This is a genomic window from Gammaproteobacteria bacterium (ex Lamellibrachia satsuma) (genome assembly GCA_019623805.1).
GTDB lineage: Bacteria > Pseudomonadota > Gammaproteobacteria > Chromatiales > Chromatiaceae > QGON01.
In genome coordinates this window covers 3,319,511-3,377,019 of record CP053680.1, presented here as the reverse complement: position 1 = coordinate 3,377,019, position 57,509 = coordinate 3,319,511, and the positions used below count along the sequence as shown (strand labels likewise).

58 protein-coding genes (2 of these 58 running past the window's edge) are annotated in these 57,509 nt (G+C 56.3%); 20 read left to right on the top strand and 38 right to left on the bottom strand.

Translation table 11 applies throughout. From position 1 onward, the window contains the following. A protein-coding gene (locus HPY30_14820; GenBank protein ID QYZ67137.1) for a C1 family peptidase crosses the window boundary here: on the top strand, positions 1-1,527 show its 3' portion. 300 nt of this gene lie to the left of the window's left edge; 1,527 of the gene's 1,827 nt are visible here — the last part of the coding sequence; the start codon falls outside the window, past its left edge; the stop codon is at positions 1,525-1,527. Between the two features lie 111 nt (positions 1,528-1,638). On the opposite strand, the gene HPY30_14815 is transcribed toward HPY30_14820, so the two are convergent. The 6 genes from HPY30_14815 to HPY30_14790 form a co-directional block, all read right to left on the bottom strand. Then, positions 1,639-5,991 carry a hypothetical protein gene (locus tag HPY30_14815; GenBank protein QYZ67136.1) on the bottom strand — a complete coding sequence of 1,451 codons (4,353 nt, stop codon included), beginning with the start codon at positions 5,989-5,991 and terminating at the stop codon, positions 1,639-1,641. Further along, positions 5,985-7,406 carry a toll/interleukin-1 receptor domain-containing protein gene (locus tag HPY30_14810; protein ID QYZ67135.1) on the bottom strand — a complete coding sequence of 474 codons (1,422 nt, stop codon included), beginning with the start codon at positions 7,404-7,406 and terminating at the stop codon, positions 5,985-5,987. Before HPY30_14810 ends, HPY30_14815 begins: the two co-directional genes overlap by 7 nt. A 141-nt stretch (positions 7,407-7,547) precedes the next feature. Beyond that, positions 7,548-8,000: a transposase gene (locus HPY30_14805; protein ID QYZ67134.1), complete on the bottom strand. Its 453-nt coding sequence runs from the start codon at positions 7,998-8,000 to the stop codon at positions 7,548-7,550. Between the two features lie 130 nt (positions 8,001-8,130). Continuing rightward, positions 8,131-8,706 (bottom strand): class GN sortase, encoded by a 576-nt coding sequence (locus HPY30_14800; protein QYZ67133.1) that lies wholly within the window; start codon positions 8,704-8,706, stop codon positions 8,131-8,133. Next, positions 8,703-10,844 carry a marine proteobacterial sortase target protein gene (locus HPY30_14795; GenBank protein QYZ67132.1) on the bottom strand — a complete coding sequence of 714 codons (2,142 nt, stop codon included), beginning with the start codon at positions 10,842-10,844 and terminating at the stop codon, positions 8,703-8,705. Before HPY30_14795 ends, HPY30_14800 begins: the two co-directional genes overlap by 4 nt. A 138-nt stretch (positions 10,845-10,982) precedes the next feature. Further along, positions 10,983-11,681, bottom strand: a complete 699-nt coding sequence (locus HPY30_14790; protein ID QYZ67131.1) for an OmpA family protein — start codon at positions 11,679-11,681, stop codon at positions 10,983-10,985. Between the two features lie 274 nt (positions 11,682-11,955). Between HPY30_14790 and HPY30_14785 the strand changes: the two genes are divergently transcribed. Beyond that, positions 11,956-12,321: an HNH nuclease family protein gene (locus HPY30_14785; protein QYZ67130.1), complete on the top strand. Its 366-nt coding sequence runs from the start codon at positions 11,956-11,958 to the stop codon at positions 12,319-12,321. A 73-nt stretch (positions 12,322-12,394) separates the two neighbouring features. Here the strand turns inward: HPY30_14785 and HPY30_14780 are convergent, their stop codons facing one another. Beyond that, positions 12,395-12,583: a hypothetical protein gene (locus tag HPY30_14780; GenBank protein QYZ67129.1), complete on the bottom strand. Its 189-nt coding sequence runs from the start codon at positions 12,581-12,583 to the stop codon at positions 12,395-12,397. A gap of 183 nt (positions 12,584-12,766) precedes the next feature. Here HPY30_14780 and pdsR point away from each other — a divergent pair, with 183 nt between their 5' ends. Together pdsR and pdsS are read left to right on the top strand one after the other, a co-directional pair. Beyond that, positions 12,767-13,465, top strand: a complete 699-nt coding sequence (gene pdsR, locus HPY30_14775; protein QYZ67128.1) for a proteobacterial dedicated sortase system response regulator — start codon at positions 12,767-12,769, stop codon at positions 13,463-13,465. A 6-nt stretch (positions 13,466-13,471) separates the two neighbouring features. Continuing rightward, a complete protein-coding gene (pdsS, locus tag HPY30_14770) occupies positions 13,472-15,553 on the top strand; it encodes a proteobacterial dedicated sortase system histidine kinase (protein ID QYZ67127.1) in 2,082 nt (693 codons plus the stop codon). A 131-nt stretch (positions 15,554-15,684) separates the two neighbouring features. On the opposite strand, the gene HPY30_14765 is transcribed toward pdsS, so the two are convergent. Genes HPY30_14765 through alaC form a run of 4 tightly spaced genes read right to left on the bottom strand, consistent with a single transcriptional unit; the run spans position 15,685 to position 19,679 of the window. Continuing rightward, positions 15,685-16,068: a glyoxalase gene (locus HPY30_14765; protein ID QYZ67126.1), complete on the bottom strand. Its 384-nt coding sequence runs from the start codon at positions 16,066-16,068 to the stop codon at positions 15,685-15,687. Further along, positions 16,061-17,095 (bottom strand): hypothetical protein, encoded by a 1,035-nt coding sequence (locus tag HPY30_14760; protein QYZ67125.1) that lies wholly within the window; start codon positions 17,093-17,095, stop codon positions 16,061-16,063. The genes HPY30_14765 and HPY30_14760 overlap by 8 nt, the downstream gene beginning before the upstream one ends. A 27-nt stretch (positions 17,096-17,122) precedes the next feature. Beyond that, on the bottom strand, positions 17,123-18,436 hold the full coding sequence (locus HPY30_14755; protein ID QYZ67124.1) for a homoserine dehydrogenase: 1,314 nt from the start codon (positions 18,434-18,436) through the stop codon (positions 17,123-17,125). A 31-nt stretch (positions 18,437-18,467) separates the two neighbouring features. Next, positions 18,468-19,679 carry an alanine transaminase gene (alaC, locus tag HPY30_14750; GenBank protein QYZ68074.1) on the bottom strand — a complete coding sequence of 404 codons (1,212 nt, stop codon included), beginning with the start codon at positions 19,677-19,679 and terminating at the stop codon, positions 18,468-18,470. A gap of 151 nt (positions 19,680-19,830) precedes the next feature. Between alaC and HPY30_14745 the strand changes: the two genes are divergently transcribed. Further along, on the top strand, positions 19,831-20,229 hold the full coding sequence (locus HPY30_14745) for an Xcc1710-like domain-containing protein (GenBank protein QYZ67123.1): 399 nt from the start codon (positions 19,831-19,833) through the stop codon (positions 20,227-20,229). On the opposite strand, the gene HPY30_14740 is transcribed toward HPY30_14745, so the two are convergent. Together HPY30_14740 and HPY30_14735 are read right to left on the bottom strand one after the other, a co-directional pair. Then, a complete protein-coding gene (locus HPY30_14740; protein ID QYZ67122.1) occupies positions 20,226-20,756 on the bottom strand; it encodes a hypothetical protein in 531 nt (176 codons plus the stop codon). The two genes, HPY30_14745 and HPY30_14740, sit on opposite strands and share 4 nt — an antisense overlap. Positions 20,757-20,831: 75 nt before the next feature. Then, the gene (locus HPY30_14735) at positions 20,832-20,975 is read right to left on the bottom strand and encodes a hypothetical protein (GenBank protein ID QYZ67121.1); all 144 of its coding nucleotides are present in this window, start codon (positions 20,973-20,975) and stop codon (positions 20,832-20,834) included. Positions 20,976-21,070: 95 nt separating this feature from the next. On the opposite strand from HPY30_14735, the gene HPY30_14730 reads away from it, so the two are divergent. Beyond that, a complete protein-coding gene (locus HPY30_14730) occupies positions 21,071-21,757 on the top strand; it encodes a hypothetical protein (protein ID QYZ67120.1) in 687 nt (228 codons plus the stop codon). 136 nt (positions 21,758-21,893) lie between these two features. Here the strand turns inward: HPY30_14730 and ccoS are convergent, their stop codons facing one another. From ccoS to HPY30_14655, 15 genes are all read right to left on the bottom strand, one after another. Next, the gene (gene ccoS, locus HPY30_14725; GenBank protein QYZ67119.1) at positions 21,894-22,097 is read right to left on the bottom strand and encodes a cbb3-type cytochrome oxidase assembly protein CcoS; all 204 of its coding nucleotides are present in this window, start codon (positions 22,095-22,097) and stop codon (positions 21,894-21,896) included. Positions 22,098-22,166: 69 nt separating this feature from the next. Continuing rightward, positions 22,167-24,686, bottom strand: a complete 2,520-nt coding sequence (locus HPY30_14720; protein ID QYZ68073.1) for a heavy metal translocating P-type ATPase — start codon at positions 24,684-24,686, stop codon at positions 22,167-22,169. Continuing rightward, positions 24,674-25,183 (bottom strand): FixH family protein, encoded by a 510-nt coding sequence (locus tag HPY30_14715; GenBank protein ID QYZ67118.1) that lies wholly within the window; start codon positions 25,181-25,183, stop codon positions 24,674-24,676. Before HPY30_14715 ends, HPY30_14720 begins: the two co-directional genes overlap by 13 nt. Positions 25,184-25,269: 86 nt before the next feature. Next, positions 25,270-26,589, bottom strand: coding sequence for a cytochrome c oxidase accessory protein CcoG (gene ccoG, locus HPY30_14710; GenBank protein QYZ68072.1), 1,320 nt, complete (start codon positions 26,587-26,589; stop codon positions 25,270-25,272). 506 nt (positions 26,590-27,095) lie between these two features. Further along, positions 27,096-27,947, bottom strand: coding sequence for a cytochrome-c oxidase, cbb3-type subunit III (gene ccoP / locus HPY30_14705; protein QYZ67117.1), 852 nt, complete (start codon positions 27,945-27,947; stop codon positions 27,096-27,098). Then, on the bottom strand, positions 27,937-28,149 hold the full coding sequence (locus HPY30_14700; GenBank protein QYZ67116.1) for a cbb3-type cytochrome c oxidase subunit 3: 213 nt from the start codon (positions 28,147-28,149) through the stop codon (positions 27,937-27,939). Before HPY30_14700 ends, ccoP begins: the two co-directional genes overlap by 11 nt. Beyond that, positions 28,142-28,855 (bottom strand): cytochrome-c oxidase, cbb3-type subunit II, encoded by a 714-nt coding sequence (gene ccoO / locus HPY30_14695; GenBank protein ID QYZ67115.1) that lies wholly within the window; start codon positions 28,853-28,855, stop codon positions 28,142-28,144. The genes HPY30_14700 and ccoO overlap by 8 nt, the downstream gene beginning before the upstream one ends. Positions 28,856-28,873: 18 nt before the next feature. Next, positions 28,874-30,307, bottom strand: a complete 1,434-nt coding sequence (gene ccoN / locus HPY30_14690; protein ID QYZ67114.1) for a cytochrome-c oxidase, cbb3-type subunit I — start codon at positions 30,305-30,307, stop codon at positions 28,874-28,876. Positions 30,308-30,618: 311 nt separating this feature from the next. Continuing rightward, on the bottom strand, positions 30,619-31,329 hold the full coding sequence (locus HPY30_14685; protein ID QYZ67113.1) for a helix-turn-helix domain-containing protein: 711 nt from the start codon (positions 31,327-31,329) through the stop codon (positions 30,619-30,621). An 82-nt stretch (positions 31,330-31,411) separates the two neighbouring features. Continuing rightward, positions 31,412-32,413: an RNA polymerase sigma factor RpoS gene (gene rpoS, locus HPY30_14680; GenBank protein ID QYZ67112.1), complete on the bottom strand. Its 1,002-nt coding sequence runs from the start codon at positions 32,411-32,413 to the stop codon at positions 31,412-31,414. A 25-nt stretch (positions 32,414-32,438) separates the two neighbouring features. Next, a complete protein-coding gene (locus HPY30_14675) occupies positions 32,439-33,224 on the bottom strand; it encodes a peptidoglycan DD-metalloendopeptidase family protein (protein QYZ68071.1) in 786 nt (261 codons plus the stop codon). An 86-nt stretch (positions 33,225-33,310) separates the two neighbouring features. Further along, the gene (locus HPY30_14670) at positions 33,311-33,889 is read right to left on the bottom strand and encodes a DedA family protein (GenBank protein QYZ67111.1); all 579 of its coding nucleotides are present in this window, start codon (positions 33,887-33,889) and stop codon (positions 33,311-33,313) included. Next, entirely contained in the window at positions 33,889-34,548 is a 660-nt protein-coding gene (locus tag HPY30_14665) for a protein-L-isoaspartate(D-aspartate) O-methyltransferase (protein QYZ67110.1), read from the bottom strand. The genes HPY30_14670 and HPY30_14665 overlap by 1 nt, the downstream gene beginning before the upstream one ends. Continuing rightward, positions 34,548-35,294 carry a 5'/3'-nucleotidase SurE gene (surE, locus tag HPY30_14660; protein ID QYZ67109.1) on the bottom strand — a complete coding sequence of 249 codons (747 nt, stop codon included), beginning with the start codon at positions 35,292-35,294 and terminating at the stop codon, positions 34,548-34,550. Before surE ends, HPY30_14665 begins: the two co-directional genes overlap by 1 nt. A gap of 91 nt (positions 35,295-35,385) precedes the next feature. Beyond that, positions 35,386-36,165 (bottom strand): hypothetical protein, encoded by a 780-nt coding sequence (locus HPY30_14655; GenBank protein QYZ67108.1) that lies wholly within the window; start codon positions 36,163-36,165, stop codon positions 35,386-35,388. Positions 36,166-36,167: 2 nt separating this feature from the next. Between HPY30_14655 and HPY30_14650 the strand changes: the two genes are divergently transcribed. The 3 genes from HPY30_14650 to HPY30_14640 all read left to right on the top strand — a co-directional run bounded on the left by HPY30_14650 (position 36,168) and on the right by HPY30_14640 (position 38,870). Continuing rightward, entirely contained in the window at positions 36,168-36,389 is a 222-nt protein-coding gene (locus HPY30_14650) for a DUF3820 family protein (protein ID QYZ67107.1), read from the top strand. Between the two features lie 217 nt (positions 36,390-36,606). Beyond that, positions 36,607-37,155: a DNA mismatch repair protein MutS gene (locus tag HPY30_14645; protein ID QYZ67106.1), complete on the top strand. Its 549-nt coding sequence runs from the start codon at positions 36,607-36,609 to the stop codon at positions 37,153-37,155. Between the two features lie 119 nt (positions 37,156-37,274). After that, a complete protein-coding gene (locus HPY30_14640; GenBank protein QYZ67105.1) occupies positions 37,275-38,870 on the top strand; it encodes a DUF839 domain-containing protein in 1,596 nt (531 codons plus the stop codon). Positions 38,871-38,930: 60 nt separating this feature from the next. Here the strand turns inward: HPY30_14640 and truD are convergent, their stop codons facing one another. Continuing rightward, the gene (gene truD, locus HPY30_14635; protein QYZ68070.1) at positions 38,931-39,974 is read right to left on the bottom strand and encodes a tRNA pseudouridine(13) synthase TruD; all 1,044 of its coding nucleotides are present in this window, start codon (positions 39,972-39,974) and stop codon (positions 38,931-38,933) included. A gap of 29 nt (positions 39,975-40,003) precedes the next feature. Next, on the bottom strand, positions 40,004-40,483 hold the full coding sequence (ispF, locus tag HPY30_14630) for a 2-C-methyl-D-erythritol 2,4-cyclodiphosphate synthase (GenBank protein ID QYZ67104.1): 480 nt from the start codon (positions 40,481-40,483) through the stop codon (positions 40,004-40,006). A gap of 148 nt (positions 40,484-40,631) precedes the next feature. On the opposite strand from ispF, the gene HPY30_14625 reads away from it, so the two are divergent. Beyond that, positions 40,632-41,888, top strand: coding sequence for an HDOD domain-containing protein (locus HPY30_14625; GenBank protein ID QYZ67103.1), 1,257 nt, complete (start codon positions 40,632-40,634; stop codon positions 41,886-41,888). On the opposite strand, the gene ispD is transcribed toward HPY30_14625, so the two are convergent. The 5 genes from ispD to HPY30_14600 all read right to left on the bottom strand — a co-directional run bounded on the left by ispD (position 41,871) and on the right by HPY30_14600 (position 46,918). Beyond that, positions 41,871-42,578 (bottom strand): 2-C-methyl-D-erythritol 4-phosphate cytidylyltransferase, encoded by a 708-nt coding sequence (gene ispD / locus HPY30_14620; GenBank protein QYZ67102.1) that lies wholly within the window; start codon positions 42,576-42,578, stop codon positions 41,871-41,873. The two genes, HPY30_14625 and ispD, sit on opposite strands and share 18 nt — an antisense overlap. Then, positions 42,575-42,865, bottom strand: a complete 291-nt coding sequence (gene ftsB, locus HPY30_14615; protein QYZ67101.1) for a cell division protein FtsB — start codon at positions 42,863-42,865, stop codon at positions 42,575-42,577. Before ftsB ends, ispD begins: the two co-directional genes overlap by 4 nt. Before the next feature lie 235 nt (positions 42,866-43,100). Next, positions 43,101-44,381 carry a phosphopyruvate hydratase gene (gene eno / locus HPY30_14610; protein QYZ67100.1) on the bottom strand — a complete coding sequence of 427 codons (1,281 nt, stop codon included), beginning with the start codon at positions 44,379-44,381 and terminating at the stop codon, positions 43,101-43,103. Between the two features lie 75 nt (positions 44,382-44,456). Further along, positions 44,457-45,290 (bottom strand): 3-deoxy-8-phosphooctulonate synthase, encoded by an 834-nt coding sequence (gene kdsA, locus HPY30_14605; protein ID QYZ67099.1) that lies wholly within the window; start codon positions 45,288-45,290, stop codon positions 44,457-44,459. Beyond that, on the bottom strand, positions 45,287-46,918 hold the full coding sequence (locus HPY30_14600; protein ID QYZ67098.1) for a CTP synthase: 1,632 nt from the start codon (positions 46,916-46,918) through the stop codon (positions 45,287-45,289). The genes kdsA and HPY30_14600 overlap by 4 nt, the downstream gene beginning before the upstream one ends. A 347-nt stretch (positions 46,919-47,265) precedes the next feature. Here HPY30_14600 and HPY30_14595 point away from each other — a divergent pair, with 347 nt between their 5' ends. After that, the gene (locus HPY30_14595) at positions 47,266-47,613 is read left to right on the top strand and encodes a hypothetical protein (GenBank protein QYZ67097.1); all 348 of its coding nucleotides are present in this window, start codon (positions 47,266-47,268) and stop codon (positions 47,611-47,613) included. A 186-nt stretch (positions 47,614-47,799) separates the two neighbouring features. Next, positions 47,800-48,558 (top strand): fumarate/nitrate reduction transcriptional regulator Fnr, encoded by a 759-nt coding sequence (gene fnr, locus HPY30_14590; GenBank protein ID QYZ67096.1) that lies wholly within the window; start codon positions 47,800-47,802, stop codon positions 48,556-48,558. 134 nt (positions 48,559-48,692) lie between these two features. Here fnr and dnaQ read toward each other — a convergent pair whose 3' ends face one another. The 3 genes from dnaQ to HPY30_14575 are packed head-to-tail and all read right to left on the bottom strand — an operon-like array spanning position 48,693 to position 50,617. Continuing rightward, entirely contained in the window at positions 48,693-49,415 is a 723-nt protein-coding gene (gene dnaQ / locus HPY30_14585) for a DNA polymerase III subunit epsilon (GenBank protein ID QYZ67095.1), read from the bottom strand. After that, the gene (gene rnhA, locus HPY30_14580) at positions 49,412-49,852 is read right to left on the bottom strand and encodes a ribonuclease HI (GenBank protein ID QYZ67094.1); all 441 of its coding nucleotides are present in this window, start codon (positions 49,850-49,852) and stop codon (positions 49,412-49,414) included. The genes dnaQ and rnhA overlap by 4 nt, the downstream gene beginning before the upstream one ends. After that, positions 49,853-50,617: a class I SAM-dependent methyltransferase gene (locus HPY30_14575; GenBank protein ID QYZ67093.1), complete on the bottom strand. Its 765-nt coding sequence runs from the start codon at positions 50,615-50,617 to the stop codon at positions 49,853-49,855. Between the two features lie 95 nt (positions 50,618-50,712). Here HPY30_14575 and HPY30_14570 point away from each other — a divergent pair, with 95 nt between their 5' ends. From HPY30_14570 to HPY30_14535, 8 genes are all read left to right on the top strand, one after another. After that, positions 50,713-52,395 carry a LysM peptidoglycan-binding domain-containing protein gene (locus tag HPY30_14570; GenBank protein QYZ67092.1) on the top strand — a complete coding sequence of 561 codons (1,683 nt, stop codon included), beginning with the start codon at positions 50,713-50,715 and terminating at the stop codon, positions 52,393-52,395. Between the two features lie 220 nt (positions 52,396-52,615). Next, positions 52,616-53,692, top strand: a complete 1,077-nt coding sequence (locus HPY30_14565; protein QYZ67091.1) for a mechanosensitive ion channel family protein — start codon at positions 52,616-52,618, stop codon at positions 53,690-53,692. Between the two features lie 5 nt (positions 53,693-53,697). After that, positions 53,698-54,234 carry a cob(I)yrinic acid a,c-diamide adenosyltransferase gene (cobO, locus tag HPY30_14560; protein QYZ67090.1) on the top strand — a complete coding sequence of 179 codons (537 nt, stop codon included), beginning with the start codon at positions 53,698-53,700 and terminating at the stop codon, positions 54,232-54,234. Positions 54,235-54,353: 119 nt separating this feature from the next. After that, on the top strand, positions 54,354-54,872 hold the full coding sequence (gene cobU / locus HPY30_14555; protein ID QYZ67089.1) for a bifunctional adenosylcobinamide kinase/adenosylcobinamide-phosphate guanylyltransferase: 519 nt from the start codon (positions 54,354-54,356) through the stop codon (positions 54,870-54,872). 69 nt (positions 54,873-54,941) lie between these two features. Then, positions 54,942-56,012, top strand: coding sequence for a nicotinate-nucleotide--dimethylbenzimidazole phosphoribosyltransferase (gene cobT / locus HPY30_14550; GenBank protein QYZ67088.1), 1,071 nt, complete (start codon positions 54,942-54,944; stop codon positions 56,010-56,012). Beyond that, positions 56,005-56,625, top strand: a complete 621-nt coding sequence (locus HPY30_14545; GenBank protein QYZ67087.1) for an alpha-ribazole phosphatase family protein — start codon at positions 56,005-56,007, stop codon at positions 56,623-56,625. Before cobT ends, HPY30_14545 begins: the two co-directional genes overlap by 8 nt. Next, complete coding sequence (locus HPY30_14540) at positions 56,622-57,356, top strand: adenosylcobinamide-GDP ribazoletransferase (GenBank protein QYZ67086.1); 735 nt, start codon at positions 56,622-56,624, stop codon at positions 57,354-57,356. The genes HPY30_14545 and HPY30_14540 overlap by 4 nt, the downstream gene beginning before the upstream one ends. A 117-nt stretch (positions 57,357-57,473) precedes the next feature. Further along, on the top strand, positions 57,474-57,509 hold the start of the coding sequence (locus HPY30_14535; GenBank protein ID QYZ67085.1) for a HAMP domain-containing protein. 1,665 nt of this gene lie beyond the right edge of the window; 36 of the gene's 1,701 nt are visible here — the first part of the coding sequence; it begins with the start codon at positions 57,474-57,476; the stop codon falls past the right edge of the window.

Sequence of the window (57,509 nt, the reverse complement as noted above, 5' to 3'; positions counted from 1 at the left end):
GGATCCAGTTGCCGGGGTGCCATTCAGGGCTGGAAGAGTATGGGTGTCTGCAGTGATGAACTCTGGCCCTATCGAAGTGAAGACCGCTCCTACCTGACCATCGACCGTGCCAAAGACGCACGCAACAATACCGTTGGCGCCTACTATCGTCTGAAACACAACATTGCTGATTTCCACGCCGCCCTGAACGAAACAGGGGTGATCTACGTCTCCGCCAACGTCCACTCTGGCTGGTGGCCACGCAACGTCCGCGGCGGCCGCATACATTTCCGGGACCAGCCCCAGGGCGGACATGCCTTTGCCGTCGTCGGCTACAACGAAGCGGGTTTTCTGGTGCAGAACTCCTGGGGCCCGGGCTGGGGAAAAGATGGCCTCGCCCTCTGGAGTTATGAGGACTGGCAGGCGAATATCAAAGACGCTTGGGTGGTCCGGCTCGCCCTGCCCACGCCAAATATCTTTCCTGGGGTGGCGCATGCCAATGGCAATGAGACCGGCGAGAACTTCTCCCTCTTCAAAAAACGTCCAACCCGGGGAGAGATCGCTGGCCATTTCGTGCATATCGATGATGGCGACCTGCATGACCATGGACGTTACTGGAGCAAACGGGTAGACCTGCGGCAAACTGCTGATCTGGTCGCAGACAGCGAGGATTACGACCACCTGCTCTTCTACGCCCACGGCGGCTTGAACAGCATCTATGACTCAGCACGTCGTATCAAGGCGATGAAGCAGGTCTTCAAGGACAACCGCATCTACCCTTTCCACTTCATGTACGACACCGGACTGCTGGAGGAACTCAAGGACATCCTGTTGCGGCGCCACAGGGAAGGAGGTGAGAAAGTTGCCGGTTTTACCGACTACACCGACAAGTTGCTTGAGAAATCGACCCGCCCCCTCGGCCGCGCCCTCTGGCGGGAAATGAAGCTCGGCGCCAAACGCCCCTTCAGCAGCAATGCCCGTGGCGGCATGCAGACCCTCAATCTCTTTCTCGATGCTCTGTCCGAAAGCGACAAGCCCAAGAAGATCCATCTTGTGGGCCACAGCACCGGCGCCATCCTGCTGGCCTGGCTGATCAAGGCACTGCCGAAGGCCAGCGAGAACGCTACCATCGCCAGCTGCAGCCTGATGGCCCCCGCCGCCACCGTCGATCTGTTCAGGAAAAACTTCTCACCCGAGATCGGCAAACTGATCGAGCAGTTGCGTATCTACAGCCTTTCCAAAGAGCTGGAACTGGATGACCATGTCGCCTATGTCTATCGCAAGTCACTGCTCTACTACGTTTCACTCGCCTGCGAAGAGGAACTGGGAGAGCAGATCGTGGGTATGGTGGAACATAACGAACAGCTCCCCCAGGATAAGAAATTTAAAATCATCATCAGCAAAGGAGAAAACGAGAACGAAAAACGCAGTAACAGCGAAAGCCACGGCGGTTTCGATAACGACCGCGCCACCATGAACGACATCCTGAAAACCATCCTCGGCAAAAAACCGAAGCGGTCTTTTGATGAGGATGATCTCGATTATTAACCCGAGAATTATATGGCCGCAAACGGATTGGTGTATTAAACCGTAGGAGCGGCGCCCCGCCGCGAAAACTCCGTTGATAGGTCAATCGCGGCGGGGCGCCGCTCCTACTGTTCAGTTCAACAGTTCCAACTCGCTCTGCAATCTTGCCTCCAGGTCATCCCTGAGCAGCATCTCCCGGAACAGTGGCACCCGGTAGTAAAACTGCCCATTCTCATCACGGTCGATCACAAATCCGAGTCGCAGCCGTTCCAGGCTGTTGTCGATCTGCTGACTATCGGCTTTGACTCCCTTGGCCTTCAGCAACTCAAACAGCTCGGTGTCGGTGAAGTGGCCCTGCTGCAGGGTGGCGTAGACGATGACCCGGTCCATCCGATTGACCATGTCGTCATCGGAAAGATTGCTCCAACCCCGTATCGTGCCGATGGTTCGCTCACTGTAGAGAGCACGCTGCAGATCACCCGCCTCGATGGTGCGCTGATCCGGCTGCAGGCCGGTCAGGATCTGATTGCAGACGATGGAGATCAGGTTGGCCCGCTGGCCGGTCTCCTCCACCAGCCTGTCCACCAGTGCCGAACTGGCGTACTCCAACCCCATGGTCTGCATCGGTTGGGTGGCCAGTTCCCGGCAGGCCGATGCTTCCAGCGCGCCGACCTGGACGATCTCGCCGAAGTTCTTCAGCGGCGACTGGTAGTCGAGCACCGCATGTTCGTAGAGCTCCCAGAAACCCGCCAGGATGAAGTGGCAGTGCCCCTCCTCGCTCATGCGCCGCAGGGCATCGAGAATACGGTAGTCGTTCTGCCGTTCGTGGCGGATGAACTTGTCCGCCTCGTCGATCAGCACCACGAACTGCCCCTCGCTGCTCTCCGTATGGTCGGCGATCTCCTCCAGGGTCGCCTCCTTCGGCAGACCCAGTTCCACTGCCAGGCGCGGCACCAGCACTTCGCTGGCGAGACTGAGGTAGCTGCAGTGGTAGGGCGTCTGCTCATCGTAACGCCGCTGCAGCGCCTTCAGCAGGGAGGATTTTCCCAACTGCCGCCCGCCCACCAGCAGATAGTTGGCCGGGTCGCGGTTCATGATGTGGCTGATCAGGCTCAGGCGGCCGAAGAAGATAGACTCCCGGTTGACCCCACCCCCCACCTGGTAGGGCGATATCTGGGTCAGGGCGAGTTGTCCGGCAAAGATCCCGGCCAGTGTCTGTTCCGCATCCGGCCCGATCAGCAGCCGGGTCAATTCACCACCGAGAGGAGTAACCCACTTGTTGCTGCGGTCGCGGGTTCGTTCATAGAGTCGCCGCTGCAAATCGCTTTCGGATGCAAGGATCAGCGTAACCCTGGTCTGGGTTTCGGAGATCGCCTTCAAGCGAGTAAATAGATCCTGGCTTTCAGTTCCCGTCCGAGGCAGACAGAGCAGACAGCGATCAAGATTGAGGGGGAAACTGTCGGAGAGGTGAAGCATGAATACGCCATCGGCAAGGGTCTCGCCGACGCTTCCACCAAGCTGCTGTGCCAGCCAATCGGCTTGCGCTTTTTCCTCCATCTTGCGGATGAAGGCAATGCCCTGTTCCAGGGTCTGGCGGCTGACCGAGGCGCCGGAGAGCACTGTATTGAGTCGTTTGGTCTGAGCCAGGCGTTGCTGGGCTTCAGGCAGGGTCTCGAGTGGTAACGCAAGCAACCCAGCGGGATCGGCAGAGAGACTAACCACCAGCGGATGACGGTAGCGGCGCAGGTAGACAGCCGCCGCGGCCCCCAACAGGAACAGGATGATCAAAAACAGATAGAGCTGCCAGGGCGGGGTCGGCAGGATGATGTTCTTTTGATCAAACGCCCACTCAAACTGGGGCAGGCGGTCGGTCCAGGCTGCCATATCGAGGCGGGTGTCGTTTTCGACCCGGGTTCCTTCAGGCAGGACAAACGCCAGTTCCATGGATGTCCTGGGAGCAAAATCATTTACCGTCTGCACCGTTGACTCAAAACCGGGCAACCTAACGCGAAACAGGCCCTTCTTTATGACCTGACTCCCGACGTTGCTTAAGGCGATGTTCAAGGTCCGTCCATCCTCCAGCAGGGTGGCTGAATACCACTCCAGCTTGGGGCTCCGCACCTTCACCGGCACGGAAACCGGAAAACGGCTGCCGTTAGCGGTGCGCAGTTCAAACTCCAGGATCGTCTCAAAAGGTTCAGGTTTGCGGGGGAGAAATGCGCTGATCTCGACCGTTACCATCTCGCTTTCTCCTGGCTCCAACCAAAACATGCGTTTGGGATAGACCTGAAGATCAGCGCCCGATGCCTGCCAGGTATGAATCCAGTAGGCCCGCTTCTCTCCCCTGTTTTCAATCTTCAGGGGGAGATCGGCGGTTTCCCCACTGGAGATGAGCAGAGGCCCATCGAATTGGGGTTGAATAACCAGTTGATCAGTCTCCGCGACATCAGCGGGCGGGATGGGCGCTAACGTTTCAGCATTCAGCAACAGGGTTCCATTATCCCTGCGCCATACCCGGCTTCTGTCACTGTTCCAGATTGCCCAGTTGCCGTTGCTTCCACCAACAAAGGTATCCAACCGCTTTTTCTCAATGATATCCCAGAGATGGATCGCGTAGTTGTCATATGAAACAAAGGCAAGCGTGCGCACATCGGGACAGAAGACCACCGACCGTCCACGACCTTCATGGCCCTTGAATGTGTGTATCAGGGTCTGATTTTGCAGATCCCAGAGGCGGATGGTGTTGTCGTCTGAGGCGGAGGCGAGTGATCGCCCATCGGGGCTAAAGGCCACCGACTGTACCGATTTTTCATGGCCTTTGAAGGTGTGAATGAGGGTTTGGTTTTGAATATCCCAGAGGCGGACGGTGTTGTCGGCTGAGGTGGAGGCGAGTAAGCGTCCATCGGGGCTGAATGCCACTGACAGCATCCGATCAGTATGGCCCCAGAAGGTGTGTATTAGGGTCTGGTTTTGCAGATCCCAGAGGCTGATGTCGTCATTGGATGAGGCGGAGGCAAGCGTGCGCCCATCGGGGCTGAAAGCCACCAACCGCACCGCTTCTTTATAGCCTTTGAAGGTGTGAATGAGAGACCCATTTAGCAGATCCCAGAGGCGGATGGTTTTGTCGTATGAGGCGGAGGCGAGTGATCGCCCATCGGGGCTGAAGGCCACCGACCGCACCGATTTTTCATGACCTTCGAAGGTAAGAATCAGGGTCTGATTTTGCAGATCCCAGAGGCGGATGGTGTTGTCGTCTGAGGCGGAGGCGAGTAATCGCCCATCGGGGCTGAAGGCCAACGAGTTTACTTCTTGTTCATGACCTTCGAAGGTATGAATCAGGGTCTGATTTTGCAGATCCCAGAAGTGGATGGTTTTGTCGTATAAGGCGGAGGCAAGCGTGCGCCCATCGGGGCTGAAAGCTACCAACTTCACCGGCACTTTATGGCCTTTGAAGGTGTGAATGAGAGATCGGTTTTGCAGATCCCAGAGACGGATGTTAGCGTCTCTTGAGGTGGCGGAGGCGAGGGTGCGCCCATCGGTGCTGAAGGCGACCGACAGCACCGCCTTTTCATGGCCCTGGAAGGTGTGAAGCAGGGAGCGGTTCTGGACATCCCAGAGGCGGACGGTTTTGTCGCCTGAGGCGGAGGCGAGGTAGCGCCCATCGGTGCTGAAGGCGACCGACAGCACCGCCTTTTCATGGCCCTGGAAGGTGTGAAGCAGGGAGCGGTTCTGGACATCCCAGAGGCGGACGGTTTTGTCGCCTGAGGCGGAGGCGAGGTAGCGCCCATCGGTGCTGAAGGCGACCGACAGCACCCTATTTTCATGGCCCTGGAAGGTGTGAAGCAGGGAGCGGTTCTGGACATCCCAGAGGCGGACGGTGTTGTCGTCTGAGGCGGAGGCGAGGTAGCGCCCGTCGGTGCTGAAGGCGACCGACCGCACCCTATTTTCATGGCCCTGGAAGGTGTGAAGCAGGGAGCGGTTCTGGACATCCCAGAGGCGGACGGTGTTGTCGTCTGAGGCGGAGGCGAGGTAGCGCCCATCGGTGCTGAAGGCGACCGAGTTCACCGAACTTTCATGGCCCTGGAAGGTGTGAAGCAGGGAGCGGTTCTGGACATCCCAGAGGCGGACGGTGTTGTCGTCTGAGGCGGAGGCGAGGTAGCGCCCATCGGTGCTGAAGGCGACCGAGTTCACCGAACTTTCATGGCCCTGGAAGGTGTGAAGCAGGGAGCGGTTCTGGACATCCCAGAGGCGGACGGTTTTGTCGTCTGAGGCGGAGGCGAGGTAGCGCCCATCGGTGCTGAAGGCCACAGCCGTATAAGCTGTCTGGTTGTCGATAAACCAGGCCGGGAGACCGGTTTCACCGTTTGGGTTCAGGGGCGGGTGGGCGGGGGCGGCTACCGTCGAACAGGCGGCGGCCCAGCAGAGCAGCAGCAACAAGAGAGGTAGTGGGTTGAGATGGGAACCTTCCCGCCCTGCCCTCAGCATGAAAGCAGTTCCAGACCGGCCCGGCGGATGAATTCACTGCGCCAGACAAATGTCGAACCCTCACGGCGCAACAGGTTGTGCCAGTAGAGACGCCGCAGCAGCTCATTCCCCGTCCAGACGTGGAAGTTGCCCAGTGCCCCCTCCTCTCTTAGTAGTCTGCAGAGCATTCCCTGCTCGCTCTCCTGCAGGAATTTATTGAAGAGCTGTGTGGGTAGTGGCGAGTCATGCAGCTGTGCTTCACAATCGGCTTTGCGGGTCACCCCTTTGGAGAGCACATACTGGGTCAGGCGCGGGTGGCCGCCGGTGACCTGCTGGATGGCGTTCAATGTGTCGCCGGTGAGATCGGGCTGGCGCAGGATATCCCGCCAGTCTGCCAGGGTCGGTTCGGGTATCTGCATCTCTTCCGCGATATTGAGCAGAGAGAGCACCCCGGATTGGTACTTCTGGGCCGCCAGCCGTTGTCCCCCGAGCATCACCAGGTGAAAGTCGAAGAAGTGGTTCTCCTTGAGCTGGCGTAGCTCACCGGCCAGTTCCTGGCGCAGTTCATCCGCCCCGTTCTCGAAACCGGTAATCAGCAGAAAGGTTACGCCCTGGTTTTCCAACCGTTGCCGCAGCGCATCGCCCCACTCCCAACAGCTGTCGATCCCGTCCTCCAGCTTTGCCTGCTTTGCCAGCCGGCCAAAATAGGCGGCAGCATCAGCTTTCGTACTGCTGGGTGGATAGATACGCAGCACGTTCTCCGGTCGGTAGTTTTTGGCGGCCCGTACACAGAGGGCTTCGGCATAGGCCCCGGTGTTGATCTGCTCCTGGGCCAGCAGCATTACCGGCAGGCCGTTGCCGACGTGGTCGAAGACCCGATCGATGATGCCGTGATCCTGCAGCCTGGTTTCTTCGCCGCTGCTAGTGGTTGGTTCGGGCAGTTGCAGTTTCCCGTCGAAACGGGGATCTGCCCCGGGCGGCTGGCCGTCGATACCGGCCAGCAGGCGCTGGAAGGCCTGCCGATAGGCAGATTCATTGCTGTCGGAGAAATCGACGGCATGCACTTTTTCAAGAAAGGGCATGTCGGGGAATTCGCCCATCACCACCGGGATCAGGCGGAAATCGGGCTGTGACTTCTGCCGCTGCAGCATGGAGTTGTACTCCCACTGCACCCAACCCGATTCGGTGGCGTCGGGGCTGGCAACGAGGATGGCGTTGCGGGCGTTCTGCAGGGCGTTTTCTATACCTTGGGGAAACTGTTGGCCGGGGATCAGCTCCCAGCTGTCGAGAAAGATGTGATAACCCTGGGCCTTGAGATTCTTCGCCAGGATCTCCACCCAATCGCGGTGGGTGGTGCGATAACTGATAAAGATATCGTAAGGCTGGGTAGCGGTTTGTTCCGACCCCTGCAGGGGTTCTTGTTTGTCCAGCGACATCTGGGGCCATACCTCCCTGATATGGGAACCTTGATATTATTATAGTCACCTATTGGTTTTGATTTGTCATGTTGAATGATCGCGGCGGGGCGCCGCTCCTACGTATATACGCCCGTAGGAGCCGCGCCTCGCCGCGATTAATCATAACCACATCGCATCCCATAACGGATAATCACCCAACCTTTGTACTAATCCGGCACGTTTCGGATTGGCCACCACATAGCGTGCTACCGACTTTACATCCTCATCCCGGCGCAGAGCATGATCATGAAACCCCGCCTGCCATACCGGACGATGAGTTCCCCGCGACCGGTTGATGCTGTGGGCGCTGACCGATTTTACACCTTGCATAACGCTGGAGAGGTCCTCTTTCTCCAGTTGTAATAGCCAGTGCAGATGATCGGGCATAACGACATAACAGAGGGTTTGTGCGCGGGCGTTTCGCAAGGTCGATACCAATAGCCTGCCAAGCTGAAAATCGGTGAACAGCATGGTGCGTTCATGGGTCACGGTTGTGATCAGGTAGATACGACCTGGTTCACTGAAGCGGCTATGGCGTAGGGCATGGCCTTTATGGTTAGGGGATTTTTTCATTTTCAGACCTCCTTGTCTGGTTGGGTGGGTTTTCGCGGCGGGGCGCCGCTCCTACGCATTAATACGCCTGTAGGAGCCGCGCCTCGCGGCGATTTGGTCACGAGAAATGTAATGGGTAATCGGGGAAAGATCAAAGACTGACAGAACCCGCCACTTCTTCAGCAGTGACTACATACCTCAGAGGACCCCCAGGCACCAGGGCATCGAAGGGGTAACAGGTGATGAGCAGCAGCTGGTTGTGCGCATCGGGTTGCAGCAGTCCGGTCTCCGTTTCATGGTGCACGCTCTGCTGCAAAACGGCGTAGTGAACCAGTCCCCTGTCGGGACGCTCTATCACCAGCCGGTCGCCTTTTTTGAGCTGTTGCAGAAAGCGGAAGTGGGTGTCCCGGTGGCCACTGATGATGCTTTTTCCCGCACTGCCGGGACGGGCGCTGTTTTCGATCCAGCCCGGCCCAAAAGCGAGAGTGCGGCCACTGCCCCCTGCCAGGATGTAGCGCTCTATCTCCAGTCCCGGCACCGAGAGCCTTGCCACCGGCCAGGTATCGGCCCAGTCCCAGGGGGGTACATGATCGGTTTCTGATTGGGTCGCTTTCCAGGCATCAGCGATCAGGACTTCCGATAGCCAGGCCTTGGCATGAATCCATCCCCCGGCAGCCAGTTGCCAGGTGGCGGCCAGAAAGAGCGTTATCACGAGCAGCCGCTTCATGCCCTGCGTCTCCGCGCCAAAAGCAGTCCACTCATCAGCAACAGCAGTCCTATGTACAGATGGAGTCCGGCGGGGGTGGCGGTTTGGGGCATTCGCCCGAACACCTTGTTCGCCGTCCAACCATGGGGCAGGTTTGTCGGCATCGGCCTCGTCTTCAGCATCTCTTCGAGCTGACGGGTGGGGGTTTTGTCCACCGCCACCAGGCTGGTGTATCGGCTGACCAGTTGGTGTTTCAATGCGACTTCAAGGACTGCCTTACGAATTTCCGGTTCCGGCTTGCCGCGATTCCGCTGCGCCATCAGTTCAGCGATATTCGCCCTCGCCCAGAGCAGATGCACACCGGTTCGATCGCCACCACCCCCCAGATGGATACGCCGCTGCCAGGGCTCCCCTGCCCGGTCACCCTTGATGGTCAACTGACCCTGTAGTTGGTTTGTCCTTAACGCCAGCATGATCGGTTCTCCTGCATAGAGATCGGGCAATGGGTTCGGATAGCCCTCCACTTCGACACCATCAGGCCACTGCAACTGAATATTGGTCAGCAGAGGCTGTTCCAGTTTTAGAAAGAGTGCCGCCAAACGTGACTCGACCTCTTCCAGATCCCCCACATAGGTGAAGCTGCCACGGCCAAACTCCGCAGCTCGGGACATGAAGAAGCTGTTGGGCGCTGAACCTATGCCGATGGTGAAGAGACGACTCGCTCCCAAACGACGATGGATCAGCTTAAACAGTTCATCCTCATTGCCGACGCTGCCGTCGGTGAGGAATATCACCTGGCGCAAACGGTCGTGGGATTCCCTGCCATCGAGGGCCAACTCAAGCGCCGGTAGCATCTCAGTACCGCCATCGGCTGCCAGTGATGAAACATAATCCAACGCCTGTCTGAGATTACGCGGTGTAGCATCCACCGCATGCTGATGGAGCGCGCGGGTGTAGCTGCTGAACTGGATGATATTGAAGCGGTCATCCGGCCGCAGACGCCGCAGGGCAATTTTGAGCGCGGCTTTGGCTTGGGCGATGGAAGTCCCATGCATGGAACCGGAGGTATCGACCACAAAGATGGCTTCCCGTGGTCGGATCGGCATCACAGCATCTCCCTGGGGCGGCATTACCATCAACAACCCATAGACCTCTTTGTCCCACATCTCGGTGAAGAGAGCAGCATGAGGCGCAACGCCGATCTTCGGCACCCAGGTCAACTCGAAATCCCGATCCGCTGGAACCTGTTTCGACTTCAGGCCGATTTGATATCGCCCTCTGTCATCCTGGGTATGGACGATAGGATGATAGCGGCTCTCCAGAGATGCCAGCGGCAAGCCCGCATCCAGATGGATATTGAAAGAGACCGGGTTGATCCGCCTCAACGCAGGATCGGCCACACTGGGCGTGATCCGGCTAGCATCGGGCACCTGATCGGTATCCGCAGCCCAGCCGGTGCCGCTGAAACCACTGCTCTCCTCCGGCACTATCGGGATGCCGGGAATATATCGCGGTGCGATGACCAGGGGGAAACGGATCTGAAATCGTCCCTGGTCATAACCCAGGCTCTGCTGGTATTCGATCTCGATGAGAATCGACTCACCCGGCCCGATATTTGCTACCGACGTGGTAAACATATTGGGCCGTTGCTGGCTCAACAGACTCGCCTTGCGCCCTTCCGTCTTGGCCTTTTCGTAGGTCCTCCTGGCCTGCTGTTTCTCCTGAATCTCGCCCTCGATGACCCGCTCGCTGATGCGTATCCACAGCCGGTCTACCGCCGCATCCTCCGGCAGGGGAAATTGATAGATTCCCTCGACCCAATCCTGACTGGGATTACTGAAGCGCTGCGCCACATTTACCCGTGCCAGCATGCCGCTGATCTGCATCTCCACTTCGGTGTCCAGGTTGGGTGCATCATCGATACGCCGACCATCCAGTGAGTAGAGATTTAGGGTGCCACGCGTCACCTCATCGGCTGCCGCCAGCGCACTGCCGCTGGTACTGAGGACCAGCAGGACGAAGAACACCGATCCCGCCAGACCTGCGCCGATGGCGGCGACCAGTGTCAGCAGCATATCCTTGACGAATTCCCGGTTTCGGAGATCGATTCTGACCGGCCCGTCAACGTTATCACCCGCCTGCATGAGTGAATGGCTCATCTTTGCACCCTCCCCGCTGCTGGTTGTCTCCTTTTATCGCCCGAATCTCCTCCTCCGATAACCACCTGGCCGACTGGGTTGAGATCCGTTCCGGCGATCCGTAAAGAAATGCCTCGCTCAGAGGCTGTGGACAGCGTTTCATCGTCCCGCTACCGGGATAAATGAGAGCAGCACGAAACGATCGAAACCGAGCCCCTCCAGATCTACCGTGGGATAGAGTGCCATCCCCTCACCCTCGATCCGGTGTTGAATGCGTCCGGCATCCACCCCGGCAGCAACCAACCTTTGGGAAACGGTTTCGGCCCTCAGTTTTGACAGCTCCCGGTTGTAGTCATCACTGCCACGATGATCAGCTGAAGCGAGGATCTTGATATCAAGACCGGGAAAGGCATTCAGCATGCCCGCCAGGGCGTCGAGCTGCGGCTGAAAACGGGGTTCCAGATCGGCACTCTCGGTGCGGAACTGCAGACAGAAGGAGAAACCCTCTGCCACTGCCTGCTGCCGCTCCTGCTGCTGACGCTCCTGGCGTTCGATCTGCTCTGACTGACTACCGCTATGCTGCTGCAACTGCTGCACATGTTGACGGCTAGCGGCCAATTGATCCTGCTGTAGACTCAAGACTGTTTTCTGCCCGTCGATCTTTCCGATCAAGGCCCCACCGATAGCACCCACGACCAGACCGGGAGGACCGCCAAATACACCACCAATCAGCATTCCGATAGCTGGCCCCTTCAGTTCGCCGGTATCGTCTACGGAAGCATTTTCAACCGTATTGGCCAGTAGTGGCGCGGCAAAGAGCAATCCCACAATTGCTATGCTGAGCATTTTTCTTTTCATGATAATTCCCTCTGATTATTCCAGCGCGCCATTCTTGGCGGAGAACGGCAGACCATTGCCTGCGCCGGGTTGAGGGTATTACAGACGAGCGAAGTGACAGGCCGGTTGCACAAAACTGGCGAAGCTATGGCGAAAAATGGCAGGAGGGTGGCAGTGGGTAAATCGCTCTTTTGGAAGCCTGGTGACTATGACGTTCTGCTTGACGAATATGGAAAGGAGCCACAAACTCTATTTTAAGGCTGTAACACAAATCATCTATTTTTGGACTGCGACCATGACATCAGAAAATTCCTCGGACAAGCTCGACCGCATCGTTGCACAGGCTCGCAGTGCTCGGGAAGAGCGGGAGAAGGGTTACCGCGAGAGAGCGCTAAAAATGTATCCCTGGGTTTGCGGCCGTTGTGCGCGCGAGTTTACCCGCGAAAATCTGCGGGAACTGACTGTCCATCACCGCGATCACAATCACGACAATAATCCGCTGGACGGCAGCAACTGGGAGTTGCTTTGCCTCTATTGCCACGACAACGAACATTCACGCCACATCGATTCAGAATACGGCGATACCTCGACCGATACGAAAACGAGCACTACCCATAATCCATTTGCGGACTTGGCAGCCATGCTCAAAGAGCAGGAGTAATATCCCGTCTCACCCGCACGAAAACCCTCTCTGGATCAATACCAGCGATCGTACCCTGGTATATTCCGTTCTGTCAGACGCTAGTTGGCGGGGCCGAATCGGACGAGGCTTCACCCTCACGGGCCGCCTCCAACGCATGAGCCTCATCGATATACGGCCCGTGGCTTGGGTTGTCCTCGTCCTTGAAATACCAGCCTGCATCCGCAAAGAGCGAGCTGACCCAATATACCGATGCCTGATGGCCGGTGGTTTGTTCAATCATGTCGAGGATCCCCTTATTCAGGCTCCACTACAACGGTGATTTCGTCAGGAGCCTGTAGTACACGCTTTCGTGGTATCTTTTTTATTACCGAAAGTCCTATTAATCAGGATATATTTTCAGGTCAGGATGTCTATGCGTAATAACCCAACCCCCCATTGGTAATCACCTAAGGCCGAAAAGCAGATGCCAAAACAGATCGCCATCGTCGAAGATGAAGCCGTCATCCGGGACAACTATGTCGACTTTCTCTCCCGGCAGGGTTATCAGGTGACAGGGTTCGATTCCCGGCAGACGGCCTCAACCGCGTTTGCAAACTGTTTGCCCGACCTGGTTATTCTCGATATCGGTCTCAATGATGAGATCGATGGCGGCTTTGAACTCTGCCGTGAACTGCGTGCCCGCTCATCGACACTGCCGATCATCTTCCTAACCGCCCGGGATGACGACTTCGATACGGTTGCGGGATTACGCCTGGGCGCCGACGACTACCTCACCAAAGAGATCAGCCTGCCCCACCTGTCTGCCCGCATCGCCGCCCTCTTCCGCCGCATGCGCGCCATGGAGAAACCGGTAGCTGAAAACCAGGTTCTGCAACGCGGTGATCTGCAACTGGATATAGATCGCCTGACCACAGCGTGGAAGGCGCAAGCGGTCGACCTGACCGTCACGGAATTCTGGCTTACCCACTCTCTGGTACGTTTTCCCGGTCATGTGCGTAACCGTGATCAACTGATGGATGACGCCAGCATTTTGGTGGACGCCAGCAGCATCAGCACTCACATCAAACGCATACGCCGCAAGTTTCAGCAGGTAGATGACCAGTTCGACGCTATCGAGGCAGTCTACGGCGCCGGCTACCGCTGGCATCAGCCAGGCAGCTGATCAAAAATGCGACGGCGATTCTATCAGGGACTGCGTTTCAAACTGCTGCTCGTCTCCCTCACCCTGCTGGCCATCCCCTGGGCTGGTTACCGCTATGTCATCGAGACCGAGTCCTTTCTCCGCGCCTCCCAGGAAGAGGTGCTACTGGGCCGGGCCGAACTCATTGCCAATCTGCTCAGCCAATCCTCCAGCTTACCGACCATTCCTGCAGACCCGCAAAATCCCGTTTCGATTCTCTACGCTCATCGCCTCACACAGCCGATCCTGCTTGACGGTTACACAGACGACTGGAGAACCCTGCTGGAGCAGAAGCACTATTTCCGCTCCAGTGAGACAGACCTAAAGGCTGCTGCTTTCTCCCTGTTGATGGGCATCTATGAGGGCGATCTCTATCTGATGCTGCAGGCAAAAGACAAGACTGTGATCTACCCATCCCCAACGGATAATCGCATAGACGTGGGAGACCACCTGCGGATCGCCCTTATCGGTGATAGTGGAGAGATCGCATATTTTCAAGTCAGCACCGCTGCCCCTGGCTGGGTGACTGCTGAACCACTGGCAGGCGCCCCCCGCCAGCCTCTCATCAGGGGGGAGTGGCAGGAGACGAAAACAGGTTACAACCTTGAGTTGCGCATCCCACACAGCCTGTTCAAACAGCGCCTCTCTCTGGCCTTGTTTGATTGGGATGGGGAGGCAGATGGGACATCGACAACGACTGCCTCCACCTCCGGCCTGATGCTCCCCGAGTCTCTGGCTTTTGTCGTCACGTCAAATGAAGATGTGGAAACAGTGCTGGCCAGCTTCGTTTATCAGGAGAGCCGCATCCGCGTCATCAACCGGCAACAGTGGGTAATCGGACAGAATGGCCATCTTGCTCCCGGGAGAACACCAAACACCCAACAAAAAGGGCTGCTTACCGGCATATTGAACCTGATCCTGCCACTACCCGATAGCGACTTTCTGGACGACCAGGAGTATGCCGCAAAACTTGATGGCCCTGAAATCCGCCAGGCACTACTGGGCAATCCGACAGTGCATCGACGCCGCGCCGGTGATGCGTCGACAGTGGTACTTTCAGCCGCCTACCCGATCAAGGGAGACACCGGTGTGACCGGTGCAGTGGTCATGGAACAGACCACCCAGCGCATCCTCACCATGCAGCAGCAGGCCCTGAAGGGGATATTTCAGATCACCCTGATACTGTTCCTGATCACCGGTGGTCTACTGCTCGGGTTTGCCACCCTTCTCACCGGACGCATCCGTCGCCTGCATAACCGGGTAGAGGATGCCGTCAGTCCAGACGGGCGTATTTTGCACGGTCTCAGGCATGAGAAAACAGCAGATGAGATCGGCGATCTCGGCCGCAGTTTCAGCAGTGTGCTGGAGCGGTTACAAGAGTACAACCGTTACCTCGAGGCAATGGCGTCACGGCTCTCCCACGAATTCCGCACCCCGCTGGCAATGGTAAAATCGTCCCTGGAAAACCTGGCGCATGATGAGGATCCGTCGGCCCGGACACGTTATCTGTCGCGCGCCACAGAGGGTATCGACAGACTGACCCTGATTCTCGACCGCATGCGTGAGGCGACCCGGCTTGAGCAGACCTTGCAGCAGGCGGAAAAAGCGCCTTTGGATCTGGTGGAACTGGTGGGGGTAATGCGGAACAATTATGCCGTCACCTATCCTGAAGTCACCATCAAAACCCGACTCCCAGACAATCCGGTGGTAATCAACGCCGCTCCGGAACTCATCGTGCAGGCTCTGGACAAGCTTGTCAGCAACGCAGTGGATTTCCACCTGTCAGGCACGCCTCTGACACTCTCGGTGACGCAGGAGACCGGAGACAGCGTCCGTCTCAGCGTCATCAATCAGGGACCACCCCTGCCTGAGACCATGCAACGCCATCTCTTCGACTCCATGGTTTCTGTCCGCCCCCACACCAGCGATTTGACCCATCTAGGACTCGGTCTCTATCTTGTGCGATTGATCGGTGAGTTTCACCAGGGATGTGCCAGCGCCGAAAACCTGAAGTCCGGGGATGGGGTTTCGGTGAGTCTTGTATTGGCGACCCGCACCGGACCACGATAGTGTGCAGCAATATGGATGGTCATCTGTAGGGTCTGTCGTGCGCACCCTGATTGCTGCCCGTTCCGGTGCGCGCGGCGCACCCTACGCTCTAAGAGTAAAAGTGGTAAGACCGGAGGCCGCCTCTCGGATAATCAGGCTGAAGGGGACTCGACAAACTCCAATGCATTTTGATCAGGATCACGACAGAAGAGGGCCCGCCGTCCGGAGCGACTTACAGTGTAGGTTATGCCCGCCTGATCGAGTTGGGATTCCAACCGGTCGAGATCGCTGACAACCAGCGCCAGATGACGATCTCTGCCACCGTGCTCGGGTCTCCCTTCCAGGGGATCAGGATTGGGCAATTCCAGCAGGTGGATCTGTTGCCTGCCCACCTGCAGCCAGACGCCTGGATAACCCAGATCAGGGCGGGATTCATCCACTTCAAGCCCCAACAGGTCACCGTAGAAGCCAAGCGCTCGGGATGTATCAGCCACGATCAGGCTGACGTGGTGCATACTATTGATCAATTCACCCATTTTGATTCCTGTCCAAAAGATTGGCGATAGGCCGGCTGTGGCGCCAAAAACGATAGCGGTGTGTTTTCCGCAGCGTATAGCGCTTGCCGTTGCAGGGATAGACATGGAGCCGGGCATTTTGCTGTCCATTTAGCGATCCGATCAGCCGCTGCAACTTCCCATCCAGCCTTGTCAACTGTTCGGCCCAGTGAAATGGGTCGGCGTTCAGGACAGGCGGCAGAAGGTTTGTGACACTCAGCAGTACCTCACCCTCTCCGGACCAGGCATCAGCCAGGTTATCGGGAATCACCTGTGGCTGTATACCTGCCAGTTGAGCCAATCCCCGGCAGGTGGGATCTTCGCCAAAGATCCTTTCAAAGGGCGCCTTCTCCAGACTGGGCAGAGTTCCCACCCCGGAGAGCCAGAGACCATTGATAGTCAACCTCCCCAAAGCCTCGCGCCGTTGATTCAGCGGCGCATTGAAAAGCAGCATCTGGATTTCGTTGCTCAGGGCACGCCATTTGGCAGCGTCCGGGCCACTCGGCAGGAAAGCGTCGATATTCCGACCCACCACCTGTTCCAGACTGGTGGTAACCAGATCGGGACATTTTTCCATGTGCAGATACCAGTGCGCCGGTAAGGGTGTTTCCAGACGAAGACCATCTTCGGCAAAATGCGCATTGATTTGGCCAGAAATCTCATCCGCCTCAGCCTGTTCAACATCGAGCAGTTCCGGGTTGAAGAGCAGCAGGCGATCCCGGTCCGGGCACAAGTGTACTGGATCGGCGCGCAGCCAGCAGGTTTCACCCGGGGTCCCGCCGCTCCCAAGGTAGTTAACCGCGCCCTCAGGCAGATCCCGGCCTGGCTGGGCCGCCATACCGAATAGGGAAAACAGGGTGGTCGAGAGATCGTGACCAGGCGTCTCCTCCTGGTCAGCGCGTGCCAGAATCCGCTCCAGCACCGGAACACCCACCTCGCACCCCGCCGCCTTGAACGACGGCATTGGTCCGAGCAGACCGGGCAACAGCAGATGCAGGGTTACCACCATCAGTAGCAGACCGTGGCGTTACACAAATCAGCCGTCCAACTGCTCCACACGAATGCGCATCACCTCTCCGGCAACCGCATCCAGGGCCTCTATCGCCTCGATGGCCTGGTTCATCTGCCGTTCTTCCACGCGATGGCTCAACATCACCAACGGCACGCGGGTCTCCCCTTCTGCGGGCTCTTTCTGCTGAATCGCTTCGATGCTGATCCCGGCATCACCGAGGATACCGGCAATAGCCGCCACCACACCGGGTTTGTCATCCACGGTCATACGCAGATAGTAGGCGGTCTGCACCTCCTCCATCGACAGGATCGGATGGTCGGAAAGCTCATCGGGCTGGAAGGCCAGATGCGGCACCCGGTTCTCAGGATCGGTCGTGAGCGCGCGCACTATATCAACCACATCCGCCACCACCGCCGAGGCAGTAGGCTCAGCACCCGCACCGGCGCCGTAGTAGAGGGTCGGCCCCACGGCATCGCCCATCACAAGTACGGCGTTCATCACACCATCCACGTTGGCGATGAGTCGCCGTTCAGGAATCATGGTGGGATGAACCCGCAGCTCGATGCCCTTCCCGGTCTTGCGGGTCACACCCAGATGTTTGATGCGGTATCCCAACTCTTCCGCATACTCCACATCCTGCCGTTCGATTTTGGCAATCCCTTCGGTATAGGTCTTGTCGAACTGCAGAGGCACGCCAAACGCGATGGAAGCGAGAATAGTCAGCTTGTGGGCTGCGTCTATGCCCTCCACGTCGAAGGTGGGATCGGCCTCGGCATAACCCAGTGCCTGGGCCTCTTTCAACACATCGTCGAAATCACGCCCCTTGTCCCGCATCTCGGTGAGTATAAAGTTACCGGTGCCGTTGATGATGCCGGCAATCCACTCGATGCGGTTCCCCGCCAATCCTTCACGCACCGCCTTGATGATCGGTATACCGCCTGCCACGCCAGCCTCGAAGGCGACGGTGACCCCCTTCTTCTGCGCCGCTTCGAAGATCTCGTTGCCATGCATTGCGATCAGTGCCTTGTTGGCAGTTACCACGTGTTTGCCGTTCTCGATCGCCTTGAGCACCAGTTCCCGGGCCGGGGAGTAACCACCGATCAATTCAATGATGATCTCCACCTCCGGATTGTCAACCACCGCGAAGGCATCATCACAGACCTCAACCTGATCCAGTCCGAGCAGACCCTCAGGGTTGTAGAACTTGGCTGCCGCATGTGTAATCTGGATACCGCGTCCGGCACGACGGGCAATCTCTTGTGCATTGCGGGTCAACACATTCAGCGTGCCACCACCCACAGTGCCCAGTCCCAACAAACCAACTTTGACCGGATTCAACGTTATTTCTCCTTAGGGCCTGTTAACAGTCCTAGTTACTGATAAGGCCATCACGACGAAACATGTCGCGAATGCCGCGTACCGCCTGTCGGGTACGATGTTCGTTTTCGATCAACCCGAAGCGCACGTGATCATCTCCATGGGCGCCAAAGCCCATGCCGGGGGATACCGCCACCTTCGCTTCCTGCAACAGCTTCTTGGAGAAGGCAAGGGATATACCCCCCTCTTCATCCTTGAATTTCTCTCGATAAAACACGGGAATCGGCGCCCATACAAACATGGTCGCCTTTGGCTTAGTCATCTGCCAACCGATATTATTGAGGCCGTCACAAAGCGTATCACGCCGATTCTGATACATATTGCGTATCTCTTCCACGGCTTCCTGGGGGCCCTCGAGTGCTGCAATCGCCGCCACCTGAATGGGGGTGAAGGTGCCGTAATCGAGGTAGGACTTGATGCGCGAAAGCGCTGCCACCAGGGTCTTGTTGCCGCACATGAAACCCACGCGCCAGCCGGGCATATTGTAACTCTTTGAGAGCGAGAAAAACTCCACCGCGATCTCTTCAGCGCCGGGTATCTGCAGTATCGACGGCGCCTTGTAACCGTCGAAGACGATATCCGCATAGGCCAAGTCGTGGATCACCCAGATATTATGCTCTTTGGCAATCTCCACCACCTTCTCGAAAAAATCGAGTTCAACACAATGGGTGGTCGGATTACCGGGAAAATTCAGCACCAGCATCTTTGGTTTGGGCCAGGAGTCGTTGATCGCTCGCTGCAGCTCCTCAAAGAAATCGACACCGTCAACCATCGGCACATGGCGTACATCGGCACCCGCGATGATGAATCCATACGGGTGGATAGGATAAGCAGGATTGGGCACCAGCACCGAGTCCCCCGGTCCCATGCAGGCCAGAGCAAGATGAGCCAGACCCTCTTTGGAACCGATAGTGGTGATGACCTGGGTCTCCGGATCGAGATCCACGTCGTAACGATTCTTGTACCAGCGACTCATGGCCCGCCGCAACCGTGGAATACCCTTGGACATGGAGTAACGGTGGGTATCCTTGCGATTGGCCGCTTCGCAGAGCTTGTCGACAATGTGCTGAGGGGTCGGCTGATCCGGATTGCCCATGCCGAAGTCGATGATGTCCTCGCCCCGCGCTCGCGCTGCTGCCTTGAGTTCATTCACAATGGCGAACACATAGGGCGGCAACCGCTCGATTCTGCGGAACTTTTCCATCTCGGACGTAGACACGAATACCTCTGCTCTATTTAGAGTCGGCAAAAGGGATAAAGGTAACCGACAGACAGTGAAATATCAATTTCGCTGCACATAAACTTGCCCTGAATCGGTGCTTTTTTCAGCCCCGGGAATCCGGTATCTTCTGTCCATGAAATTCACTCAGGATGACCAATCTCAGGGGTACGTGATCCACGCCTACGAAAATGGGCGGGTCAATATCAGCGGCAAGGACTATCACGACAGCCTGATTCTGTTGCCAAGACAGATCATCGAACACTGGCGTCCGAACTCCTTCGATACCCTGCTCAGGGAGGATTTCTCAGGGATCGCTGAGTTGGCGCCAGAACTTCTACTGCTTGGAACCGGCGCCACGCATCGATTCCCCCATCCGTCGCTCCTGCAACAGCTGGCGGACTCGGGCATCGGCGTCGAGTCGATGACCACCGACGCTGCCTGCCGCACCTACAATATCCTGATGTCAGAGGGACGCAGGGTTGCAGCCGCCCTGCTGATAACGAACCAGGAAGCTGTTAACACAAAACCCTAATGGTCGTAGACGATCTCTTCCACCACCACGATATCTTCCGGTGGCGGATACTTCTCGACCAGACGATCCGGCAGTTTGTGCAATATCGTCTGATGCAGTGCATCCGATTCCATCAGGATCAACACCAACACGGTAACCATGACCGGCAGCCCCCCTATACCACCGACGAGCGCATAGACCGCCACCTCCATCATGCCGAAGTAGGCATAACCGACCCAACCCAGCAACGATGCAATCAATCCCAACAGCAGCATATAGATAAAGACTCGGCTCCGGGCGGCACAAATCTGCCAGTGGCACATTACGAACCAGTCATCGATCTCCTTTGATCGGCGCGCACGCCAGAGCGTATAAACCAGAAGACCCAGGGAGACGACAGGCACCATTGCAAGGGGCTGCCAGTAGGATTTGGCCAAACCCAGGGAAGCCACGAACCAGAGGATATGGTTGCCAATCAGATTGGTAAGAAAAATCTCGTGGGGCATCTTGGCCTTGCTGGCCACTTCTTCGGCAATCTCGAATTTCATCTGAGCAGACTCTGGGTCAATGACAGCGGTACAAAGCACCAGACGTTACCACCAGACGAAATCAAATGCATCTCTTCAGGGAGACTCGTTGTTACTCTCCATCTTGGCGAACAGCCACTTTTTCAGTCCAAACAGCGCCAGAAAGAGAACCAAACCGACAAGCAACCCAATCCAGGGCTGCTCTTTGAGAATTGTTATAAGCCAAAGACCGCTTCCCATTGTAGAATCCCCGCTTCGGTGAATATCTTTCATATACTAGCGCCGAACTCAACGCACTACGATGTGTATTATCAATTGCCCCAGGTAGATGGCCAATGGAAAAAAAGATCTTTTTTTGGGTACTTTCCCTTACCCTCGTCGCATTGGCGCTTGCTCTGGTGCTGCCCGGAGGGCGTGCACCTGACCCCAACCCCAAACTGCCTTGGGATATCAAGGTGGACGGAGCAGGTGTCTCCGAGGTGTTCGGGTTGAAGCTCGGCAGCAGCACACTGCAGGAAGCCAGAGATATTTTGCAGGACTCAGGGAAGGTCAGCCTGTTTGTCACAAAAGCAGGAAAGCCTGAGCTTGAAGCCTACTTTGAGCGCATCTTTCTCAGTGGTCTTAGGGCCGATTTCGTCCTGGTGCTTGAGGGCGATGAAGAGACCCTGCAGCAGATTTATGACAGGGGGAGCCGCATCAGCCGCACCACTGAGATCACACGAAAAGTGGAAATTGCCTCTGAAGACCAGTTTCTGGTAGCAACTTTTCCCATAAAACTGATCAACTATATTCCCCAGGCAAACCTGGAAGCAGAACTGCTAAGCAGCCGTTTTGGAGAACCTTTGCAGAAAATTCCGGAAGCTGAAACCGGCGTGGTTCACTGGGTCTATCCTGAAATGGGCTTGAGCATCGGTCTGAATCCCGATGGAAAGGAGGTCTTCCAATATGCGCCGCCAAAAGAGATCGATAAATTGATTCAGCGGCTCAACGAGAGCGCGAAGGATGAGAGAGTTGTAAACTGACGGTTGTTGCCGGGTTTAATCGTTTTTGTAGGAGTGGCGCCCCGCCACGATTTACCTAGCTACGGAGCAATCGCAGCGAGGGCGCCGCTCCTACATTATGTTCAGGATTTTCAGTAAGAAACCGGAACAGTATGCTTCAACTCTTATCCTGATCTTCCGCGTCAGGCATCATCGTTTTTGGTCTTTTCTTTTTAACGACAATGTCATCATCCATCAAAATCCGGTGGGCTTCGCCTTCCAGATCGTCAAACTGACCACTGCGGGCAGCCCAGAATAACACTGCCACAGCCACCAGGCCGAGCAGGATCATACCCGGAATCAAACCATATATGACTTCCATAACCGTGCTCCGTGAAGATTGGAGCAACCCGCTTCCATCCGGAAACAGTGTTGCTTCGTAAGCTGGATTTTACCGGGCTTTGATGCCCCGGAACAGGGTGCGTATCCGCGCAGAGTTCCCGATCACTGCCAGTGAACTCAGGGGCATGGAGATTGCCGCCACCAGGGGTGTCACGATTGCAGCCATCGCCAACGGCACCATAATGATATTGTAGGCAATGGAGATGCCGATATTCTGCCGGATGGTTTTCAGGGTCCGCCGCGAGAGACCGGCAGCCAGACGAACCTTTTCAAGCTCACTGCTCATCAGCACAATATCGGCACTGGCGATGGAGACATCGGTGCCGGATCCCATGGCGATTCCCACGTCAGCCCGTACCAGTGCCGGTGCGTCATTCACCCCATCGCCCACCATGGCGACCTTTCTCCCATCCACCTGCAGTGACTGGATGACCTGATCCTTCTCTTCGGGCAACACCTCGGCTATCACCTCCATGCCACCCAAACGCTCGGCAATCGCCTCGGCTGCCTGACGCCGGTCCCCGCTCAACAGGGTCACTTCCATACCCTCCGCTTTGAGGTCGCGAATCAGTGCAGGCGCCTCTTCACGAATCCGGTCCTCGATACCGATCAACGCCACCTCTTTGCCATCCACTGCTATCCGGATGGAGCCAATTCCCCGCTGATCAAGCGCTGCTGCCTGCCGCTCCAGAGAAACCTGCAGTTTGATTTGGTTCTTCTGCAACCAGCTGCTGCTACCGGACAGCAGCGATTCACCCGCTACAATGCCACGGATACCAAACCCTGGTTCGTTCTCGAAGCCAGTGGCTGTTTTCGAACGAAAGCTTAACCCCTGCGATTCGGCCCATGACAGGATTGCCTGCGCCGTGGGATGCTCAGAGTAGCGTTCCAGGGCCGCCAGTTTTGTCATAAGTGACTGAACTTCCTCAGGTATCGCCTCGCCATCGGTTTCATGCCATTCACAGCCATCCATTTGTACCAGGACAACTGACATCTTCCCCTCGGTGAGGGTGCCGGTTTTGTCGAAGATGACATGGTTGATGGATGAGAGCGTCTCCAGCACCTCGCCGTTCCTGACCAGAATGCCGTACTTCGCACCCAGGCCGGAAGCGACTGCGATCGACATGGGGGTGGCCAGGCCAAAGGCACAGGGGCAGGTAATGATCAAGACGGAAGTTGCGGCCAGCAGAGCGACCTCCAGGTCGGTCCCCACCCACCAGAGGAAGGTGGCGGTTGCAAGGCCCAGGGTAACCGCAACAAACCAGGGAACGATCCGGTCCGCCACACACTGAATCGGCGCCTTCGAGGCCTGCGCCTCCTCCACCAGGCGGATGATCCGCCCCAAGGCAGTATCCTTCAGTGAACTGACCACCTTCAGCTGTAACATACCGTGACCGTTGATGGTTCCTGCGGAGACACTATCCCCAGTTGTCTTGACCACCGGCACAGCTTCACCGGTCAGCATCGCCTCGTCCACGACACTCTGCCCTTCAGCAACCACGCCATCGACGGGGATGCGTTCACCCGGTTTGACGAGCACCACCTCGTCGACGGCCACTGCGCGGATTGGAACAATCTTCTCCTCACCCTCACGGAAAACCGTCGCCACCCGAGGCTGCAGGTCGAGCAACCGCTGGGTCGCTGCCACTGCCTGCCGTTTGGAGATCGCCTCCAGATAGCGTCCCACCAGAATGACGAACAGAAAGTTGACGACGGTGTCGTAGTAGACTTCGCCGGTTTGGGTTCCCGTGACGGTGACATAGACCGAATAGAGATAGGTGATGCTGGCGCCTATGGCAATAGGCAGATCCATGCCCAGGTGAAAGTTCTTTATCCCCGACCAGGCACCTTTGAAAAATGGAAATCCTGAATAGAGCAGTACGGGTGTTGCCAGCAGAAAACCGACCCAGTGAAAGAGACCGCGAAACTCTCCCTCATCCGCTCCGGAATAGAGCGCGATGGAGATCCACATCAGATTCATCATACCGAAGCCGGCAAACGCCATCCGATACAACAGGTTCCGGTTCTGCTGCTTCAGCTTGCCCTCGGCAACCTCGGGATCATAGGGCACCGCTGCATAACCGATCTGCCCCAAGCGGCTGATGATGGCTGAGAGTGCGACCTGTCCGTTGTGCCATTTAACATGCAGTCGTTTGCCGGAGAGATTGACCCGCGCCTCGATAATGCCGGGCATGGCGTTGAGACTATGTTCGATGAGCCAGACGCAGGCAGCGCAGTGAATCCCCTCCACCAGCAGATGGATATCCCGGGCCTCGCCCAAATCACCGACGAACTCCTCCTGAACTTCATCCAGGTCGTAGAGCGCAAGCTCCTTGGGAATATCCGGCGGCGGCGCCAGGGACGCATCTTCCGGGGTTCGCTGGTAGAAACCTTCGAGTCCTGCCTGATAGATCGCTTCACAGACCGACTTGCAGCCATTACAGCAGAAATGTTGCTGTTCACCCTCGATCTCTGCGAAAACTTCATCCGCCGGGGGGACCGGCAGGTTACAGTGGAAGCAGTGCCGCTCCGCGCTCGATTCAGTCACGATGCGGCTCAGGGCTGCCAGTCGATACCAACCCCGACACGTTTAGGGGTATTGAATTCATCTTCACCAAGTTTGGCGCTGACAAGCATATCCCACGCGCCGATAAGCGGGAAAGCCACCTGGGTTTCGTAGACACCGGGCTCAACCGCTTTCATCGGTATGGAGAAATCCTGCCTGGCATCGGAAGGCCGGTAGACGTAGAGAATCACCGCATCCGGCGTCACCGCCTCCCCCGCTTTGTCTTTCACCACGAAACGGCAGAGAACCGACTGGTCGATCTCGATCTTTTTTGGCAACTGTACATCCATCTGCCAACCGGGATCCCGTGCCTGGCGTTTGAGCATGTTCTTTTCATAATCCTGACCACGCTCATAGAAATCTTCAACGACCAGTCCGGAATCATTATCCACAGCCATGAAGATCATAATCAGATTCATGGTGAAAAAGATAGCCACCATAGCCACCCAGCCGATAACCCAGGGACTTCTCCAAGCAGAATTTTTGTTTGCCATATTCATCTAACCGAATTCGTTACAGGCCCTACTTACAAATAGTAAGGGGGCGGACCTTTCAGCCCGCCCCCTTGCATGCTACAAGAATTATATCAGTACTTTGGTCCGATAAAGACACTCATACGTGTGCCCACGAACGCCTCGCCACTCTCTTCACCCTCGACCTGGAAGATAATCGGAGTATTTTCCCCTTTCAGATTCGACTTGGGAACCCGCACAAACACCGTTCGCGGCGTTACCTTGCCATGCTTGGCGGTAATGCCGTCAGCATCAACGAGAATCAGTCCCTCAGGCCCGGTTGCTGTGATCTTTACCGGAATATCCTTGGTCATCTTGTTGAGCACTTTCAGAGTGTACTTGTTCTGAATCGATCCGTCGCTCTGCAGCACGAAGAGCGGCTGCCTGGCATGGATCACCTTCAGCTCCAACGCATCAAGGGTACTAAGCCCATAGCCGATTCCGACCAGAGCGGCTGACATGATCAATCCATAAACCCAGACACGTGGACGTTTCAACAGTGGACGATTCTCGCCACCTTCAAGCACATCAAGGGATTCGTAGCGGATGAGGCCCTTGGGCCTGTCGATTTTTTCCATTACAAGGTCGCAGGCGTCGATACACAGACCGCAGGTAATACAGCCCTCCTGCTGACCGTGACGAATATCGACCCCTGTGGGGCAGACGGCTATACACTGCTTACAATCGACGCAGTCGCCGGTGGTGCGCTCATCCTCGGACTGCCCCTTTACAACTCGACCACGGGGTTCTCCACGCTTGAAATCATAGGTGGGAACCAGGGTAGTATTGTCCACCATTACGCCCTGAATGCGGGCATAAGGACAGAGCCAGAAGCAGGCCTGTTCACGCATATAACCGGCCAGTACATAGGTACCCGCAGTAAACAACGCGATGGTGCCATACGCCGTAGATCCTGCTTGCAGGCTGAAGATATCCGCCCAGAGATCGAACGCGTCATAAAACCAGGCAACAAAACTGATGCCGGTCAACACTGAGATCAACAGCCAGATAAGATGTTTGGTGAACTTGATACGGAATTTCGTAAAGTCGAGTTTAGCCTTGTCCAGTTTCCGGCGCTTCGGTGGCGTGCCTTCCAGTTTCTCGTCCAGCCAGGTAAAGACATCGGTCCAAACAGTCTGAAAACAGAAATAGCCACAATAGATCCGCCCTGCCAATGCTGTCGATACCGCCAGCAGCAAGGCAAAAAACAGCAGCAGCAGGGAGAGCATCCAGAAATCCTGGGGCAGAATCGTCGTATTCAGGATATGAAACTGGCGGTTGGGTATATCAAAAAGTATCGCTTGTCGATCACCCCACCTGAGATAGGGAGCGATAAAGAAAAGGATCCAGACAGAGGCTGACAACCATTTGATGTTTCGCCAGAGGCCGCCCATGCGTTTTGCATGGATTGTCTCCTCACCGGTATTCAGATTCCAGTGCTCCGCCTCATCGTAGAGTTCATCTACGGCAGACTGTTGGGGGGATTTCTGTTCGGCGCTCAAGGTGGATACCTCACATTAAAATATTTGTCGTCTCAGGATTCTACGTAACATTATTCTTAAAACTGGCACATGAACCAATGCGATTTGTCAAAACAGATACAACAATGGTGTTTATCTATGGCTACGAAAAACCACGATACATACCAAAAAAAAAGGGGGGATAAATCCCCCCTTCGTCTAACTATACAATCACCGATTATTACTGTTTGTGTTTCTCAGCATCGTTCTTTACCAAGGCACTGACCTTAAAGCCAAGATAAACGATGATCACCACACAGATCACCACCGAAACAATCGAACCTATCGTTACCGCATCCCAATGCATAACATACCCCTTAAATTATTGCCGCGCGTGACGGAAGACACCGTCACGCGCTTACAAGGAAACAAGGCCCTTTCTACTGACCGCCGCCGAACTTGTAGACATAGACAGCCAGCTTCTTGATTTCGTCTTTTGACAGACGCTCACCAAATGAAGGCATTACCGCCTCACGGGTCTTCGGATCTGTCACATCATTGACGCCATGCAGAATGGTCTGCTTGACGCTGTCAGTGACAGACTCGCCCTCGCCCGGAACAAAACGGTAGATACCATCAGTCAGGTTAGCCGAACCCAACATCTGCATACCCTTACCATCCATGCCGTGACAGGCGATACAGCCCTTCTGCAGGAAGTTGGGATCAGAGGTGGGGTTACCCGCCGCGATTGCACCAGCAAGTTTACTCGCCTCATCATCAGAGAGGATCTTGCCGTGTGCAGTCATAATACCTTTCCGACCCATGGTGATGGTCTGTTCAATGGTTTCGACCGCGCCACCAAAAAGCCAATCATCATCAGCCAAAACAGGGAAGCCGGGACCACCCTGACCGCCGCCGCCGTGGCATGGCCCACAGTTATCACCATACAGCACCTTGACGGAAGCCACGGTGTAGTCGGCAAGCCCAGGATTGGCCAGGATATCCTTGGCACTCATATCCTTCAGCTGATTTTCGAACTCGGCACGAACCGCCACGACCTCATCAACGCCTTCCTGATACTCCTTGATTTGGGTCCAGCCCATAACCCCCTCAGTCGGCTTCTGACCGATTGGGTACATGGGGTAGAGCACACCGTAACCAATAAACCAGGCGATGGAGGCCCAGAAGGCTATCATCCACCAGCGTGGAGGTGGGTTGGCAAGCTCCCTGATATTGTCATCCCAGATGTGTCCGGTATTGTTTTCACCCGGAAATGGATTGTTATCCGCCATTTTTTTCTCCGCTATCTATTCGATCTTCATCCATCGGGATAAACCGGTTCTTCTCCAGCTTATCCCGATTTTTTGGACGCAATGCGTAGAAGTACAGACCTACCATCAGGAGGAATGTGACCACCGTCATAACCAGACCTACCCAGTCATTGGTGGTCATAGCCTCCCAATCAGTATGAAAGTACTCAGCCAAACTATTCACGATAAGCCTTGCTATCGTCCAGTTTGGCCATGGTGCCCAACACCTGAAGGTAGGCAACCATCGCGTCTTCCTCACTCTTGCCCGCCAGTTCAGCATTTGCGCTGGCGATGTCCTCATCAGTATAAGGAACACCCATCAGCTGCATGACGCTGAAACGGGCAGCCATATCCACACCTTCCACTGAGTTCTCCTGGAACCAGGGATAGTTAGGCATGACAGACTCAGGCACGACTGAACGAGGGGCGCGCAGATGCTTGCGGTGCCAATCATCAGAGTATTTTCCACCAAGACGGGCAAAGTCAGGACCGGTACGCTTGGAGCCCCACTGGAACGGATGGTCGTACATCGACTCCGAAGCCAGTGAGTAGTGGCCGTAACGTTCCTTTTCATCACGGAACGGACGGATCATCTGGGAGTGGCAGAGATAGCACCCTTCCCGTTGATAGACATCCCGGCCAGCAAGCTCAAGCGCGGTGTAGGGACGCATCCCGTCACCCGGCTTGTGATCGGCCAGGGTCTGACCGGCTTGACGCTGCCAGACAAGTTCAGGAGCCTTGTTGTGCTCCATGGTATCGTCGATAAGGAACAGCGGAACGATCTCCACGAGACCACCGACGGACAGTGCAATAGCCAGGAAAAACAGGAGCATCCAGATGTTTTTCTCCATCTTCTCCTGCATACCGACTGCTTCATTGTTATTCGCCATTTTGACAAACCCCCTTTATTAAGCGCTAGCGGCAGCGGTGGAAGCCGCTCGCACACTACCTTCGCTGGCGGCCTTGCGGACCGTCATCAGCACGTTGATAAGCATCAGCAGAGCACCGGTTACGAAGATCATGCCGCCGATGGCGCGCATTGCGTAATAGGGATGCATCGCTTCAACAGACTCTGCGAAGGTGTAAGCCAAAGTGCCGTACTCGTCGTAAGCACGCCACATCAGGCCCTGCATGATACCGGATACCCACATAGCCACAACGTAGACCACGGTACCGATGGTGGCAGTCCAGAAGTGGGCATTGATCAGCTTGGTGGACCACATTTCGGTGTGGAAGGTGCGGGTCATCATGTGATAGATGGCGCCGATAGCAACCATGGCAACCCAGCCCAGCGCACCGGAGTGTACGTGACCAACGGTCCAGTCGGTGTAGTGGGAGAGCGCATTAACCGTCTTGATCGACATGATCGGACCTTCGAAGGTCGACATGGCGTAGAAGGCCAGAGACATGATCAGGAAACGCAGGACATAGTCAGTACGCAGTTTGTCCCATGCACCGGAGAGAGTCATCATACCGTTCACCGCACCACCCCAGGAAGGAATGATCATGGCGATGGAGACAGCCGCACCCAGAGAACCGGTCCAGTCAGGCAGAGCGGTGTACTGCAGATGATGCGCGCCCAGCCATACATATCCGAACATCAGCGCCCAGAAGTGGATAACTGACAGACGATAGGAGTAGACGGGACGACCCGCCTGCTTGGGCACGAAGTAATACATGATGCCCAGGAAACCGGCAGTCAGGTAGAAACCTACTGCATTATGGCCCCACCACCACTGGATCATCGCATCCTGTACACCGGAGAACAGTGAGTAGGACTTGAACAGATCAACCGGGATCGCCAGGCTGTTGACCACGTGCAGATAGGTGATCATCACCATCATGCCCAGGAAGAACCAGTTGGACACATAGATGTGAGAGCTCTTCCGGGTCGCCAGGGTCATGACAAAGTTGAACATGTAGGCGAGCCAGACCACGGCAATTGCCAGATCGATCGGCCACTCCAGCTCTGCATACTCCTTAGCCTGGTTGATACCCAGGGGCAGAGTGATGACGGCGGAGACGATGATCAGGTTCCAGCCAATGAAGACGAACCAGGCCAGTTTGTCACTCCACAGACTGACACCGCAGGTGCGCTGAACACTGTAGAAAGACGTTGCCATCAACGCACATCCGCCAAAAGCAAAGATGACTGCGTTGGTGTGGAGCGGACGCAAGCGCCCAAATGTGAGATACGGAATATCAAAGTTCAGAAATGGCCATGCCAGTTCTGAGGCGACGTAAGTCCCCACCAGAGTGCCTACTACCAGGTAGACAACTGCCATGACGGTGAACCAGCGTACAATACCGAGATTGTACTTCTGTTCTGCTGCGGCGTCCATGAACCCCCCTCTTTACAGATTATTGAACGTTGCGTGAATTTTCGGGAAACCCCAATTGCCCACCATGTGAAATCACACAATGAGGCGTGGCATATCTCACTCTCAATCCTGACAAATGTCAAGATCCAATGCATCAACCCAGACAGCCATATGGTGCCATTAAGCCATTGATTATGCTGGTATAAAATTTTTTATTGTTATTTGATTGACCCAAGACAATGGAATCGCTAATAAACTAATTGGATTTCCGTACATTTTATGCGCGAATAAGCGGAGAATGATCTTGCTGACAGGAAGTAAAGAACCGCTTTTTAGTTGGGCTCTATGATCAACATCAGCCCGGCGTGATCCCGCAGCAGAACCTGCTTACGGCGCAGAGCAATCAATCCCTGATTCTGAAACCGGGTCAACAGACGGCTTACTGTCTCGCTGGCCAGGCCAAGGTAGTTGGCGATATCGCCGCGGGACATCTGCAGACAGAATTCGCTTTCCGGCAATCCACGCTCTGAACGGCGGTGGGAAATATTCAGTAGAAACGCTGCCAGTCTTTGCTCGCCATTCTGCTGAATCAGCGCGGTGGCGACGATATGGCTGAATGCCACCTCGCTGCCGAGCAATTGGATCAGCGCCTGCTGGACGACCTCATTGGGGCGACCCGCCTCCGGTAGCCGTGAAATCCACAGTTCACATACGCTGCTGGGCTCCAGCGCACGCGCAGTACAGGGATAACTGCCGCTGGAGACCGCCTCGACGCCGATCAACTCGCCAGGCTGATGGAAACCGATCACCCGATCGCCTTTTCCAGTAGAGGGGATATAGGTCTTGAAGGAGCCGGATTTGACGGCAAAAATCGAACTGAAGACTCCGTTGGCTTGAAACAGTGTCTCACCCCTGGCCACCGGCAGCCGGCGCAACAGGACACCCTCGGGAACCCCGCTGCCTGGCTCTGCATAATCGAGTACCTGGCAGATGGGATCAAGGCCACAGGAATCGCACTCCACTTCGAGAGGTTCTTCCGTCAAACACCGCTGCGTCCGGCAAACACATGAAGAGGCACTGTTCAAAATAAGATTTCCGCCGTAGGTTACTGTTTTAAGCAGGCTGCTACTTAAATATAGTATCCACGGAAAAACCGTCACGTTCCAGAATATCCCTTAAGCGCCGCAAAGCATCCATCTGGATCTGCCGCACCCGTTCACGAGTCACACCCAACTCGTTCGCCACCTGCTCAAGTGTGGAGTTCTCGTAACCATGCAGCCCGAAACGACGTTCGACAACTTCGCGCTGCTTATCATTAAGCTTCTCCAACCATCTATCCAGATTGGCATTTAATCCATCGTTCTGAATATCGATCGTTGGATCACTGGCCCGTTCATCGGGGATTGTGTCCAGCAACGGTTTATCTGCATCTTTTCCGTAGGGCGTGTCGACAGAGGTCACCCGTTCATTGAGTCCGAGCATGCGCTTGACTTCACCGATAGGCCTGTCGAGCAGATCGGCAATCTCCTCTGATGAGGGCTCGTGATCAAGGGTCTGCGCCAATTGGCGGGCAGCCCGCAGATAGACGTTGATCTCTTTGACTACATGGATAGGGAGGCGGATGGTGCGGGTCTGATTCATGATCGCACGCTCGATGGTCTGACGTATCCACCAGGTCGCATAGGTGGAGAAGCGAAAACCCCGCTCAGGATCAAATTTCTCCACCGCCCGGATTAACCCGAGATTCCCCTCTTCTATCAGGTCCAGCAACGCCAGACCACGATTCATATAGCGGCGGGCAATCTTCACCACCAGCCGGAGATTACTTTCGATCATGCGCTGGCGGGCAGACTGATCCCCCTTTTGGGCCAATCGAGAGAAGTAGACCTCCTCTTCCGCCGTCAGCAGCTTGGAGATACCTATTTCATTGAGATATAGCCGGGTGGCATCCATCTGCGCATCATTGGGCTCCCGCGCAGCACGTGCACTGGGTTTCTTCAGCTTTTGGGCTGTTTCCGGCTTGGAGGAAACTTCAGGCTTATCACTCGACACCGAGTCTTTGCCAGCCGCATTTGCATCGTTGGGTTCGTCCATCAGCGCCGTCTCATCGCTCCCACCTTTGCTCATCCATCATCCTCCACTCAGACATCGACTATCGGTTGCGTGGCAAGAGCCCCAAGGGATTCACCGGCTTACCCTGCTTTCTGATCTCAAAATGCAGTAGGGGTTCCGCTCCCTTTCGAGGCAATCCCATATCCGCAATACTATCGCCTCTTGCCACTTTGTCCCCCTCTTTTACGAGGAGTTTTCGATTGTACCCATAGGCACTTAGAAAATTATTATTATGTTTGATGATAATAAGGTTTCCATAGCCGACAAGTCCACTGCCGCTATAGACCACCCTGCCCGCTTCCGCCGCTTTCACTGACTGGCCGGGGTGGCCACTAATGCGAATCCCTTTGCGGTTCCGGTCCCTGGATGAGTAAGTCTGCACCACTCTGCCACTTGTCGGCCAACGCCAGCTTAACTTGACCGATTCTTTGCCGATCTTCGATGCCGTTCCCGTTTTGGCCTGTTTTGGCGCAATTGGCTCTACCTTCACCCTCTTCTTTATTGGAGTTACCTCGGGCTGGCTTTGCGATCTCTTGGGTTTGGTCAGTGCCGCATTTCTGCCTGGCGGCCGTGTCAGGCGCAGCCTCTGGCCCGGATAGATACGGTATTTCGGACCTCTGATACCGTTCCATGCTGCCAACCGATGATAGTCCAGGCCCTGCCGCCATGCGATCGCGTAGAGCGTATCTCCGGACCGGACTTTGTAGTATCCGGTACTTTTTACAACTTTTGGTTCAGCTGTACGACTGGAGACCGGCGCACCGCCACCGGTTGAGCCACAGGCCGTCAGCCCACCTGCCAGCACGACAAGACCGATCACCAACAGGCCATCCACCATCCTTTTGGACAAGCTGAGTCTGACCAGTTTCAATGTGACGCCTTGCCTCCAAATAGTTGGCCTGATTGTTGGCCTCAGCCCTTCAGGAGCACCAGGGCAACCAGAAATACCACCACCAGCGCCCAACCAATTCGGTCAATATACTTGTGCAGTGCCGTCTCCATGCGTTCGCCGCCCCACGCCATCAGCGCCGCTACCAGAAAGAAGCGGGTTCCACGGCCAATCAGCGACGCCAGGGTAAACGGCAGCAGCGGCATGGAGATCACCCCCGCCGTGATGGTAAAAATCTTGTAGGGAATCGGCGAAAAGCCCGCCAGGAATATCGCCCAGAACCCCCACTCATCGAACCAGGCTTTGGCCAGCAAATAGCGATCCCAATATCCCAGATCGTGCAGGTGGGGTTCCACCAGATCGAAGAAAAAGAGGCCGATAGCATAACCCAGCAGCCCCCCCAGCACAGATGCAACGGTGGTCAGCGCGGCAAAGTACCAGGCGCGCGCAGGGTTCGCCAACGTCATCGGGGCCAACATCACATCGGGTGGGATCGGAAAGAACGAAGACTCAGCAAAACTCAGACCTGCCAGATAGCGCGGCGCATGGGGATGGCGCGACCACTGCATGGTTCGGCTATAAAGGGACGAGAATAGACGCATTAAAGCACCCCTCCTTGTAAGGGTACGAAGTTGACCGCTTCGAGCTGTTCCTGTTCAAAACCGCGTGACGTACGGGTCACCCGTAACAAGATCTGTCGACCTTCCGATTTGCTCGGCAAAACCAGCCGCCCACCAGGATTCAGCTGATCCAGCAGAGCGCGGGGAATACCCTCGGGCGCGGCGGTGACCAGGATGCCATCAAAAGGTGCATACTCCGGCAGGCCGATGCCGCCGTCACTGTGTTTCAGGCGGATATTACGCAAACCCATATCACGAAGCCGTATCCGGGCGCGCTCCTGCAAGGCGCCGATTCGTTCCACACTGTGCACACGGGATACCAGCTGTGCAAGAATCGCACATTGATAGCCGGATCCGGTCCCGATCTCAAGCACCTTGTCCATCACCCCCCCCTCCAATAGGACTTCCGTCATACGGGCCACAATGTAGGGCTGGGATATGGTCTGGCCATGGCCGATCGGCAGCGCAGTATCCTCGTAGGCCCGGCTGGCCAGGGCTTCGTCGACGAATATATGCCGCGGCGTATTGCGCATCGCCTCGAGGACACGCAGATCGCGGATACCGTTCTGTCTGAGGCGTTGAATCAGGCGCTCCCGGGTACGTGGAGAGGTCATACCTATACCCTGATGCTCGGGACGCATCACATCTCCACCAGCCAGCTTTTGATACTGTCCAAAGCGTCATGCCGGGTCAGATCCACCTGCAGCGGGGTGACCGAGACAAAGCCCTCCCGCACGGCGTGAAAATCCGTACCTGGTCCTGCATCCTGCTCGGCACCGGCGGGTCCGACCCAATAGATGGTCTTTCCACGGGGATCCTTGGTCTTTACCACGGGTTCCGCCTTGTGACGGTGACCAAGCCGGGTGGTGCGAAAACCCCGTAACGATTCATAAGGCAGATCCGGCACATTCACGTTGAGGATCACATCCGTTGAGAGCGGTTTCTCGCAAAGCCGCTGCACCAGTTCCCGCGCCACCCGCGCTCCGGTTTCATAGTGTTCAGGATCATGGGAGTTCATCGAGACGGCAACAGCCGGCAGTCCGAGAAAACGCCCCTCGGTTGCCGCCGCCACGGTGCCTGAATAGAGCACGTCATCCCCCATATTGGCACCGGAATTAATCCCCGACACCACGATGTCAGGCTCTTCATGCAGCAAACCGGTGATGGCAAGATGCACACAATCCGTCGGCGTGCCATCGACACGGATAAAACCATTGTCCATGGTTCGCGGACGTAATGGATGATCGAGGGTGAGGGAATTGCTGGCCCCGCTACGGTCCCGCTCGGGCGCCACTACCAGAATCTCTCCCAACTCGGAAAGGCGTTCCGCCAGGGCCTGCAGCCCAGGCGCCTGATAGCCATCGTCATTGCTCAGCAGGATCTTCATATTGGGGGGTAAATATACTGGAAATAGCCTGCGGTAACACCTTATTTATAAACGCATCATCCGCCGTATCCGAACCCTTTAATTCCGCACTTCAGACACCGATGCCGCGTAGCCGCGACAACATCTCCTCCCGTCTCCGAACATCCCTGGCCGCCTGCTTGTAATAACTCCGCAGAGACTTCTTGAGGTGGCGCAACACCACCTTGTCAGGCATCTCCTTCAAGACCGCAAACATCGCCAGCGCGTAGGTAATATCGAATTGAGACAGATAGCTTGAGCGCTCTGCCTGACCGCCGCCACAACTGCCGCAGGAACTGACCTTAAAACGAGAGGCGCTGTTGGCAAACATCAGTCCAAATCCCAGGAACACCGCAAGCACCTCAGTGCAGTGGGGCCAGTTCTGCTCTCCACCCGGCGGTGGTTCCTGGGCGGCTGAACCCAGATAGTGGGCCAGCGTATGGGCATAAGTGGCGATAAGCGCTTCGGGGTTATTCACCAGGGCAGGATCGTAGGTGATGGTCAATCGGTTCACCTCATCGACGGAATCGGGAACACTGCCCTGTAACCCGCGCAGAGCGCCCTCGATCTGCAGCTTTGGCGGCGCCATGATGTGACAGCTGCTCTGATCGATCAGCCGAGTTGGCCAATGCGCCATTCCCGCATATCCCTTAGCCTGTTCAAAAATCAGATCAGCCATCCCATGAAGCGAGCTCTCCCTGCCGGGAAAATGGTCGTTAGAGGGTACAACCAGGATCGTTTCGTGGTTAAAAAACCCGGCATCAAAATTTCTCAGCGCCCAGGCATAGAGGTCAAACAGCCACTCGATCGACGCTTCATCGAGGGCAGGTTTGTCTTTCAGGAAACCGAACATCAATGACTACCACCTTGTTTGAAAAAGAGGACCTTATCTCAGTTGCAAGCATGCAGATGCCTTTCGGCAAATACAAGGGCCGACCTCTCATTGACCTGCCTGAGGCCTACCTGCTCTGGTTTTCAGACAAAGGATTCCCCCAGGGTCGACTCGGTATGTTGATGCAGCTGACTTTGGAGATAAAGATCAACGGTCTGGAGTATCTGATAAAACCACTCAGGTAGGACGGCCGGTTTGAGATAGGGCAGATTCCTCCCTACACTTTAGGGAACTTCTGAACGAATAGAGAAACCTGTCATCTCGACCATCGGGAGAGGTCTCAAGCAGCGGAGCGCTTACTCGCTGTCGGAAGTATGAGATTTTTCCCTACGGTCGAAATGACAGTAACTCAAATATTCAGCAGTTCTGTAATCGGAATCTGACGCACTGACAACTGAGATCATGGGCAAAAAATCCAAGCGGGAAGATGAGTCGAATCTATTCCGGGAGTCGCTGGACGATATCAGTCCGCTTCCCCAGGATAAGACCGAGCCGTATAAGAAGCGCCTGCCTCCCAGACCACTCAACCTGGAAGATGAGGATGACGGCGGTTTTTCCGATACCGACCACTACTCCGACACCGAGATCGAAGCCACCGACGAACTGCTGTTCAGTCGTCCGGGGGTACAGGATCGTGTGATCCGCGATCTGCGCAGGGGACGGTTCGAAGTCGGCCTTGAACTCGATCTGCACGGACTTACCGTCGCTTATGCGCGGGAAAATCTGGGACTCTTCCTGACCGAGTGTCAGCAGCGACATATCCGCTGCGCCCGCATCATCCACGGCAAGGGTTATGGCTCAGAGAACCGCCAGCCGGTGCTGAAACAGAAGATCAACCTCTGGCTGCGCCAGCGCGAAGATGTCCTTGCCTTCAGCTCCGCCACCCGGCGCGACGGCGGCACCGGCGCCGTCTATGTCCTGCTGCGCAATCCAAAAAAAGGCCGACGATGACACTTTTCCAGCTGAAATCTTTAAGGTGCTGGTTTCAGGCGGGATTGTTCTGCTGGCTCTGCATAACACTCCCCTCTCAGGCCGCACAAAAGCTGCATTTCCACAGCATTCCGGTACCTGTGGCAGCAGAGGCACAACAAGTGACCCGCACCTCCCGGGCGGTCGACTTGGGGGAAGAGACCGTTGCCATCGGCTATCACCCACTCTTCCGCAATGGGGATCGTTTTGGTGATGAAACCTTCGGCCTGCTGCACGACGCTCACGGCCAGCCTCTGAAAAAAGAGGATGGCAACCCACGAATTTCCAACAGCAACGACTTCTCCTCCCTTTTGCAGGTAGACGGGGAAATTTTCCTGCTCTCTCAATTCGAAGACATGCCTGCTGGAATCTATCTCAGCGAACTCCGCCAGAGTGCCGAAACCGGTCTTCTGAAGGTAAAACGTACCCGGCCACTCGATCTGACGCCTCTCAAGGGAGCCTGGAATCTCTGTGCAGGCAGTGTCACGCCCTGGAGCACACACCTCGCATCGGAGGAGTACGAACCCAACGCAGCGGTGGTCGATGATATCCCCGGTCGTTCCTTTCAGTCGATGGCCAGCTATATGGGTGGAGATCCTACTCAACTCAATCCCTACGACTACGGCTGGCAACTGGAGGCCCGCGTCGACTCGTTCGATCAGGTCAAGCTCACCCGGCACTACGCGATGGGGCGTTTCTCTCCGGAAGCCGGCATCGTGATGCCCGATCGCAAAACCGTCTATATCACCGATGACGGCAACAACACCGCACTGTTCCGCTTTGTGGCCGACCGGGCCGGGGATCTCTCCAGTGGGAGACTCTTCGCCGCACACTGGATTCAGACCAGCCGTCTCGATGGGGGCAGCGCAAAACTGGACTGGATTCCGCTGGGGCATGCCGATGACGCGACGATAAAAAAGCAGATCGACCGGCGCATCGATTTTGATGAGATATTCCACCATAGCCATCCCGGTCTGGGTAACGAATGCCCCAACGGCTACCGGGCCATCAATACCCGTTGGCAACACGAGTGCCTGCGAGTCAGATCCGGCATGGAGCAGGCCGCATCCCGTTTGGAGAGCCGCCGCTACGCGGCCTTGTTAGGGGCGACCACTGAATTCAGCAAGATGGAGGGGGTGACCTACGATTCGGCAACAAACCACCTTTATGTCGCCATGACATCGCTGTCAAAAGGGATGGAGGACAACCGAAAGGGAAATCTTCCCAACGACCGGTGGGACCGGGGTGGCCCCAACCATATCCGCCTGCCCTACAATCCCTGTGGCGCCGTCTACACGCTGGAACTGGACGAGACGTATGTTGCCCACAGCATGCGGGCGCTTGTGACCGGACATCCGGCCAAAGACGACCCGGAGAATCTTTGCGATACCGCCGGCATCGCCAACCCCGATAACCTGACCTTCATCCAGGGACAGGACACCCTGATCATTGCCGAGGATTCCTCTAAAGGTCATCGCAACAATGCGCTCTGGGCCTACCGGGTCACCAGTGGGGAATTGACCCGCATCCAGACCGCCCCGCTCGGCGCAGAGATCACCGGCGCCTACCATTTCCCCGACGTCAACGGCTGGGACTATCTTTTCAGCGTGATCCAGCATCCACTGGATGCAGCTTCGATTACGGGCTACATTGGGCCCATCCCCGCCGGTACAACAGCCGGTAAGCAAAACCAATGACCTATTGTTACGAAGCGTTTGTAGGAGCTGCGCCTCGCCGCGATTTACCCATCTGGGGAGTCATCGCGGCGGGGCGCCGCTCCTACCCACCGCAGGCTCGCTGACCCGTAGTAACTCCCGCAACAGCATCGTTGCGTAACTGCCTGCGGGAAGAAAAAACGTCAACCCCAACACACCTGCTTCAGAAAATTCCCATCGCAGATCATCCACACCGATCCGCAGGGTACGACGATCCTGCTCCAAGCCAACGTGTTCCAGGCTGTTGCGCCATTCACCGAAGGGGGCTAATACCTGCTCTTCAAGGGCCAGAACTTCCCCTTCGACCGGCAATCGCCCCCGCCCCCAGAGAGGGCCGCTGGGATGGATATCCTTCTCGCGGCAGCGACGCTGGATCTCTTCATCGATCTCCTCCACACTAAAGCTGGAACGGGAACCATCCAGCGAAGCACGTTCTCCGGGCAGAATTCGATCCCAATCCTGCCGACGAAGGCGCTCTGCCAGTACCTGGTTGAATAGCTGTGACCTTACCGCGGAGATCAACAGCCCACGCAATTTACGGTCGATTCGTCCGCTTTGGCCGGAAAAAAACAGGTCGGCCTGTGCCAGATTGCCATAGTTGTGGCCAAATCGCTGTGTTCCAAAGTAGTTTGGAAAACCTAGTTCCCGAAGCTGCCGCAGACGCTGCTCCAACAGGTCTGTATCGGCTTCAATCCCGCGAACCAACAACCGGAAACGGTTGCCCCGCAAGGCGCCCTGCTTAAGCTTCCTACGATGCCGCTCGTGGACAAGGACTTCGGCCAACTCAGAGTTGAACGCCTCCCAGTCGGGTTCCGCTCGACCGGCAAGACGCACGGAAAACCACTGGGTTGTCACTGCATGCCGATCTTTAAGGCCCGCGTAACTCACATCCCTGGCAGGTACATCAGCAAACTTTGCCAGCTGGCGCGACAGCCAGACAGTGTTGGTGTCCCGTTTGCGCAGCTGGATCAATACATGCTCGCCCTCACCATCCGGAGAGAAGCCGAGGACCTCTTCCACCTGAAAATCCTCCGCCGAGCCGCGAATCAGGCCACACCCCACCGGTCCGCCGTGAGCAAACGGCATCTCATCAAGTCGTTGCCAGGTCTGGCCGGTCACGCTGATCCCTCCTCCAGCAGCACGACGGCATAGGCTGCGATGCCCTCACCCCGTCCCGTGAATCCCATACCTTCGGTAGTGGTTGCCTTAACGTTGACCCTGGCCGGTTCGACCTGCAGATCACTCGCCAATCGCGCCTGCATGGTATCGATGTAGGGTGCGAGTTTAGGCCGCTGCGCCACTGCAGTAAGGTCCACGTTGCCGACACGCAAACCAGTGTCCTGTATCAGCTCCACCGCTCGCTGCAACAGCCGGCGGCTGTCGATCCCGGCATATTCGCTGGCGCTATCCGGGAAGTGGCGGCCGATATCCCCCATCCCGGCGGCACCCAGTAACGCATCGCAAAGCGCATGAATCACCACATCTCCGTCAGAATGTGCCTTGAGACCCTGATCGTGCTTTATCTCCACGCCGCCCAACAGCAACCGTTTTCCACTTTCAAAACGGTGGGCATCGTAACCCTGGCCAATGCGCATCACTTTCTCCTCGACAGAAAAGGAATCTAAAGAGTTTGCCTCTGCGGCCGCTAACCAGTCAGAGAGCATCGGTGAATTCTAACGATCCCCGCTGTGGAACCCAACAGGAAAAGCGCAAACCCTATCCAGCGCGAGTTGAGAATAAAAGATGAGTCACAACGTTGTAACAGCTACTGCCAGTGAAATTCTGCGCTTTAATCCAATCAGGAAGCTTCCTGCGCGTGTTCTGACATATGTCGCCACTTTCGGCACGGTGGAGCACTTCAGCAGGGGTACCCAGATTATTGCAGAGGGGACAAAGGACCCGTTTGTCAACTACCTGATGCATGGCGAAGTGGATATCGACTGCAGCGATGGCACCCAGTTGAATCTCAAGGCGGAATCGAACCGAAGCACCTACCCACTCTCGGTGAAGCAGCCCCACGCCTGTAATATCACGGCAAAAAGCGCGGTCGTCCTGCTGAAGATGCCACGGGAGATCATCCAGAGTATCGCCTGTCTGCCCACCGATGAGTCCGGGCGGGATTCACAATCGATAGAGCTGAAAGAGAGTGGCGGCCCTGAGGCCCGTCTCTACTGGGAGTTTCACCAAGCAATGAAAGATGGGCACATCGAACTGCCCAGCATGCCGGATGTCGCTACCCGGATCGCAAAAGTGGTCAACAACCCCTCCACGGACAGCGACGACATTGCCCGCGTGATACAGGCCGATCCAACGATCGCCGCACGGGTTATCAGCGTCGTCAACAGTGCTGCCTACCGCGGACAGGACAAAATCGGTGACCTGCCGGATGCAGTGACCCGCCTCGGGCGCAATGTCACGCACAATCTGGTGATCAGCTTCGCCTTGGGTTCCCTCTTTAAAAGTCGTTCGAAACACCTGCAACGGCGCATGATCTCCAGCTGGAAACACGCCTGCCAGGTGGCGCCGATCTGTCATGAACTGGCCAGAGTCACCCCAGGGCTTAGTCCGGATCGGGCATTGCTCAGCGGCCTGGTGCATGATATCGGCGCACTACCCATCATCAGTTCCGGCAGAAGCCACCCGGAGATGTCCGAGAACCCACAATTGCTGGATCAGGTGATCAACAACCTGCAGGCAGAAGTCGGCGCCATGGTATTGAGAAAATGGGGGTTTGCGGACGAGTTCGTTCAGGCGGCGCTACACGCGGAAGACTGGATGGCGGATGACGGCGATCAACCCAACTATGCCGACCTTGTGAGGGTCGCCCAGTTACATGTCTATATCGGCACACCTACAATGCGTTCCCTGCCACGCATGGACCTGACGCCCTCATTTCACAAGCTGGCACTGGGTAAACTCACGCCGAGTTGCTCACTGGGTATCATCGAGCGGGCTAAAAGCGACATACGGGAGATGCAGCAACTACTCACCGGAGGATGATTGACGATCCAGGAAGAAGGCTGCCAGGGCAAGATCTTCGGGACAGGTGACCTTAATGTTATCAATTCGACCCTCCACCATTCTGGGTTGAAATCCGGCCAGTTCCATGGCGCTGGCATCATCGGTCACCAGTTTTCCGCTATCAAGAGCATCACTCAGTGCCTGACGCAACATGCCCAGCCGAAACATCTGCGGCGTGAATGCGCGCCATAGAGGCTCCCGCGGAATCGTAGCCACGACCCGCTTTCCTGTTTCAACCGATTTCACCGTATCATGTAGCGGCACGCCGAGCAGACCGCCGACCGGATCATCGTCGAGCTGATCCATCAGGTTATCCAGATCCTCTCGATGGACACAGGGACGCGCCGCATCGTGTACCAAAACCCAATCAGTTTCTGCTGTCTGTTTCCCCATGGCCTGCAATACATTGAGCACGGAGTGACAGCGCTCCTCGCCGCCTCCGACCCGGACCACCCTTGGATCATCCGCGAACGAGGTTGACGACCACCAGCCATCCCCTTCTGAGAGCGCCACGAAAACGCCTGAGATTTTGGGGTGCGCCAACAATCGTGACAGTGTCTGCTCAATCAGGGGTCGGCCCAGGAGGGGAAGATACTGTTTCGGCACTACGCTGGCCATTCGTTTGCCAACGCCTGCGGCGGGAACCGCCGCCCAGAAGCGATCACTCATTGGGTCGTGATCTGGGATTGATCAATCACCTGGTAGAAGATCTCACCCTCCTTGATCATGCCCAATTCGCTGCGAGCCCGCTCTTCAAGTGCCGCACTGCCGCTGCGCAGATCTTCAACCTCAGCCTGCAACGCACGGTTGCGCTTCTTCAGATCGACCAGTGCCGCCTCTTGGCGGGTTATCTCATTTTCCAGGTTGTTCACTTCCGCCAGACTCCCCTCACCGACCCAGAGGCGGTATTGCAGAAAGGCAAGCAGCAGAAGCAGGATGGCAACTAGGATACGCATGGTTTGAAGTATATCTGACTTGATGGATTTCTAAACGAATCGGATATTGTCATTTCCATCCTTAGGTTCGTAAACGCTACATCCATGTAGCACTACTCGACCGGAGGGATAAATCTCTCTGTTCATTGCTCCGTAGCTGGAGATCTCTCCCTGCGGTCGAGATGACAGGATGTTTTCAGAGATGCCCGGAGTTTCCCCCGGGCATAAGCATCAGGATGCCAATTCCGTCTGCAAATCAGATGTCGACGGGAAAGGCATCCGCCCCCGCGTAGACCGCCGTATCACCCAACTGATCCTCAATGCGCATCAGCTGATTGTATTTTGCGACACGGTCTGAACGGGAGAGAGAGCCGGTCTTGATCTGCCCGGTGTTGGTAGCCACCACCAGATCTGCAATGGTGGTATCTTCGGTCTCACCTGAACGATGGGAGATCACTGCGCTGTAACCCGCCGCTTTAGCCATATCGATGGCGGCGAGGGTCTCTGTCAAGGTACCGATCTGGTTGACCTTGATGAGGATGGAGTTGCCGATCTTCTCCCGGATACCGCGTTCAAGAATCGCAGTATTGGTAACAAACAGATCGTCGCCCACCAACTGTACCTTGCTGCCGAGTTTTTCCGTGTGGTATTTCCAGCCTTCCCAGTCACCCTCGTCCATACCGTCTTCGATGGAGATGATCGGATACTGATCCACCCAACCCGCCAGGTAGTCGGTGAACTCTTCAGCTGTAAATTTACGTCCTTCAGAGGCCAAATTGTAGAGCCCGTCTTCGTAGAACTCGGAACTGGCCACATCGAGGCCAAGGTAGATGTCCTTGCCGGCGGAAAAACCCGCTTTGCCGATCGCCTCCAGGATGACTTCGATGGCCGCCTCGTTGGATGGCAGATCGGGTGCGAAACCACCTTCGTCGCCCACACTGGTGGCCATGCCACGGCTGCTCAGCACACTGGCCAGGGCATGAAATACCTCGGCGCCGTAACGTACTGCTTCACGAATGGAACCTGCACCCACCGGCAGAATCATGAACTCCTGCAGATCGACGCTGTTCTTGGCGTGCGCACCCCCGTTGATGATATTCATCATAGGCACCGGCAGGCGGTAGGGTCCGCCGGAGAGGGAACGGTAGAGCGGCAACGCCCGCTCCTGGGCTGCCGCATGAGCGGTCGCCAGGGAGATACCCAAGAGTGCGTTGGCCCCCATATTGGCCTTGTTATCCGTACCATCGAGCTCAAGCATGCAGTTGTCCACCGCAGCCTGATCCGTGACGTCCATACCGATCAGCGCGTCCCGCAGGGGACCATTGACATGGGAGACGGCTTTCAGCACACCCTTGCCAAGATAACGCCCTCTGTCCCCATCTCTCAGCTCCAGTGCTTCGCGGGAGCCGGTGGAGGCGCCGGAAGGCACCATGGCACGGCCGATGGCGCCATCGGCGGTGAATACATCGGCTTCGATGGTGGGATTACCCCGGGAATCGAGGATCTCCCGTCCACGAATATCAACTATTTCGGACATGCTGTCTCCGTAATTCGATCTAAAAAAATTCTGTAGTAAACCGAAGAAATACTCTCCGGTTATGACAAGTTCTGGTCAGATGGTGGACTCGATAAAAGGCGCCGCCTTGACGGTGCTGTCGATGGCCATCAGGGTTTGCAGCAGCTCCTGGATACGGTCGAGGGGCCATGAATTGGGACCATCGCTCAGCGCCCTCTCCGGATCAGGATGGGTCTCCATGAAGAGGCCGGATATACCCGCCGCCACCGCCGCCCGCGCCAGCACGGGGATAAACTCCCGCTGCCCACCCGAACTACCGCCCTGCCCCCCGGGAAGTTGTACGGAGTGGGTGGCATCGTAAACTACCGGGCAGTGGCTTTCGCGCATCGCCGCCAGCGAACGCATGTCGGAGACCAGGTTGTTGTAACCGAAGGAGACGCCACGATCGCAGACCATAATCTGCTCGTTGCCTTCTGCCCTGGCCTTGTCCACGACATGCTTCATGTCCCAGGGGGCGAGAAACTGGCCCTTCTTGATATTCACCGGCAACCCCTGACAGGCCACATTGCGAATAAAATTGGTCTGGCGGCAGAGAAACGCGGGGGTCTGCAACACATCCACCACATCCGCCACTTCTGTCAGCGGCGTATCCTCATGCACGTCCGTCAGGACCGGCACATGGATCTGCTCCCGTACCTTTTCAAGAATCCGCAACCCCTCTTCCAGCCCAGGACCGCGAAAACTGCTGCCGGAAGAGCGGTTCGCCTTGTCGAAAGAGGACTTGTAGATAAACGGGATGCCCAGCTCTTCGGCGATCGTCTTCAACCGGCCTGCAGTATCCAACGCCAGTTGCTCGCTCTCGATGACACAGGGGCCGGCAATGAGAAACAGGGGCCTGTCCAGCCCGACTTCAAATCCGCACAGATTCATGCAATGCCTTCCCGGTGCTTTCTGGCTGCCTCTACGAAACCGGAGAATAGCGGATGGCCGTAACGCGGCGTGGAGGTGAATTCAGGGTGAAACTGGCAGGCCACGAACCAGGGATGATCCGGAATCTCCACGATCTCCACCAGGCGGCCGTCCAGGGAGCGACCGGCAATCTTCATGCCGGCAGTGACAATACGGTCCTGATAACTGTTGTTGAATTCATAGCGATGGCGGTGCCGTTCGACAATGACATCTTTCTCATAGAGGTCACGAGTACGGCTGCCCACCTCCAACTGACACTCCTGACCACCAAGACGCATGGTGCCGCCCATGTCTGAGTTCTCATCACGGACCTCCACACGCCCATCCGCATTGAGCCATTCGGTGATCAGTCCTATTACCGGGTGCGGCGTAGTGCGGTTGAACTCGGTGCTGTGGGCATCCGCCAGCCCGGCCACATTACGGGCAAATTCGATAACCGCAACCTGCATGCCCAGGCAGATACCCAGATAGGGAACCTTCTGCTCGCGTGCATATCGGGCAGCGGCAACCTTGCCTTCCACCCCCCGTTCACCGAACCCGCCGGGGACCAGAATGGCATCCATACCCGCCAACAGCTCCATGTTGCCTTTCTCCAACTGTTCCGAATCCACATAGTGGATATGCACCCGGCTTCCGGTATGCACTCCGGCATGAATCAGCGCCTCAGAGAGGGATTTGTAGGCCTCGGTCAGATGGACATATTTGCCCACCATCGCCACCTGCACCTCCTGCTCCAGTGCATCCAGCCCATCAATAAAATCCTGCCACTCGTGCAGATCCGCCGGCGGCAGATCCAGACCGAATCGCTGCACCACGATCTCGTCCAGTCCCTGCTCGTGCAGCATGGTCGGTATGCGATAGATGGAATCGGCATCCACGGCAGAGAAGACAGCCTCTTCCGGCACGTTGGTGAACAGCGCAATCTTTTTACGTTCCGCACTGGGCAGAGGGTTCTCCAGCCGGCACATCAGCAGATCGGGTTGGATACCGATCGAACGCAGTTCTTTTACCGAATGCTGTGTCGGTTTGGTTTTAATCTCGCTGGATACCCTGATGTAGGGGACCAGTGTCAGATGCATGAAGAGTGCACACTGATGCCCCATCTCCACTCCCATCTGGCGAATCGCTTCCAGAAACGGCAGGGACTCGATATCGCCCACGGTGCCGCCGATCTCCACCAGGCAGACATCGGCATCTCCGGCGCCACGCAACACGCTCTCTTTTATCTCATTGGTGATGTGCGGGATCACCTGCACCGTACCGCCCAGATACTCCCCCTTGCGCTCCTTGCGGATTACGCTTTCGTAGATCTGGCCGCTGGTGAAGTTGTTGCTCTGCCCCATCGTGGTACGAATGAAGCGTTCATAATGTCCCAGATCCAGATCGGTCTCGGCACCGTCATCGGTGACAAAAACCTCGCCGTGCTGGAAGGGACTCATGGTGCCGGGATCGACATTGATGTACGGATCGAGCTTGATCATCGTGACCTTGAGGCCACGGGCTTCCAGCAGAGCAGCGAGTGATGCGGCTGCAATACCTTTGCCAAGGGAGGAGACCACTCCGCCCGTTATAAAGATGAATCTGGTCATGAATTTTGTGCGCCAGGATAGAAAGAAAACAGACGGGCGTAAAAGGTACCAGAATGGCTCTTTTCCCTCAATCAAAAACCCATTATCCACTTACAAACACATCTTCTCTGAAAGATCCCCAAGAATTTAATGTTGAATCTCCCGAACCACTGTCTATAATCAATTGGCGGATTTCGCAATAATTACAATTCGGCTAGCGATTAAGGAATGAGGGAGTCTGGATCACTCCACGCCTCCTCTTCGGATTGACAGGAACTGTCGCATTGATGCACCACGACCTGTCCCGATCTTTTCCTGTCGGGTAGTTTTAAATACACAATGTCCTAATTTATATGAGGAACGTACGCATGCGTAAGATTTCTATGGTACTGGGCGCTGCAGCCCTGATTGCTGTCTCTTCCACCGCTTCTGCCTGGTGGGGCGGTCCTGGTTATGGCAACCGTGGTTGGGACAACAGCGGCTGGGGCGACGGCTGGGGCGATGGTTCTGGTGACTTCAACTTCGGCATGAGTGGCAGCGGCAGCGGCCGCGGTTACGGTCGTGGTTACGACTCCTACCGCAGCGGCTATGGCTATGGTCCTTATGGCTACGGCGCACCTTATGGCGGTGGTTACGGCGCACCTTACGGCGGTGGCTACGGCGCGCCTTACGGCTACCCGGCTGCACCTGCTGCGCCTGCTGCACCTGCCAAATAAAGCGGGTTAGATACAGTCGTATCGAAAAAGCCGCGCCCTTGGGCGCGGCTTTTTTGTCTGAAAATAAAATATTTCAGGCAATTTTCAATCCAATTGCGGCAATTTATGTGCAAAAACACTTGATCAAGCTCAATACAAATTGGAAAATAGAACTCCATCTCGATTCTTACGGACTGGAGCTGTATTTTGACAAACCGGAACGTAGTTTCCTTTGAGAATATCAAAGTCGCCTGCAAGAACTGCAGCCTGGCCACACTCTGTCTCCCCATGGGACTCTCCCCTGAGGACATGGAGCGTCTTGACAGTATTGTCAAACGCGGTAGGCCGTTTCATCGTGGCGACCATCTGTTTCGTGAAGGCGATAACCTACACAGCCTGCGGGTCATCACCAGCGGATCGGTAAAAACCTTCTCTCCCAGTGAGGACGGCGGCGAGCAGGTTCTCAGCTTTCATCTGCCGGGAGAGCTGATCGGCCTTGACGCCATCCAAAACGAGTGTCACACCTGCTCCGCCAAGGCGCTCGAAACCACCGCAGTCTGCGAGATCCCATTCCACAACCTGGAAGAGCTCAGCAGCAGCATGCCCAGCCTGCAACATCAGATGTACCGATTGCTAAGCCGGGAGATCGGCCAGGATTCAGAGATGCTCACCCTGCTGGGCAAAAAGAGCGCGGAAGAGCGCCTCGCAACCTTTCTGTTGAGTTTCTCGGAGCGTTTCAAAAAACGCGGTTTTTCCGCCACCGATTTTTTTCTCAGCATGTCGCGGCATGAAATCGGCAACTATCTGGGCCTGGCGGTTGAGACCGTAAGTCGGCTTTTCACCCGCTTTCAGGAAGAGGGGCTGCTGCATGTGGAACGCAAGCATGTGCAGCTGCTGGACCTGCCACGCCTCGCCACTATCGTGCATGGCAACGAAAACGGCCGATCGCACCAGAGGCATGTTTAATTTTACGACACTAATCTGACTGCAAATGTAGGCCGGTTCAAGCTTGTGGAACCGGCAAACATCATTGCAACGACAAGCCGCTTGCCTGATCCGCTGCGCTTGATCAGGCCTGCATAGCCGGCAAGCGATTCGGACTAGTCACCCGCAACTTCCTCTTCCCGCAGCCAGACGCAGCCATCGCCCATCTTCTGCAGCTGCGCCTCATGCACAGCCAAATCCTCCTCACTGGGCCGCACTACCTTCAGCCGGGGTCTTTCGCCGGACAGACGGCGAATATTTGATGCCGCCCCAGCCACATCACCCTCCGCGCCCTGACTGTCCAAAAACAGGGCAGTCTGTCCGCCCGTCATCAGCAGGTAGACATCGGCCAGGATCTCAGCATCGAGCAGTGCACCATGAAGCTCACGGTGAGAGTTATCGATATCGTAACGCTTACAGAGCGCATCCAGACTGTTGCGCTGCCCCGGGTGTTTCTTCTTTGCCATCACCAGGGTATCGGTGACCGCGCAGAGATCCGCAATGCGAGATGAATCCTCATCCAGTTTCAGCAGCTCGTTATTGAGGAATCCGACATCGAAAGGGGCATTATGGATGATCAGCTCGGCACCACGCACATATTCCAGGAAGTCGGCTGCAACATCCCCAAAGCGGGGCTTGTCCTCAAGAAACTCGTTGGTGATGCCGTGTACGTCGATCGCGGCCACGTCTATCATCCGATCCGGCTGAAGGTATTGATGGAAGTTGTTGCCGGTGAGACGGCGTTCAACCATCTCCACACAACCAATTTCGATGATGCGGTGACCCTGCGCCGGTTCCAGGCCAGTGGTTTCTGTATCCAGCACGATCAGGCGCGTCATTGATTCAGCTCCTCTATACCCTGGTTGGCGAGCTGGTCGGCCAATTCATTTTCCGCATGGCCGCTGTGACCTTTGACCCAGGCCCACTCAACGTCATGGTCCGCCACCACACTATCCAGACGCTGCCAGAGATCGGCATTCTTTACCGGCTTCCTCGCCGCTGTTTTCCAGCCGTTCCGCTTCCAATTGTAAATCCACTGGGTGATACCGTTTTTCACATATTGGGAATCAGTGGTGACACGCACCCGGCTGCGTCTCTTCAGCGCCCCGAGCGCCTCGATCACCGCCAACAGCTCCATTCGATTGTTAGTGGTCTCAGGCTCACCGCCGCAGAGTTTTTTCTCATGTTTGCCATAACGTAACAGCGCCCCCCAGCCTCCGGGGCCGGGATTGCCTTTACAGGCGCCGTCGGTATAGATATCAATCAGTTCGTCCATTCAGGTTCTCGTTGTTGGTTCCACCGCATTGGAAGGCAGTACCCGCTTGCCCATCCGCCAACGGGGTCGAATCGGCGTCAGCGTGACGGTTCGCTTGACTGCCTGCAAGACATACACACCCCCTATCACCGGCCACCACCTCTGGCCCATACCTTCAAGAAACTCGAGCCGCTGCATCAGCACCCTATTTCTCAGGGGCGGGCGATACATCAACTGATCACAGGATTCCAGATCAAAGCCCAGCAGAGTGAGCCAATCATGGATTCGCCAGGTTGTAAAAAAACGGCCGTTCCAGGGTGATACCCCGCTGCGACGACGCAGCAGCCGCCAGCCTCCCCACAGACTCCAGGGATTGAAACCAATGATCAACAGCCGTCCTTCGGGAATCAGAATCCTCTCCACCTCACGCAGTACCTGGTGGGGATGACTGGAGAAATCGAGGGTATGGGGCAGCACTACTGCATCCACACTGTCTGTGGCAAAGGGCAACAGGGCGGGATCCGAGCATAAACTCAACTCAGGATGCCCTCCCCTCAACGCTTTGCCCAGCACGACATGATGTCGCGCCGGACTCTTCTGCAGCAGATCAGCGGTGGGATTTGCGCAACCGATCTGCACAATGTGATGTCCGAACAGGGAGGCTACCCGCTTATCCAGACACGCCTGCTCCTGTTCCGACAGAAAGACACCCGGACACCCTCTAAACCAATGCGCCAGTTGGTTTTGTGTGCTGGTTCCCAGTTTTTCCCCGTTTCCACCGCCCATAATTCTAAACAGGTTCGACCTCATATCATTAAGATGGAAATCATACTCAGGTTTGATATTATTTTCCGCTTGGGAAGAAACAATAATTGTCTATTATGTTGAACTATAAACTGAGTCGCTTTTTTCTGCTCGTCCCACTGGTTGGAATTTTCTCAGCCTGTAACTCTCTGCCGGAAAAAGCGCCGGGGCATGCCCCTGAGCCTGTCGCACAGACAGAGGTTATTTCCGAACAGCCGGTCATAATTGCTAGCAATGCCGTATCCGAACTTCCCATTCTGAAGTCTGATGAAGCAGTTATTGAGCCGCTTCCGCACAGCGCTTCCGCATTACCCGTGGAAGCACTGTCCCAACCATCTCCCCAGCCACCCGCAGATGCCTGGGGCCGAATGCGGGACGGGTTCACCCTGACGATCCCTCAGCACTCCAGAGTCACTCAGGAGATCAACTGGTTCCGCAAACACCCTAACTATATCGATCGTATACAGCAGCGCGCCGAGCCGTACATCTATTTTATTCTGGAAGAGATCGACAAACGGGGCATGCCGGCGGAACTCGCTCTGCTGCCAGCCGTGGAGAGCGCTTTCCAGCCCTTTGCCTACTCCCCCGGCAGGGCTGCCGGCATCTGGCAGTTCATCCCCTCGACGGGCCGTCACTATGGTCTGAAACAGAACTGGTGGTATGACGGCCGCCGCGACATTGTCGCCTCCACCCGCTCGGCCCTGGACTATCTGCAGGTTTTGAGCCGCCAGTTCGACGGTGACTGGGAACTGGCTCTGGCAGCCTATAATTCCGGCGGCGGCACCGTTCGCAAGGCGATCAAGCGCAACCGAAAGAAAGATAAACCCACTGACTACTGGTCTCTTAAACTACCCAAAGAGACCAGCAGCTACGTACCCCGTCTGTTGGCCATCGCCACCCTGTTTGCAGATCCCGACAGCCACGGCATCACTCTGCAACCAATCCCGAATAGCCCCTATTTCGAAACCATCGAAATCGAATCTCAACTGGACCTCGCCCTGGCCGCTGAGATGGCGGACCTGTCGATCCAGGATCTCTACCAGCTCAACCCAGGCTTCAATCGCTGGGCCACCGACCCGGACGGCCCACATCAACTACAACTGCCGCTGGACAAGATCGATGATTTTCTGGCACAGCTGAACCAGTTACCTGCGGAAAAGCGTCTGCGATGGAAACGTTACAAGATCCGTAACGGCGACAGCCTCAGCGTGATCGCCAGAAAACATGGCACCACTACGAAAATCCTGCAGCAGGTCAACAAGCTGCGGGGGAATAATATCCGCGCCGGCAAACATCTGTTGATTCCCGTCTCCACCAAGAAACTCAACCACTACGCCCTGAGTTCAACACAACGCAAGGCAAAGATCCAAAACAGGAACAGAGGCGGCACCAAACAAAACTACACGGTAAAAGCGGGAGACAACCTTTGGGATATCGCCCGGACTTTTAAAATCAACCATAAAAAACTGGCTAAATGGAACGGCATGGCACCGGGTGACCCGATTCGCCCAGGACAAAAACTGGTGCTCTGGCTTCCTCAGAAGAAAACATCCAGGGTCTCTTTTCCTGACACACAGCCTGCTGGCATCCAGAGCACTGTGAACTACCGGGTGCGCAAGGGTGACTCCCTGTCACGCATCGCCAGCCGGTTCAATGTGACGGTGACGGATTTGAAACGCTGGAACAGCCTGCCAAAAAAATATCTACAACCGGGACAGCGGCTGAAACTCTATGTGGATATCACTGCCCAGACACTTTAAGTCGTACCATAATGTAGGAGCGGCGCCTCGCCGCGACTGGGCGTAGTCAAAGCTAAGTGTAGGTTGGGTTAGCGCAGCGTAACCCAACCTACATCGGGGCTTTTTGTGACAACCTCCTCGGGGAAGAAGAGCCTCCCAATTTGGATATGTTTGCGATATTTACAGGCAGAGCTTGTAACGACATATTGGCAGCCATGCCACCAAACAACCTGGAATAAAAATGGAATCCATCGAGTCTGAAATCCAGCCGCTGCTGGATCTCTTTGCTGGCCAACCCTATATCCAGTCAGCCCTGGTGGTGATGCTTACCCTCATGCTGGCCAAGCTTACCACCTGGTTCGTACTCGGCATCTTCCAACGCTTGACCAAGCTCACCACTGCACAGCTGGATGACGTCATCGTCCAGGCGCTCTATACCCCTATCTTCTACACCATCATCATGGTGGGCTTCTCCATTGCAGGTCACTTGCTGCCGGTCAGCCAGGAACTGCAGGATACAGTCATCGCCATCCTGCGATCGATCGGCATCTTCGTCTGGATGCGATTCTTCATCACGATCTCCAAAGCCAGCCTGAAAAGTCTGGCCACAGACAGCAACCGCCTACAATTCGTTCAGACCCAGACCCTGCCCCTGTTCCAGAATCTGGCGCTGCTTGTCATCATCGCCATTGCGATCTACCTGATCTTCGATGCCTGGCACATCGACATGAGCGCCTGGCTCGCCTCCGCCGGTATCGTCGGTATCGCAGTGGGTTTCGCCGCCAAGGACACTTTGTCGAACCTCTTTTCCGGCGTCTTCATCCTCGCCGACACACCCTACAAGATCGGCGATTACATCGTGCTCGACTCAGGAGAGCGCGGCGAGGTGACTCATATCGGCATCCGCAGCACCCGCATGTTGACCCGGGACGATGTGGAACTGACGATTCCCAACGCGGTAATGGGCAACTCCAAGGTGATCAACGAAACCGGTGGTCCTCACGAAAAATACCGCATCCGGATACCTGTGGGGGTCGCCTATGGCTCGGACATAGACCAGGTAAGGGCGCTGCTGATGAGGATTGCCATCGATTCCCAAAGTGTCTGCGCAAACCCGGAGCCACGTGTCCGGTTCCGGGCGCTTGGCGCATCGAGCCTCGACTTTCAGCTACTCTGTTGGGTTGATGAACCGAGTCTGCGGGGCCGGGTAATCGACCAACTGCTAACCGAGATCTACAAGTGCTTCAATCGTGAAGGGGTTGAAATCCCCTATGCCAAACAGGACATCTACATCAAAGAGATGCCTTCACGGAGTTGATTTTGATGAAGCCCAGGGAAAAATGTCACGGTATTACCCTGGTGAATACCGGCGAGGGCAAAGGCAAATCATCCAGCGCCTTCGGTGTGGTCTTCCGTGCCGCCGGCTGGGGCATGAAGGTCTGCGTGATCCAATACATCAAAGGAAATTGGAAGACCGGAGAACAGCAGGCCGCTTTGCGTTTCGACAATATCGAATGGCACGCCCTCGGGGATGGATTCACCTGGGATACAGAAAACCCTGAGCAGGATCGCAAGACCAGCCGGGAGATCTGGACCTTCAGCCAGGAGAAGATTCGCAGTGGCAAGTTCGATCTGGTAGTGCTCGATGAGATCAACTACTGCTGCGACTACGGCTGGATCTCCGGAGCGGAGATCGCCAACTTCATCCGCGAGCATAAACCGGCCTGGATGCACCTGATACTCACCGGCAGAAACGCACCGCCTGAGCTGATCGAAGTAGCAGATACCGCCACCAGCATGACCCCGTTAAAACATGCCTTCGATAACGGCATCGAGGCGGAACAGGGCATGGAGTTTTGACCTTTATACTAGGGCCTGTTTTCTGTAGGAGCGCCGCCTCGGCGCGAATTGGCGTTGCGGCAGTACACCTACGCCTTTTCGCCGCGAGGGCGCGGCTCCTACAGGCGTAATTATCCCAAATGAAAACACTGATTCTCGGCGGCGTGCGCTCCGGAAAGAGCCGACTGGCACAGCAGTATGCACGTGACTCAGGACTCCCGGTTTCCTACATCGCCACCGCCCGTGTGGAGGACGATGAGATGCATCAGCGCATCGAACAGCACCGCAGCCACCGTCCCGCTGACTGGTTATTGGTGGAGGAACCGCTGGCCCTGGCGGAGACACTGCAAAACCACGCCGCACCCTCCCGCTGCCTGCTGGTGGAGTGTCTGATCCTCTGGCTGAGCAATCTTCTGCTGCATGATGATACACAACGGCTGGCACGAGAGAAGGCCGCGCTGTTGGCACTACTGCCGACCCTGCCTGGAGAGATAATCCTGGTGACCAACGAGACAGGGCTGGGGGTGGTACCAATAGGCGAGTTGAGCCGTCGCTTTTGCGATGAGGCAGGCATGCTGCATCAGGCAATCGCACAATGTAGCGACCGGGTGGTGCTCACGGTCGCCGGACTGCCTCATATTCTCAAGCAACCTGAATAATTACAGCATGTAGGATGCGGTGAGGGACAAACCGCATCCTGCACACTTGATTCAATGGCAAAAAAAGCGATGAAGCAACGATATTCTAATTGGGTTCATGCCCCTGCCGCTAAACCGGATGCAGCCGTCCGGCAGGCCGCCGAGTCAAGACAGGCTCAACTGACCAAACCACCCGGTGCACTGGGTCAGCTGGAGACCATCGCCATCCGTCTGGCCGGCCTGCAAGGCAGCGTCTGCCCAACCATCGAGCGAGTCCAGGTCACCCTCTTCGCCGGCGACCATGGAGTGGTTGCAGAAGGGGTGTCGGCCTTTCCCCAGGCCGTCACCCTCGAAATGGTGCACAACTTTGCACGTGGCGGCGCCGCGATTTGCGTCCTGGCAAGAGAGCTGGGAGCCACACTGGAGGTAATCAACCTTGGCACCGTAGACCCGTCTCCCCCGCAATTGCAGGAACAGGTGACCGACCGACGCATCGCCGCAGGCACCGCCAATTTCACCCTCGGCCCGGCTATGACACAAACCCAGCTACAGGCCGCCCTCGACACTGGCCGGGAAGCCATCATTCAAACCAAAGAGAGCGACGCACAACTCTTCATCGGCGGCGAGATGGGCATAGGCAACACCACTTCGGCGTCCGCCCTCGCCTGCGCCCTGCTGAACTGCCCGGCAGATCTGCTGGCAGGCCCCGGCACCGGACTCGGCCCAGACGGCGTTTCTCACAAGGTGGCAGTGATAGAGAAGGCTCTCAAGCTTCATCGCCCTCATCTCACCGATCCACTGGAGTGCCTGCGTCGACTGGGTGGATTCGAGATAGCCGCCCTCACCGGCAGTTATCTGAGCTGTGCGCAACAGGGCCTGCCGGTTGTGATGGACGGTTTTATCGCCGGGGTCGCCGCACTGATTGCCATCCGGTTTAACCCGGATGTGGCCGACTGGTGTCTCTTCTCCCATGCCTCGGCCGAACCAGGACACAAAACCGTCATGCAGGCGTTACAAGTGACACCTCTGCTCGATCTGGGCATGCGACTGGGTGAAGGCAGCGGCGCGGCGGTCGCTGTGCCACTGCTGCGCCTCGCCTGCGCCCTGCACGCTGACATGGCGACCTTCGGGGAAGCCGGAGTATCAGAAAAGGATGACTAAGACTGGCGAACTGCAAATCGACCTGCTACGCCACGGGGAGGCCCAGGGCGGAAGTTGCTTACGTGGCCGCACCGATGACCCACTGACCGAAGATGGCTGGTCGCAGATGGAGCAAGCGGTTGGCCGGCAACAATCCTTAAATCAAATCATCAGCTCTCCGGCTAAACGTTGTGCCGATTTTGCCACATCGTATGCCAACCAACGGGATATTCCCCTGGGGCTCGACAGCGACCTTTGGGAGATGGACTTCGGCAGTTGGGAGGGACAAACTATCAGCGATCTGATGCAGAGCGAGCCGGACATCCTCAGTCGTTTCTGGCAGGATCCAATGACACAGGCACCCCCCGGTGGTGAACCCTTCACAGAATTCCGGCAACGGGTGCTCAACGGCTGGCAGCAACTACTCCAAAAACATGAAAGCGGGAGACTATTGGTGATCGCCCACGGCGGACCGATTCGTCTCATCCTGGCAGAGGTACTGGATATCCCGATGGAAAACCTGCTGCGTCTGGAATTACCCCACGCCGCCCTGAGCCGGATCAGAATCAGCCGCGATGCAAACGGCACCCTCTACCCCTCCCTGGTTTTTCACAATCGGAGCCGCCTGGAATGAAACCCTTTTTCATCGCCCTGCAGTTTCTGACCCGTCTGCCGAGCCTGAATTACAGCGGGCTTTCTGAACAGGAGATTGGCCGCTCACTGCTCCACTACCCGCTGGTGGGACTGGTCATCGGCATTCTGTTGTTGATCACCACATGGATGACGGCCGGTATCGACCCCATGATGAGTGCTGCCCTGCTGTTGGCTCTCTGGACCCTGGTCACCGGCATCCTGCACCTGGATGGACTCGCCGACAGCGCCGACGCCTGGATCGGTGGCGCGGGAGACCGGGAGCGCACCCTGTCGATCATGAAGGATCCCTACTGCGGCCCCGCTGCGGTGGTGACCCTGGTGTTGGTGTTGCTGATCAAATTCGCCGCCCTGGCTGTCATCATCCAGCAGTCGGACTGGAGCTATCTCTTACTGATCCCGGTTCTCGCCCGGGCACAACTGCTTCTACTCTTCCTCACCACACCCTATGTCCGAAAAAACGGACTGGGCGCTGCGCTGGCGGAGCATCAACCGGAAAAAGCAAGTTTCGTGGTATATGGGCTGACCACACTGCTGATATTGATCGGCTGGGGCTGGGATGGGATGACACTGTTATTTACCGCCATTGCCACCCTGCTTCTGCTGCAGAAGATGATGCTCTCCCGTATCGACGGAACCACCGGTGACACCGCCGGTGCACTGGTGGAGATTTGCGAAGCAGCTTTGCTTGTTGCAGCGGCAGCAATAGGGTAGGTGGATCTGATCAAGCAAGCAGATATGGACTGGACTGACACACTCAGATAACCTTAAATTTCCTGCGGCGTTTCGGTAAGCGCCGGGCACAGAAGCAGTCTTCGGGAGTGCATGAACATGAGCAAACTAACCAGAAGCTTTCGCATAGGCGAA

Coding starts and splice junctions, on each gene's coding strand:
- HPY30_14815 (QYZ67136.1), bottom strand. CDS start 5,991: ATGCTGAGGGCAGGGCGGGAAGGTTCCCATCTCAACCCACTACCTCTC.
- HPY30_14810 (QYZ67135.1), bottom strand. CDS start 7,406: ATGTCGCTGGACAAACAAGAACCCCTGCAGGGGTCGGAACAAACCGCT.
- HPY30_14805 (QYZ67134.1), bottom strand. CDS start 8,000: ATGAAAAAATCCCCTAACCATAAAGGCCATGCCCTACGCCATAGCCGC.
- HPY30_14800 (QYZ67133.1), bottom strand. CDS start 8,706: ATGAAGCGGCTGCTCGTGATAACGCTCTTTCTGGCCGCCACCTGGCAA.
- HPY30_14795 (QYZ67132.1), bottom strand. CDS start 10,844: ATGAGCCATTCACTCATGCAGGCGGGTGATAACGTTGACGGGCCGGTC.
- HPY30_14790 (QYZ67131.1), bottom strand. CDS start 11,681: ATGAAAAGAAAAATGCTCAGCATAGCAATTGTGGGATTGCTCTTTGCC.
- HPY30_14785 (QYZ67130.1), top strand. CDS start 11,956: ATGACATCAGAAAATTCCTCGGACAAGCTCGACCGCATCGTTGCACAG.
- HPY30_14780 (QYZ67129.1), bottom strand. CDS start 12,583: ATGATTGAACAAACCACCGGCCATCAGGCATCGGTATATTGGGTCAGC.
- pdsR (QYZ67128.1), top strand. CDS start 12,767: ATGCCAAAACAGATCGCCATCGTCGAAGATGAAGCCGTCATCCGGGAC.
- pdsS (QYZ67127.1), top strand. CDS start 13,472: ATGCGACGGCGATTCTATCAGGGACTGCGTTTCAAACTGCTGCTCGTC.
- HPY30_14765 (QYZ67126.1), bottom strand. CDS start 16,068: ATGGGTGAATTGATCAATAGTATGCACCACGTCAGCCTGATCGTGGCT.
- HPY30_14760 (QYZ67125.1), bottom strand. CDS start 17,095: ATGGTGGTAACCCTGCATCTGCTGTTGCCCGGTCTGCTCGGACCAATG.
- alaC (QYZ68074.1), bottom strand. CDS start 19,679: ATGGAAAAGTTCCGCAGAATCGAGCGGTTGCCGCCCTATGTGTTCGCC.
- HPY30_14745 (QYZ67123.1), top strand. CDS start 19,831: ATGAAATTCACTCAGGATGACCAATCTCAGGGGTACGTGATCCACGCC.
- HPY30_14740 (QYZ67122.1), bottom strand. CDS start 20,756: ATGAAATTCGAGATTGCCGAAGAAGTGGCCAGCAAGGCCAAGATGCCC.
- HPY30_14735 (QYZ67121.1), bottom strand. CDS start 20,975: ATGGGAAGCGGTCTTTGGCTTATAACAATTCTCAAAGAGCAGCCCTGG.
- HPY30_14730 (QYZ67120.1), top strand. CDS start 21,071: ATGGAAAAAAAGATCTTTTTTTGGGTACTTTCCCTTACCCTCGTCGCA.
- ccoS (QYZ67119.1), bottom strand. CDS start 22,097: ATGGAAGTCATATATGGTTTGATTCCGGGTATGATCCTGCTCGGCCTG.
- HPY30_14715 (QYZ67118.1), bottom strand. CDS start 25,183: ATGAATATGGCAAACAAAAATTCTGCTTGGAGAAGTCCCTGGGTTATC.
- ccoG (QYZ68072.1), bottom strand. CDS start 26,589: ATGGGCGGCCTCTGGCGAAACATCAAATGGTTGTCAGCCTCTGTCTGG.
- ccoP (QYZ67117.1), bottom strand. CDS start 27,947: ATGGCGGATAACAATCCATTTCCGGGTGAAAACAATACCGGACACATC.
- ccoO (QYZ67115.1), bottom strand. CDS start 28,855: ATGGCGAATAACAATGAAGCAGTCGGTATGCAGGAGAAGATGGAGAAA.
- ccoN (QYZ67114.1), bottom strand. CDS start 30,307: ATGGACGCCGCAGCAGAACAGAAGTACAATCTCGGTATTGTACGCTGG.
- rpoS (QYZ67112.1), bottom strand. CDS start 32,413: ATGAGCAAAGGTGGGAGCGATGAGACGGCGCTGATGGACGAACCCAAC.
- HPY30_14670 (QYZ67111.1), bottom strand. CDS start 33,889: ATGCGTCTATTCTCGTCCCTTTATAGCCGAACCATGCAGTGGTCGCGC.
- HPY30_14665 (QYZ67110.1), bottom strand. CDS start 34,548: ATGCGTCCCGAGCATCAGGGTATAGGTATGACCTCTCCACGTACCCGG.
- surE (QYZ67109.1), bottom strand. CDS start 35,294: ATGAAGATCCTGCTGAGCAATGACGATGGCTATCAGGCGCCTGGGCTG.
- HPY30_14655 (QYZ67108.1), bottom strand. CDS start 36,165: ATGTTCGGTTTCCTGAAAGACAAACCTGCCCTCGATGAAGCGTCGATC.
- HPY30_14650 (QYZ67107.1), top strand. CDS start 36,168: ATGACTACCACCTTGTTTGAAAAAGAGGACCTTATCTCAGTTGCAAGC.
- HPY30_14645 (QYZ67106.1), top strand. CDS start 36,607: ATGGGCAAAAAATCCAAGCGGGAAGATGAGTCGAATCTATTCCGGGAG.
- truD (QYZ68070.1), bottom strand. CDS start 39,974: ATGCCGTTTGCTCACGGCGGACCGGTGGGGTGTGGCCTGATTCGCGGC.
- ispF (QYZ67104.1), bottom strand. CDS start 40,483: ATGCGCATTGGCCAGGGTTACGATGCCCACCGTTTTGAAAGTGGAAAA.
- HPY30_14625 (QYZ67103.1), top strand. CDS start 40,632: ATGAGTCACAACGTTGTAACAGCTACTGCCAGTGAAATTCTGCGCTTT.
- ispD (QYZ67102.1), bottom strand. CDS start 42,578: ATGAGTGATCGCTTCTGGGCGGCGGTTCCCGCCGCAGGCGTTGGCAAA.
- ftsB (QYZ67101.1), bottom strand. CDS start 42,865: ATGCGTATCCTAGTTGCCATCCTGCTTCTGCTGCTTGCCTTTCTGCAA.
- eno (QYZ67100.1), bottom strand. CDS start 44,381: ATGTCCGAAATAGTTGATATTCGTGGACGGGAGATCCTCGATTCCCGG.
- kdsA (QYZ67099.1), bottom strand. CDS start 45,290: ATGAATCTGTGCGGATTTGAAGTCGGGCTGGACAGGCCCCTGTTTCTC.
- HPY30_14600 (QYZ67098.1), bottom strand. CDS start 46,918: ATGACCAGATTCATCTTTATAACGGGCGGAGTGGTCTCCTCCCTTGGC.
- HPY30_14595 (QYZ67097.1), top strand. CDS start 47,266: ATGCGTAAGATTTCTATGGTACTGGGCGCTGCAGCCCTGATTGCTGTC.
- dnaQ (QYZ67095.1), bottom strand. CDS start 49,415: ATGACGCGCCTGATCGTGCTGGATACAGAAACCACTGGCCTGGAACCG.
- rnhA (QYZ67094.1), bottom strand. CDS start 49,852: ATGGACGAACTGATTGATATCTATACCGACGGCGCCTGTAAAGGCAAT.
- HPY30_14575 (QYZ67093.1), bottom strand. CDS start 50,617: ATGGGCGGTGGAAACGGGGAAAAACTGGGAACCAGCACACAAAACCAA.
- HPY30_14570 (QYZ67092.1), top strand. CDS start 50,713: ATGTTGAACTATAAACTGAGTCGCTTTTTTCTGCTCGTCCCACTGGTT.
- HPY30_14565 (QYZ67091.1), top strand. CDS start 52,616: ATGGAATCCATCGAGTCTGAAATCCAGCCGCTGCTGGATCTCTTTGCT.
- cobO (QYZ67090.1), top strand. CDS start 53,698: ATGAAGCCCAGGGAAAAATGTCACGGTATTACCCTGGTGAATACCGGC.
- cobU (QYZ67089.1), top strand. CDS start 54,354: ATGAAAACACTGATTCTCGGCGGCGTGCGCTCCGGAAAGAGCCGACTG.
- cobT (QYZ67088.1), top strand. CDS start 54,942: ATGAAGCAACGATATTCTAATTGGGTTCATGCCCCTGCCGCTAAACCG.
- HPY30_14545 (QYZ67087.1), top strand. CDS start 56,005: ATGACTAAGACTGGCGAACTGCAAATCGACCTGCTACGCCACGGGGAG.
- HPY30_14540 (QYZ67086.1), top strand. CDS start 56,622: ATGAAACCCTTTTTCATCGCCCTGCAGTTTCTGACCCGTCTGCCGAGC.